Origin of the sequence: Halobacillus faecis, assembly GCF_007991335.1 — a bacterium.
Taxonomy (GTDB): domain Bacteria; phylum Bacillota; class Bacilli; order Bacillales; family Halobacillaceae; genus Halobacillus; species Halobacillus faecis.
In genome coordinates this window covers 1-42,779 of the sequence record NZ_BJYD01000037.1, presented here as the reverse complement: position 1 = coordinate 42,779, position 42,779 = coordinate 1, and the positions used below count along the sequence as shown (strand labels likewise).

The following is a 42,779-nucleotide window of genomic DNA, read 5'->3' as shown; positions in this document are numbered from 1 at the left end:
GAAAAGGGAGCAATAGTTGAAGAAGGGGTTATGAAAATGGGAATCTAAAAAACTTTTACGAAGAATGTGTTTATTGTGTTGACTTCTGCATATGATTTTGTATAATTATAAACAATTAATTATAAAAATACATTCGTGGACGAAGAGAGTACGTATGAAGATGGTCGACAGCGAGCCGGGGGCGGTGGAAGCCTGGTGACGGATTGATACGGAAACGCACTTCTGAGATGTTCGGTGAAACACGTAGCCAGAACCGGGAGCTCCCGTTATCAGCTTCGAGTTGGTCTGACATACAGACAATGAGAGTGGCACCGCGGATGATTCAAAATCCGTCTCTTACCCCAGGTAGGAGACGGATTTTTTTATGGACAATAATTGAGGAGGTTATTCATATGACAAAACCAAAAGTAGTATTAGCTTATTCCGGTGGGTTGGACACATCGGTTTCTATTAAGTGGATCCAAGAAAAGTATGGGTATGATGTCATCGCTTTAGGATTGGACGTCGGTGAAGGAAAAGACTTGGAAACCATTCGTAAAAAGGCATTGGATGTAGGAGCAATCAAAGCCATTATGGTAGATGCCAAAGAAATATTAGCTGAAGAATATTTGATGCCGGCTCTTAAAGCAAATGCTCTTTATGAAGGAAAGTACCCATTATCTTCTGCTCTTTCACGCCCGCTCATCTCTAAACTGCTCGTTGAAGTTGCAGAAAAGGAGGGAGCAGTTGCTGTCGCTCATGGCTGTACAGGAAAGGGGAACGACCAGGTTCGCTTTGAAGTTTCTATACAAGCCTTGAATCCTGACCTTGAAGTCATCGCTCCTGTTCGTGAATGGGGAATGACACGTGATGAACAAATCATTTATGCCGAAGAAAAAGGAATTCCGGTACCTGTCAACCTGGAGAACCCATTCTCTATTGATGCAAACATCTGGGGACGTGCTTGTGAAGCTGGTGTACTTGAGGATCCTTGGAAAGAAGCACCGGAAGCGGCGTATGCCTGGACCAATCCGATTGAAAAGACACCCGATCAACCGGAGACCATTGAAATTGATTTCATAGAAGGAAAGCCTGTCGCATTGAACGGAGAAAAAATGGAGCTTGTTCCTTTAATTGAATACTTGAACGAACTTGGAGGCAAGCACGGGGTTGGTAGAATTGATCATACAGAAAATCGCCTTGTAGGTATTAAATCGAGAGAAGTTTATGAAAACCCTGCAGCTATGATCTTGATCAATGCCCATAAAGAATTGGAATTTTTGACCCAAACAAGAGAAGTTTCTCAATATAAAGCCAATGTTGATCAGCAGCTTTCCAAAATTATATACGACGGTTTATGGTATTCACCATTACAACCGGCTTTATCCGCCTTCATTGATTCTACGCAGCAAGTGGTCACAGGAACCGTTAAAGTGAAGTTGTTCAAGGGACATCATACAGTGATTGGTAAGAAATCACCGGTCAGTCTATATAACGAAGAACTTTCCACTTATTCCAAAGAGGATGCATTTGATCACAATGCAGCTGTCGGATTTATTAAGTTGTGGGGATTGCCGACAAAAGTCCATGCGGACGTTCATAAAGGAGCGAAGTTACTGGACCAGGCGGTGGTGAGCCAGCATGACTAAATTGTGGGGCGGTCGTTTTACCAAACCTACAAATAAATTGGTGGAAGAGTACACCTCTTCCATCCATTTTGATCAAAAACTGGCACTACAAGATATCGAAGGTAGTATCGCTCATGTGGAAATGCTTGGTGCTTGTGACATTATCCAATCAAATGAAGTGATGGAGATCAAGGAAGGGCTTCTTACGATCAAAGAGAAAGTGAAGAAAGGAGACGTCACTTTTTCTGTGGAGCACGAAGATATTCACATGAATATAGAAAAACTGTTAATTGATGAGATCGGGCCGGTAGGAGGAAAGCTGCATACCGGGAGAAGCAGGAACGATCAAGTGGCCACCGATATGCATCTTTATTTACGTGAAAAAACGAAAGGATTGATGGAGTTAGTAGAAGCTGTTCAATCCTCCCTCGTGGAGCAGGCGGAACAGCATGTGGAAACCATTCTGCCAGGTTACACTCACTTGCAGCGTGCCCAGCCCGTCTCTTTTGGTCACCACTTAATGGCTTACTTTTGGATGTTTGAAAGGGATAAGGAACGTTTACAGGACAGCTTGAAGCGTATCAACTGGTCCCCGCTTGGGGCAGCGGCTCTTGCGGGGACGCCCTATCCGATTGACAGACAAATGACATCCGATGCTTTAGGGTTCGATCAACCTTATCCGAACTCACTGGATGCCGTTAGTGATCGCGATTTCATTCTTGAGTTTTTATCTATTTCTTCAATTATGATTACTCACATTTCACGTTTGTCTGAAGAGCTGATTTTGTGGGGAAGTCAGGAGTTCCAATTCGTTGAATTAGATGATGCCTTTTGCACAGGTTCGAGCATCATGCCTCAGAAGAAAAACCCTGATGTGCCTGAACTTCTTCGTGGAAAGACAGGAAGAATTTACGGTCATTTGATGGGATTGCTGACATTGCTGAAAGGACTGCCTCTCGCTTACAACAAAGATATGCAGGAAGACAAAGAGGGGATGTTCGATACGGTTGAGACGTTAGAAGGGGCATTGTCGTTGTTGGCACCTATGCTTGCATCGATGCAGGTGAAAGGAGATCAAATGAAGCATGCTGTAAATGAAGATTATTCGAATGCCACAGATATCGCGGATTATCTGGCTGTCAAAGGGATGCCTTTCCGAGAAGCCCATGAAGTGATTGGGAAAATTGTACTGTACTCTATTCAACAGAAAAAATACTTGTTGGATCTGACTTTGGAAGAATACCAGGACTTTTCTCCACTCTTTGAAGCGGATATATATGAAAAGTTGAACCCCAATCAAGTCGTAGCTGCACGGAACAGTGAGGGTGGTACAGGGTTCGATCAAGTGCACAAGCAAATACAACTGGCAAAAGAACATCTTTCATGATGAAGGATGTTCTTTTGAATATGTCCTCAAGAGGGTCATCTAAGGTTTGAAAAGGAGCAGGGAAGGATACTATATCCATACCACCTTTTATAGAGAGGGATGATCGTATGGCGAAAACAGTTCAAGCTTACTTTTCAACAGAGAATGATGCGGAAAGTGCAAAGGCATCGTTGCAATCTTTATCGGTCGACCAGGATACAGTAGAAGCGATCCCTGAGGATGTAGATATGACTCCTGTTGTCCCTGTAGCAGGATCAACAAATTCAGGGGGAGGGACCTTCAATTTCACAGAGGTCGTCTCGCCTAAACATGATCGGGACAGCGCACTATCTGACAAAAAACATTTAACTCACGTGCTCCATTTTTCGATTAAGGAAGAGGAGTACGATCGAGCGATCCAAGTGATTAAAGATCACAATGGTCATATGGACAAAAAAGACTTCTAAAAACAAGGAACCCCTGCGAAGATGTAAAAGGTCGCAGGGGTTTTTCAATGAATGCTCCATTACATATACAAGCTTGCCAAAAAGATTCCCATCGTTTCCTGATAGATTTCATCGAACTGTTCAAGGGGGAGAGGGTTTACCCCCAATCCTAATTCTACAGTGAATCCTGGTTGTCGAAACTCCTGGATAAACCAGTCCTTATAGCCTGAAAAACTATCTACATAACGGATGGGTTTGTAGCCGCTCACTCGTTCAAACTCATTGACGATCGTCATGGACCGAGGAGGTTCAAGCCCTTCGTATCCCCAATAGATCACTTCTCCCTGCGTGTGGAAAGCAAGCATTTTTTCAAAGTTACGCGCCCCCGCAAGCTCAGCCATCGCAACCGTCTCAGGCTCCGTTAGTGGTTGATAGCCTGGAAAATCCCTTGGAGCAGGAGATGTCGGCTTCCTTGCAGCATCCACTTCCCATTTGGCAGGGTATTGGTTGTTCAAATCTACTCCCCGGATATTGGCTTTCCACCCGGAGAAATCAGTATTACCATCATTGATACTTAATGCCATCTCCCCAAACTCCCCGTCAGGTGGTCCGTTCAAAACGAGATCAACACCGTCAGGATCGACCATGGGAACAATAGAGAGTGTCACTTCATTGTAAAAAGGATGGATTTCTAAGCCGCGGATGGTCTCTTTATTTGTTAGTGCCAGCAAGTAGTCATTTAAAAATTGCATGATCACTGCTGTCGTAATCCATTCATTCGCATGGAAGGAACCGTTCCAATGCACCACTTTTGGTCCGCGCCCGATTTGAAGTTCAACAAGCTCTTTTCCCATCACACTATTCCCGATCGTCTCTCTTCTGACAAAAGGATATAGTTCGTAAAGTTCATTCAAATCAGTAGTTAGTACGTTGAAGTCATAAGGGCGGTTTCCATCGACGACTCGATAGGTCACTTGGACGGGAAGGGATAAACCTTCCCCAATTTGAAGCATTCTAGGATTGATGGAAGGGTTTAATAATGCGATCGCATCCAGGGAGATTCGACGCTCGCTGGCGATTTTCCAAAAGGTGTCCCCGGATTGTACACGGTATTGGCTTGTTTCATAGCCCGGTATGCGAATCGTTTGTCCAATTTGAAGGGAAGATGGTCCCGCTTGTGGATTGGAATCTATGATTAAATCTAACGGTACATTGAAAAGGTTCGAGTAGTACCATAGCGTGTCACCACTCCTTACTTTAACGTCCATAAGAGGCCCCCTTTTTTACAGTCCTTTTTATAACTATATGGAAAATGATACGTTTGATGAACAATCATCTCTCGACCAATTTTCATGAATCCCAACATAGCCGCTTTTTTTCAGGTACAATAAAGGAATGGCCTTATTCAACTAACTAGCAGGTTTGTGGAAGACTCGGTTTCGAGCCTTTTGTTGAGTGAATGGGGGCTGCGGGAAATAGCTCGCTTTCCGCGGGAGCGCGGTGAGCCTCCTCGGAATGCGTCCTGTGGGGTCTCACCATGCACTTTTTTCCCGCAGGAGTCTCGCCATTCCCCTCCGCCCCTTTTCCATATCAGTGTCTCGAAACCACTCCCGAAAAATTAGCTATTTAGTTTGATGGGAGTATAAGGATAAAACTCCTATGCTCAGGTATTAGAATCATGAAAGCTTTATACAGAGCGTTTTATGCTTTTAACAATCGGGATAGCGGAAGACAACCCAACTTGGTAAAGGGGTTTGTTTCTCACATACATTGAATGGGGTTGTTGGGAAGCTCGGCGCTCCCCCACAGGAAAGCGAGTAGCTTCCCAGCCACCCCTAACTCCATTAAGGCAAACGAATCCCGAAAGCTTACCGAAACTGAGTCTTCCACAACCGGGAGCTTTTATGGAATAAATGACGGATTTAATTTTATAGAAAGTAGTGAAAAATATATGAAGACATTTGAGAAATTAGGAATATCAAGAGAGTTGACTGAAAAGCTGCAGCGGCAGGGGGTTACGTCACCGACACCTGTACAGGAACAGGCAATTCCACCTCTTATGGATGGAAAAGATATCATTGCCCAAGCTCAGACGGGAACTGGAAAAACGTTCGCCTTCGTTTTACCTATTTTAGAAAAAGTAGATCCATCCTTGGAGGCTGTTCAAGCAGTGATTGTCACCCCGACGAGGGAATTGGCTTTGCAGATTACTCATGAAGTGAACAAGCTAAAACATGAGGACACCCATGTTTTAGCTGTGTACGGTGGTCAGGACGTAGCTAAACAAGCGAACAAATTGAATGGAAAAGCCCATGTAGTTATTGCTACACCAGGACGTTTATTGGATCATTTAAGACGAGAAACTGTTGAATTGAACCACATTCATCAACTGGTCATTGATGAAGCCGATCAAATGTTGGAAGCGGGATTTCTGCCTGATGTACAGGATATAATTAGGCAGTGTGGGACAGAAAGGCAAACGATGTTGTTTTCAGCAACAATCACATCACAAGTCCATTCTTTAGCAAAAAAAATTACGGATAACCCAAAGCGGATTGAAGTAAAAGAGGAAAAAGTGACGGTCTCTAACATCAAACAACTGTTATACGAAACGACCGATCGAGCAAAACAAGACGCTCTTATTCAAATTATGAGTGAACACAGACCATTCCTTGCAGTCATTTTCTGTAGAACCAAGCGTCGTGCGAAAAAGCTGAATGATGCACTGATTGCCAAAGGATATGAATCCGATGAGCTGCATGGTGACCTATCTCAAGCCAAAAGAGAAAAGGTCATGCAACGTTTCCGTGATGCTAAAATTCAGTACCTTGTAGCTACAGACGTAGCTGCGAGAGGGCTAGATGTGGAAGGTATCACCCACGTGTTCAACTATGACATTCCACAAGACCCTGAAAGCTATATCCACCGAATCGGCAGAACAGGGAGAGCGGGAGGCAAGGGGTTGGCGATTACTTTTGCCGCACCTAAAGATAAGCCCGCTCTTAAACAAATTGAACAGCATATCAAACAAAAGTTAGAAAGACGATCTTTGGACAAGCTTTCTCCGGGAAAAAGAGAAAAAGAAGAAGAGAAACCATCCCGCTACAAAAAACGAAGAAGATAAGCCGAAAACCAGAGTCCCCTCTAGACTCTGGTTTTTTGTGGGTTTATTTAGAAAATTACTGCAAAAAAAAACAATAACATTGAGGAGAGTTTTGAAATATGATACATTATAAACATAATTCCGAGTTAACGCATTGGAATTATAAATAATGAGGAGAGATGAACTTTATGGGGATGGAATTCGTCGACCTATTCAACCAATGGGCGAGTTCATATGACGATACAGTAGCAGGTAAGGATCCGGAATATCGTGAAGTGTTTGAAGGGTACGATGAAATGTTGGGGCGTTTAGCCAAGCTTTCCGTTTCCCCGGTTATGGAATTCGGAGTAGGGACAGCGAATTTAACGAGAAAGGTCATCGACCAAAATAAGGTCGTTCTGGGCATTGAACCTTCCTCTGAAATGAGGAGAATTGCTAAAGTGAAATGTCCCGAAGCTGCTATTTATGATGGGAATTTTCTCGAGTACCCGAAACTTCTTACACCGATCCGATCCATCATCAGTTCGTTTGCTTTTCATCACCTGACGAGTAACGAGAAAGTTGAAGCTATCCAGAGCTTCCGAGATCGTCTCGAAGATGATGGGAAAGTAGTTTTTATAGACACGATCTTTAAAGACAAGGAACATAAGCAACAGTTGATCAAAAGCGCGGAGAGACAAGGATTTTTAAATTTAGCGCAGGATTTGCAGGAAGAATACTACCCATTTCTAGAAGAACTAAGAGAGATGTTTGTCCTTAACGGTTTCGAGGTAACTTTTGAACAGCTGAACAAATACGCCTGGCTCATTCAGGCAAAAAAAGGAGAATGATCACATGCCAAAAATGAACGTTGAAAGCTTTAACCTTGACCACACGAAAGTGAGCGCCCCGTACGTACGACTAGTAGGAGTAACTGAAGGAGAAAAGGGAGATAAAATCTACAAATACGACCTTCGTATCAAGCAGCCGAACCAGGAACATATGGAAATGCCAGCCCTTCATTCTCTGGAGCATTTGATGGCGGAAAACAGCCGGAATCACCATGACCGCATTGTCGACATTGGACCGATGGGCTGCCAGACAGGTTTCTATATTGCCATCCTCAATGACGACAGCTATGACAACGTGCTAAATGTGATCGAGAGGACTCTTCAAGATGTTTTGGAAGCAGACGAAGTTCCTGCATGCAACGAAGTTCAGTGCGGATTTGCTGCGAGCCACAGCTTGGAAGGAGCTCAGAAACTGGCAAAAGAATTACTTGAAAAACGTGACGAATGGACGGAAATTTTTCAATAAATAACGGGAGTTGAGAATGCGATGGGTTACGTGAAGAATATACAATCATTGATTGGTCATACACCGATGATCGAACTCACTCATTCCGAAATCCCGAATCAAGCTAGAATCTTCGCTAAGCTTGAATTCATGAACCCAGGCGGTAGCATCAAAGACCGTCTGGGTTTAAAACTGATTGAGGATGCGGTAGAACGTGGATTGTTAAAGCCGGGCGGAACTATTATTGAACCCACGGCGGGAAATACAGGCATTGGCCTCGCACTTGCTGCGATCGGAAAAGGAATCACCGTCATTTTTGTGACACCAGAGAAGTTCAGTCAGGAAAAACAAACCTTGATGAGAGCTTTAGGAGCTCAAGTCGTAAACACTCCTACTGAGAAAGGAATGAAGGGGGCCATAGAGAAAGCGAATTTATTGGCTAAGGAAATTCCCGGTTCCTTCAGTCCGCAGCAGTTTCATAATCAAGCGAATCCAGATGCTTATTATGAAACCCTTGGCCCGGAGATCTTTCACGATATGAATGGAGAAGTTGATATTTTCGTCGCTGGTGCAGGTACAGGTGGGACATTTATGGGAACTTCCCGTTATCTAAAAGAGCGAATGGAGAATGTCAAAACCGTGATTGTTGAACCGGAGGGCTCCATTTTAAACGGAGGAGACCCTGGCCCGCATCTTACAGAGGGAATAGGGATGGAGTTTCTCCCTTTTTACATGAATCCTGATTATTTTGATGCGATTCATACCATTTCAGATGAGATGGCTTTCCGCCGTGTAAAAGAACTGGCTTTAAATGAGGGATTGCTCGTAGCCAGTTCATCAGGAGCAGCCTTTGAAGCTGCGTGGAGAGAAGCTGAAAAAGCAAAGCCAGGGGCAAAAATCGTAACCATCTTTCCTGACAGTAGCGAGCGATATTTAAGTCAAGGCATATATGAGGAGTGATGACATGAGGAAAAAAACACAGCTGATCCACGGGGGGATCACGGGTGATGAAAAGACAGGAGCTGTCAGTGTACCCATTTATCAGGTGAGTACTTACAAACAAGATGGAGTCGGTCAGCACCGTGGGTATGAATACTCGCGTACCGGAAACCCCACACGTTTTGCAGTAGAAGAATTGATCAAGGACTTAGAAGGTGGCCATAGAGGTTTCGCTTTCGGATCAGGTATGGCAGCCATTACAGCTGTTCTTATGACTTTTAATCATGGAGATCATGTGATTTTCACCGATGATGTGTACGGGGGAACGTACCGTCTTGTATCTAAGATCATCAACCGGTTTGGACTAGAAGCAAGTTTTGTTGATACTAGTGACCTGGATAATATCCAGTCAGCGATTACAGATCGCACAAGAGCTATATACGTCGAAACCCCAACAAATCCATTGCTTAAAGTGACAGACTTAGAAAAGGTGTCTGCTTTGGCTAAGGAAAAAGACTTGAGGTTTATCGTTGATAATACCTTCAGCACGCCATATTGGCAGAATCCGATTGAACTTGGTGCTGATATCGTCCTGCATAGTGCAACCAAATATTTAGGAGGACATAGTGATGTCGTAGCTGGTCTCGTCGTTGTGAACAGTGAGCAGTTGGCTGAAGATGTCCACTTTGTGTTGAACTCTACGGGTGGTGTCTTAGGACCCCAGGATTCATGGCTTCTTATGAGAGGAATCAAGACACTCGGGATTCGCATGGAAGAAATTGAGGAGAACACACGACAATTCGTAGAGTTTCTCCAAGACCTCCCGGAAGTGACAGATATTTATTACCCCGGTCTCGACAATCATAGAGGAAGTGACGTGCATCAAAAACAAGCGCGTGGTAATGGAGGTATGATCAGCTTTGACGTCGGCAGTGGAGAGAAAGCGGATCAAGTTCTCCGCAACGTAAAATATTTCACTTTGGCAGAAAGCCTCGGAGCCGTCGAAAGCCTTATCTCAGTTCCTGCGATGATGACTCACGCTTCTATTCCAAAAACACGGCGTGCGGAACTCGGCATTACAGATGGACTTGTCCGCGTATCCATTGGACTTGAAGATATCGAAGATCTTAAAGAAGACTTCCTCCAGGCTTTAAGAAAATAATCCCCAGAAAGGAGCACTCCACCAGTGTTCCTTTTTTCTTCCACAAAATCTCCCAATTGTGGAAGACTCAGTTTCGAGGTGTTTTTCGGGGTTCATTACCTAGGTTGAGCGTTAGGGGTGCTGGGAAGCTACTCGGACAACTCCATCGCCCAAACACTCGCGTCATAAGCAGAAAAGCAAAGGAATGAAAGATCACATTCCGTTGCTTTTCTGCTTATGCCAGTCGTGTCTACCAGGGTGACTCCACATTTGAACACTTTCCTGTGGGAAAGCGCCGAGCTACCTCGGACTGCGTCCTGCGGGATCTCGCCTATCTCCTTCTCCCACGGGAGTCTGGCAGCTTCCCAACCACCCCATTCGATGTATGTTAGAAACGAACCCCTTAACCAAGCTGGATTTGCTTCCGCTATCCCGATTGTTAAAAGCATAAAACGCTCTGTATTAAGCTTTTAGAGTTCAAGTACCTAGGCATGGGAGTTTTAATCTTATACTCCAATCAAACGGAATAACTGTTTATTCTGGAAATGGTTTCGAGATACAGATATAGCAAAGGGGGGGAGGGGAATGGCGAGACTCCTGCGGGAAAAAGTGCAGGGTGAGACCCCACAGGACGCAGTCCGAGGAGACTCACCGCGCTCCCGCGGAAAGCGAGCTATTCCCCGTAGCCCCCATCCACTCAATAAAAGTATCGAAACTGAGTCTTCAAGAAACCTGCCATTTAGCTTAATATTTGTGCCTTTTGCATAGGTCATTCACGCCTGAGCCACACTAAAAAGGAAATTCAATCAGGAGTGGAAAAGAATATGGATTATACACATTATAAAAAACAACTGGAAGAGCGAAAAAGGGAGATCGAGCAGCGCTTAATGGACCATGACCATTTTGGGTTGGAACGTGGTTTTGCAAGTGATATGGCTTCAGGGGAATTGTCACAATATGACAACCATCCGGCGGATTCAGGCACCGAATTGTACGAAAGAGAAAAAGATATTGCTTTGCTTGGACATTTAAAAGAAGAATTGTCTGACATTCAATATTCTCTTATACAAATGGCCAAAGGAACATATGGGATTTGTGAGGAGACAGGGGAGCAGATTCCTAAAGAACGCTTGGAAGCTATTCCAACTGCACGAACGATTGCGTCGGCTTCCTCCAACCAAGATGTTTCTATGGATCGCCCTGTAGAAGAAGATGTCCTTTCAGAATTAGAAGCGAATTACGGACGGAACCATGATGATCCTGAATACAATGAACAAAATGCGTATGAACAGGTGGCCTCCTTCAATCAGAGTAGTATGACATATGATGATTCATCCTTGATGGACAATCAGGATGGCGTAGGCTATGTAGAGGAGTTCGAACCGTTTGTTTCTACAGATATGAATGGATATACAGGTCCTGATGGAGTCAGTTTTCAACGCAATGAACATTACGATAAATATATGGATAGTCAGGACGAGGCGGAAGATTCGTACTGATGTAAAAGACCTGAGAGTGAATGAAAACTCTCAGGTTTTTTTTATCAATATCCAACTTCAATAGCTGCGTTCACAATGTACATTAAATCATTCTTATCCTCTTTTTCTTCTAGGACAATACCGCTTGTTGTCAACATCCCGCCTTCGATCACTTCAATGTTCACCTCACCGTAGGGGATGGCTTTTTTCACTTCTTCATGATCGAGTTGGTCGAAGTCGCATGGAAGGGCAAGCTTGACATTAATCTTCATATTATCCAGTGATTGTTCTGGTAATACAGAGCGGATCCCTGGCATGGAGTTTGTATGGATGGCATTTTTGATTGCACGTACTGCCGCTTTTGTAACATTTTGACCGTGGACATCTGTCCCCATTCCGGTCTGAATAAACATTAGTTGATCCATGAATATCCCACCTTTCCTTTTCATCCTAACACACAGGACGGAGCGATTAGAAAAGATTCCTATTTAATCGTTGACACACAATTCCGAACATCTGTATAATCTTAAACATATAATTAAAGCATACTATTTCTATAGGAATTATAATCATAAGGGTGTGACGTATTGTTTTTATCCATAGATCAAGTGGGGAAGACCTTCAATGGTAAAGGGGGAGACGGTTTTGAAGTCTTCTCTGGAATCGATTTGAATATTGAAGAAAATCAATTTGTCTCACTCCTAGGGCCGTCCGGATGTGGGAAATCAACGCTCCTTTCCATGGTGGCAGGCCTGGAAGATGTCACATCCGGCGCAATCCGGTTGGAGGGAGAAGAAATCAAGAAAGCTGGACCCGACCGGGGGATGGTCTTTCAACAACCGTCGCTTTTTCCATGGCTGAATGTAAAGGAAAATGTTCTTTTTCCGTTAAAGGGGCACAGGTCAAAGAAAGAGGCGGAGGAGAGAGTGGATCGTTTCTTACAAATGGTTCACCTCAGCAGATTTAAAGAGAATTATACCCACGAGCTTTCTGGAGGCATGCAGCAGCGGGTAGCGATTGCAAGAGCGCTTGCCATGGATCCTAAAGTGTTACTTATGGATGAACCGTTTGGTGCTCTCGATGAACAGACGAGACATATTCTTCATGAAGAACTGATGAAGATTTGGCAGGAGACACAAAAGACGATTTTGTTTGTTACTCACAGCATTCAGGAAGCAATTAAATTATCTGATCGGGTCGTCGTTATGGGAACACGACCAGGGCGTATCATCGCTGACTTTGCCGTCGACCTTCCTCGGCCTAGGAAGAGGGACGATGAAAGGGTCATCGATCTTGAGCGGAAGGTCATGGATCTCTTGGAAGGTGAAATCAATAAAGTATTGAAGGAAGAACTTCATCATGAAGCTAGCTATTAAGAGGATTGGTTTTTTAGTTGTCGTTTTAGGTTTATGGCAATTGGTTTATTCCCTTGGTGTCTTTGAGGATATCGTGTTCCCATCACCAATCAAAGTGGGCGTCGCTTTGTATGAAGGGTTTGCTGATGGTGATTTCATTAAAGCATTGGGAGCGAGTTTTCGTCATTTATTTATGGGATTGTCCCTTGCCATATTGTTCGGGACCGTCATTGGGGTTCTGCTTGGGAAGTCGAAACAGGCAGATGAAACAGCAGGGATGTACCTGATTGCCTTACAGAGTATTCCGAGCATTGTGTGGGTGCCGCTTGCTATTATGCTTTTCGGTTTTTCTGAATTTGCTGTCGTATTTGTAGTGGTACTTGGAGGTACGTTCGTCATGGCTTTAAATGTACGGACAGCTATTTATAGTGTTCCACCACATTTGGTCCGTGCTGCGCGGACGATGGGGACCAATGGCATTCCTCTTTTTTTTAGAGTGGAAGTTCCATCGAGTATCCCGTATTTTATGACAGGTCTCAGGCTCGCCTGGGCTTTCAGCTGGAGAGCCCTTATGGCTGGGGAGTTGTTAAGCAATGGTCCTGGACTGGGTTACTCTTTAAGGTACGCTCAGGATTATGCACGTATGGATCAAGTAATTGCGATCATTATTATCATTGGTGTTATTGGTGCTGTAGTCGATCAAGTTGTCTTTTCTAAATTAGAAAGAAATGTAAGGAAACGCTGGGGATTATTGAAATCATAGATAGGAGATGAGGAGAATATGAAAAAGTGGTTAACCATTGTTGCTCTTACTGTTATGAGTTTGGTGCTCGCTGCTTGCGGTAGTGATGCAGGCGCGAACTCTGATGATAGTGGCAGTACAGAAGAAATTACCATTGGTTACTTTCCAAACATCAATCACGTAGCGGGTATGGTGGCAGAAACGAAAGATATGTATTCTGAAACATTGCCGGACGGAACAAAAGTGAACTACCAATACTTCCCGGATGGCTCTTCGTTTATGACAGCCATCGAGACAGGTGACATCCAAGGAGGACTTGTAGGACCCGGTCCAGCAATGAACCACTTTACAAGTGGAGCGGAAATTAATGTTGTTGCCGCAGGATCAACGGGTGGTACAGTCATCATGGCTAGAGAAGGAGCAGGTATTAACTCTCCAGAAGACCTGGCAGGAAAGACGTTTGTTTCTCCTAGGGTAGGGTGCACACACGATGTACAATTTGAAACGATGATGAAAGAGGAATTCGGTATAACGTCAGACCGTATTGATGGCGAAATGAAGCACGTCACAGGTAAACCGGCCACCTATGCAAGCTTGTTTGAAACAAAAAATGTGGACGTTGCGACAGTTCCTGAACCTTGGGCATCTTCTATAGAGGAACAAGGAAGCGGTAAAGTACTTGTCGACACTCCAGATGTTGCTTTTGGTGAGACCTTGCCGGCAGCCGTGTTCGTTACCTCTCAAAAACTTGTGGATGAAAATCCTGATATGGTGGAAAGCATTGTAGAAGCTCATAAGAAAGCGACAGACTTTATTAATGAAAACCCTGAGGAAGCAAAACAGATTGCTATTGATAAAATCAAAGACATCACGGATCAAGAACTTTCAAAGGAAGTCATCGACCGCGCTTGGGAACGGATCGATTTCACGTATGACGTAAATGAAGAAAACCTTCAGAAGTTCGCCGATTCTTCCTATGATCTTGAGTTTTTGAAAGAGAAGCCGGACTTGACTGGTTTGGTGGACACGAGCTTCCTTGATTAAATATTTGGAAAAGAGACGGGTATTTACACCCGTCTCTTTTTTTGTGGCTACATCTGATTTTCTTTAAACGCATCAGCATGTGGCAATCCCAATAATATTTAAAACTTCCCTTTAGTTTTTATGATTTAGGTCAAACTATAAGGTACAGGAGGGATGCTCTTTGAAGCGCATTTCAATCGTTCTTTTCATTATTGGAACACTTTTCATTGCAGGGCAGTCGGTTGCCGCTGAAAATGAATATAAAATCGTCCATAAGGATAAAGTGACGGAAGATTGGGAAGTCCATGTTGATTATCCAAAGTTTGAGCACTTGGAAAGTAAAGATCTTCAAGATACTGTAAATTTTCAAATCGTTCAGAAACTTGAAGATACACTAAGAGACGTAAAGAGAGGGGCCGGAGAAATGATGGGTGTCCCTTATCTTTATTACGAAGAAACATCGGTATTTAAAGAAAAGACCTTTTACTCTGTAGTGATGACCTCCCACATATCCCGGGGAAACCGCTACAATTCAACCGTCACCTCCATCAATTTTCAAGATGACCAAGGGGGATCAGTAAAGAAGTTGAAAGACCTCGTGTTTATTGATCGATTAAATAAAGAAGTGAAGAAAGCATTAGAGGCTGACCCGGAAATGTATTTGCAGGAGCCTTTTGCTGGTGTTAGAGATAATACCGCTTTTTACGTGAAGGATGAACGCCTTGTGCTCGTGTTCAATAAATTTGAAGTCGCTGCTGGCGTTCATGGAACTCCTGAGATTTCAGTCCCTCTAAAGGGGATCCTTAAGGAAGAATTGGAGAAAAAAGTGCCTCCTTTGCCTTCCTATACTTTATCCACATATTGAATGGTGTTCTGACGAGATCTTTAGGAGGTTATCCACTTAATTAACAATTGGTTGTGATAATTCCATCCACATAGAATTCAGTAAGAGCAAGACTTGTGTCAGTCATTCGAATCACTTATCCACACTGTGCACAACCCTGTGAATAATTAAATAACAGGCAAAAAAAAGAAGCATAAGTGCTGCTTATGCTTCCAACATTTCTTCTTCGTTTTGTTCTCCGTAGTAATGAAACAAATATTGATCTTTAGTAATGACATACAGGTCATAGACATCATCTGTGCGGTTAATCCAAGAATATACTTCTGGATAAGCGTCGTTGCCGATGGATACATAAGGAATTTTAAGAGCCGCTTTCATTGAACGGACGTTTGTACGTCGGATTTTCATAAAAATAGCTTCAATATTCAATTGGAAAAACAATTCCTCGAAAAACGCTTCTTTGGCCACCTGATTGTATCCTTTTCCGAAATAAGGCTGACCGATCCATGTAGCTAAAAAGCCTTTGTTTTCCTGTATGTCGAAAAGGTTGATGGTTCCGATGGGCTGCCCCCACTCATCAAGGATGGTACGTGAAACCAATTCCCCCCGATCTTCAGCTTCTATGGTTTGTTTGGTCAAAAAGTAAAACTCGTCACTGGAAGATGCTTTGTGACGGACATAAGGAAACACTTCAGGGTGGCTCATCAACTCAAATAAAACCGGGGCGTCATGTAAGTCACGCTTTTTTAGCATAAAAAATCCCTCCTTGAATGAGGAGGGTGGTCCAAACGCATAGGAAATAGGCGTTCACTGGCCAGTTCGGACCACCCTCGAATTTTTATCAATTGCTCACAAAAATTCGGGGTGGGAATCGAACCCACTAGAACCAGTGCTATGACTGGTGGCGCACCATTTGCCTTCCCTACACCAAAAGCTTATAAAATATCATCTAAACTTATAATAATCCACTCCGAAGAAAAAGTGAATAAAAACTTTGTAAAATGGACGTGGATTTTTTTACAATTTTTTATAGTTTTTGCCGATCCTTTAATACGGAAAATACAGCTAATCTCTCTGAATAAGTGGAGGCCTCTTTATCATACGCTCCAGTACAAGTGATGAGATTTAAATTGTGTGAATTTGTGGGACCGAAGATTTCCCTGATGGGGGCATCTTCGTAAGGGTAGGATTCCATTCTGATTATTTCAAATGTCAGCTTCATGTGATCACCATAAACATGAATTTCATCCCCCGGATTCAAATCTTTAAGGTCATAAAAAACAGCTGGCCTGCTATTGCCATCCACGTGTCCTGCAATGACCGCATTTCCTTGATTCCCAGGCATCGTTCCTGGTTCAAACCACCCGACATCGACTAAGGTTTTTGGAACGGCCATACCGCCCTCCGGTGTATAACCAAGAGCCTTAATTGAAGCATCCACATGAATGGAGGGAATTTGAATCCTGTCAGGTGTGATGCCAGACTGTTCGGAAGAAGCTTTAACAGCAGGCGCGTAATTTTGTTCAATTGGGGCTTTTTCTAATTGATCGCTGACTAAAGATTCCTTTTTAACTTCTACACCTTGGGTGCGGGTAGTTTCAGATGTAGAAAGAACCCTGGGTTCCTCTGCAGGTTCTTCATTCAGCATTTGGAAACTGATGAAAAATACGAGGAGACCCAGGGCTAAAGGGGAAATTTTCCTTACCATACTTACGCTTCTGAGCGTTTACGAGTTAGCATAAAGCCAGCACCCATGGCTAGTACACCTAGAAGAGCAGCATACATCCAAGCATTTGATGAAGAATCAGCTGTTCCACCAAAACCAGTGGCAGGCATCATTGTCGGCATAGCAGCAGAGTCTTGGAGAAGCAATACTTCTGGATTATCTGCTGTTCCAACAGCGAACGCACTGTAAACTTTTCCTGCTTCAAGGTTTGTACCTGAAAGATCAATCAATTGTGTACCATCTGTTGTACGTACTTCAAGGTCGTAGGAACCTGGGTCCACTTCCATATAATCGGTGACCATTGGGAATTCTGCACCTGAGAATAGAGCATCTCCACCAATTGGACCTACATCAACGGCTGGTGCACCAGGAATGAAGTGACCGACACGGACTTTAGCCTTACCTTCGGTTGCTTCCATAGAATCTTGGATGGCCTTCAATTGAATATTTTCTAAGTTATCAATCGCTGCAGCTGTATAAGCCATACCTGCTTCTACATTTACAGTGGTAGAAATGACAGGATCTTGTTCACCTTTTGTTCCAGCTGCGTAAATTTCTACTGTATGTTCACCGGCCGGCACTTCCAAGTAATCTGTAGCTGCTTTGAATTCTGCACCTTCAACAACAGCTTCATCATTCAAATAGACGTCAACGGCAGGGGCATCAGGTGATGCGTGTAGAACGCGGACCATAGCGTTCTGGTCATGGCTGTCAGCCAACACAGAAGGTGCGAAGATTCCCAAAATCAAAACAACAGCAGCTAATGAAGCAAATAATTTTTTCATGTTCCCACTCCTTAAATTTTTTATATCCATTGCCGGTTCATGGAACGGCAATTTCTACAATAGGGTACTTCGCAACGCGTTATGAAACTCTTGTACAAGTTTTGTATATTCATCATATACACCCTTTGTACAACTTTCAAACCTTTTGCTATGCTCAATATGTTTTTTGAGAACATAGAAAAACACCGGAAAATCCTTCCGGTGTTAGAGTGCTTCACTATTCTTGGAAATATACCATCTTTCCGTCAATCATCGTCCAAATAGGCTTAGAAAGATACTCGAATGGATGTCCACTCCATAATACAAGATCGGCGTCTTTCCCTTTCTCAATCGAGCCAACTCTGTGATCGACACCGAGGTTCTTAGCCGGGATGATCGTTATGCCTCGAAGAGCGTCCTCGACGTCTAGCCCTTCTCTAGCTGCGAGCGCTGCGCATATGTTCAAGTATTGTATAGGTGTGTAAGGGTGGTCTGTCGTAATGGAGACACGGATGCCGTGGTCATGCAGAATTTTATAGGTCTGCCACGTTTTATTTCTTAGTTCAATTTTAGACGCCCTTGTAAAAGTCGGCCCGACAGAGACTTGTAATTCTCTTCCTGCCAGTTGATCAGCAATCAAATGCCCTTCCGTACAATGCTCGATGCGCAAGTCAAGATCAAATTCGTCTGCAAAGCGTAAGGCTGTGATGATATCGTCTGCTCGATGGGCATGAATTCTTACAGGGATATCTTTGTTCAATGCCTGTAGAATCGGTTTGACACGAAGGCCAGGATCGGGATCTTTCATAGCAGCATAAAACGTTTCCCTTAAGGTTCCCATGATTCCCAGTCGGGTGATGGAAGCATTTTTAGACTGAGAGTGTATTCGTTTCGGGTTTTCTCCTAAAGCGAGTTTTAGGCCTGCGGTTTGTCTGAGGATCATATGGTTGATCGTATGTCCTACAGTTTTAATAACAGAGGTCGTTCCGCCAATCATATTCGCACTCCCAGGCATGATATGAGCCGTGGTCACTCCAGCTTTCCTCGCGTTAAAAAAGGCCGGATCAAGAGGGTGGGCCCCGTCGATTGCTCTCAAGTGTGGGGTCACGGCCTCAATGGTTTCGTTTGCATCACTCCCAGCCCAGCCCGTTCCTTCATCATAAAGGCCGAGGTGGGTGTGGACATCAACGAATCCTGGGTATAAATCCAACCCTTTGCCATCGATAAATTCAGCTTGCTCCGGTAACTCGATCGTCTCCCCGTAATCGTGTATTTTTCCGTCGATTACATAGACATATCCATTTTTTATAGAAGGAGATGTGATGGGATGGATTTTGACATTTTTTATAACAGTGTTCATAGACATACAGCCTTTCCCTTCAATATACAATTATTATACTTTAAAAAAGCCTTTTGGATAACATAAATGAGCAAAGCTTAGCTTTGCTCATTGCACGTTTATTTATTTAGAATGGAGGAGAGGGCCGGTTGTAATTCTGGATAATGAAAGGTGTATCCAGAGGCCATCGCTTTTTTAGGGATGACACATTGTCCATCCAGAAGAAGTGTACTCATGTCTCCTAGGGCAGCTTTCAGGGCAAAGGAGGGAGCAGGAATCCAATGGGGTCGATTCAATACTTCCCCTAGAGTATGGCCGAAATCTTTGTTTCTTTTCGGATTGGGGGCTGTTCCATTTAAGGGGCCGTGGATCTCTTGGTTTTCAATTGCGAAATGAACCAGCCCGACGACATCATCGATATGGACCCAGGACATCCATTGCTCTCCTGACCCTAGGTTCCCGCCGATCATCATCTTGTAGGGAAGGGTCATTTTAGGAAGCGCTCCTTCTTCTCCTAAAATAATGCCGAAGCGGACATAGACTGTGCGGATTCCTTTTTCAGCTGCCTGAGAAGCGCGTGCTTCCCATTCCTCTACGACATTTGCTAGAAAATCATTTCCGGGTTCGGTCGTTTCTTCAGTAAATGTTTTGGTTTTTGATTGTCCGTAAAATCCTACCGCAGACGCGTTGACGAGCACATTCGGTTTTTCCGGAAGTGCATCGATCAAGTCCAATACGCCTTCGGTCGATTTGATTCGACTTTCTAAAATTGACTGTTTTCTTTCCTCTGTCCACCGTCCACTGTTCAATGATTCTCCTGCTAAATTTACAATGGCATCAAGAACAGGGAGTTCATTTTCCGGATGGAATTCCTCTTTCAACCAACCGACATAAGTCACCTGCTCCGTGTCTTTGTATTTTTTCGGACTTCGTGTCAATATGTACACGTCATGTCCTTCTTGTACGAGCTTCTCTTTCAATTGGGTACCAACAAATCCAGTACCTCCTGTGATTGCGATTTTCATGTTCATTCCTCCTGTCCGTGTGAGGTTGTCAATAGTTTACTCCATTTGGCTTCGTTTGACGATACGCAAGTCGAATCTCATGATAAAATATGGTCAAAGAGGTGACGCGGATGGCAAAACTTACAAAAATTACGACGCAGAAAAAACATAAGAGCCGTTACAATATCTTTCTGGATAAAGGGAATGGGGAAGAATATGGGTTCAGTGTCGATGAAGATGTTCTTGTGAAGTATCGTCTCCAGAAAAACATGGAACTTGATGATGCCCTGATCAATGCGCTGATTCAGACTGATACGCTTCATAAATCCTATACCCTTGCGATCAATTATTTAAGCTATCGCATGCGTTCTGAAAAAGAGATCCGGGATTATTTAAAAGACAAAGAGACGGATCCTGAGCATATTGAAGAAATCATTTCACGGTTGAACAAGGAACGATTATTGGATGATCAGGAGTTCGCAAATTCCCTTGTGAGAACAAGAATCATGACTTCAAGTAAGGGGCCGCTCCTACTGAAAAAAGAATTATTGGATAAAGGGGTGTCCGCAGTTAAAGCGGATGAAGCTATCACTCATTATTCTTTTGATAAGCAATTTGAAAAAGCGATGAAATTTGCTGAAAAGAAACTGAGGAACGATGGTCGGAAATCTTACCGTCAGCAAGTTCAAAACGTACAGCAGACACTGATGCAAAAAGGATTTCAGGGAGACGTGGTTCAGGAAGTGCTTGCGAATTTGCCTGAAGATGAGGATGAAGATTCAGAATGGGAAGCGGTCGTTTATCAAGGGGAAAAGCTGCTTCGTAAATTTCAGTCCAAATCTGAAGGTTATGAGTTGAAGCAGAAAATCAAATCCGGGTTATACCGAAAAGGTTTCTCATTCGATCTTATTGACCGTTTCATTGATGAGTATGTAGTGGGATAAAAAAGAACAAGCTGTCTGACTTAAACGTCAGCCGCTTGTTCTTTTTTACTTAACAGTCCTTTTTTATCCAAGTCTTCTACCGCTTCATGTACATGATCCACGACCGTATTTGCCTTTTTCTTCACCTCATCATGGGCTGTGGCCATGGCGTAGCTGTGAGGGGTCATTTCAAACATGCTCAAATCATTGAAAGAGTCTCCAACACAAGCGATTTCTTCGGGATGAATGCCAAGTCCATCTATGAGTTGACGAAGCCCGCTTTGTTTATTAATTGATTTCGGCATCATATCGACACAGGTCTCATGCGAGATGAAGCTGTCGATTTCCTCTCCAAAAGCATCCTTGATTCTTTGGTCAGCTTTCATCACATCTTCTTCTTTACCGTGTAGCGTAATTTTTGAAGGAATGATTGTTTTTCCGACTTGGTCATTCAATTCAGGATTTACAATGATCTCATGGAACATCTGTTCTGAAATCATATCAATGAACGCGTTCGATTCGTTAGTAAACGTTTCATCTGCTGTGGAAACGGTTTTGATCATCGGTTCTTGATCAATGGTCTGAATGATTCGCTGGGCCAGTTCTTTATCAAATGTTGTGGCATGGATTTGTGTATCTTCAACGTTAAATACGAAAGCACCATTTTGACTCACACGGTGACCGTTCACACCTACTCGTTTAAGAACCTCGATAATTTCATGATCCATACGGCCGGATGCTACGGCTAGAGGGGTCCCATCTTCAATCATTCGATTTAATGCATCAATATCTTCGTTTTTAATATAATGATCGACACCTAGAAGTGTTCCATCAAGGTCTGTGACAAATAGTTTGATCACTGTTTCATCTCCTTCCATGTGGGGATGTCCCCAGCACCTAAATGATTGTACACGACGTAATCGCTTTCACACAAAGGAGAAAGTTTATTCCTTAGTATCCCACTTGTAAAAAAAACAAATCAAATATAGGATAGAAGTAATGAGAAGACTGAAAACGCTTTTAGTGTTATATAAGTGGGGGACCATTATGGAACAACAGATAATGATAAAAAAAGTGCTAAACAATAATGTGGTCATTGCTTCCCATCCAACTTATGAAGAAGTGGTGTTGATTGGGAAGGGGATCGGTTTCAACCGGAAGAAGGGAGACGAAATTTCTTCCGAAAAAGCCGACAAGACATTTTTGCTGAGTAATGAACAGGAAAAAGAACAATACATGAGTTTGTTGCCATACATCGACGAGACATTAATTGACTTCATGAGTGATATCCTCTTTCATATTGAATCCCGCATGGGACAGGAACTCAATCAGCATATCCACGTAGCACTCACGGATCACCTTGCATTCGCAATCAATCGAGCCAAAAAGGACCTTCAGTTCTCCAATCCGTTCTTACTTGAAATTGAATCCCTTTATCCGAAAGAATATCAAATTGCGATGGAAGTCGTGACAATGATCTATGATAAAATGGGCATCCAGTTTCCTGAGGGAGAGGTAGGGTTCATCGCTCTTCATATTCATAGTGCGGTCACGGATAAGACGTTAAGAGAACTCAATCGTCATAACCAGCTCATCACGCATCTCGTTCAACTTGTTGAAAATACGATGGACGTAACCATTGACAAAAATAGTGTCGATTATCACAGACTTGTCCAGCACCTCCACAGGGCCATCGATCGTGTGTATCAAGATGAACATGTAGGGGATGAAATTCGTTTAGCAAACATGTTGAAAGAAGAATATCCTGTGTGCTATAATTTAGCTTGGAAATTGATAAAAGTGATGCAAAAGCAACTGAATAAACCTGTCGATGAGTCTGAAGCCATCTATCTGACGATCCATCTTCAGCGTTTAACCCATAAAACCTAAAACGTACGTGTTACTGACACGATCAGGCATGAGTACATGAAGGTGAAGTGGTTATCATAGGGATAGGACTATCCTTATGGAACCCATTCACCTCTTGTGCTCATGCTTTTTTATTGTCCTGTTGTTGAATAGCAGGATGAGCTATCATCCATAATCGGCGTCCTCAATGGACGCTTATCGTTCCTTTTTTGTTGAAAACGTTTTATTTTTCTGACAAATGGATTTTATGGGGCCAGAGGCTTGCTTCACAAAATAAAAAGGAGGAAAACATAATGTTCAAGAATGCTTTCGGCACACTGCAAAAAGTCGGTAAAGCCTTGATGACTCCTGTCGCACTTTTGCCTGCGGCTGGTATTCTTCTAGCTTTTGGTACAAGCTTTGCTCAAGACAACTTTGTTGATAAAGTGCCATTCTTCGGAACACCTTGGGTTCAAACATTGCTTCAAGTAATGGCTGAAGCCGGGGGAATTGTCTTTGCGAATTTACCGTTGCTCTTCGCTGTCGGTGTTGCCATCGGATTAGCGAAAGGAGACGGGGTAGCAGGTCTTGCTGCCATCATTGGTTATTTGATTATGAACGTGGTTATGGGGGTACTTGGAAATGTTGACGCAGACATGACCTCAGATCCTGCCTATGCCGAAGTACTCGGTATACCGACGCTTCAAACAGGGGTGTTTGGTGGTATTATTGTCGGTATTTTGGCCGCTTCTCTCTATAACCGGTTCTTTAATATCGAATTGCCGCAATTTCTCGGGTTCTTTGCCGGGAAGCGTTTCGTGCCAATCATCACTGCTTTTACATCCCTTTTCTTAGGGATCATCATGCTATGGGTTTGGCCATTTGCTCAAACAGGATTGAATGCTCTTTCTCACTTGATGTTGGAAGGGAATCAAACCATTTCCGCTTTCTTCTTCGGTTTGATTGAGCGTTCCTTGATTCCGTTTGGCCTGCACCACATTTTCTATTCACCATTCTGGTTTGAATTTGGTTCTTACACCAATGCTGCTGGTGAGGTAATCCGTGGTGATCAGACGATCTTCTTCGAACAGTTGAGAGATGGTGTTGAATTCACTGCCGGAACATTTATGGTTGGTAAATTCCCATTCATGATGTTCGGTCTTCCAGCTGCTGCACTTGCGATTTATCACACAGCAAAACCTGAACGTAAAAAAGTGGTCGGAGGAATTATGGCTTCTGCAGCCTTGACTTCTTTCTTGACAGGTATTACAGAACCAATCGAATTCTCATTCCTATTCGTGGCACCACTATTGTTCGCGATTCATGCGGTATTTGCTGGTTTCTCCTTCATGATTATGGAGATCCTTGGAGTTAAAATCGGACAGACATTCTCTGGTGGTCTAATTGACTTCATCCTGTTCGGTGTTCTTCCAAACCGTACCGACTGGTGGTGGGTCATCATCGTTGGTCTTGTATTCTCTGTGGTTTACTACTTTGGGTTCCGCTGGGCGATCCTCAAGTTCAACTTGGCGACACCTGGACGTGAAGATGAAGCTGAAGATGCAGAGGAAGACGGCGAAGTCGGCGATCTGCCATTTGAAATTCTTGAAGCGATGGGTGGACAAAAGAACATCGACCACCTGGACGCATGTATCACACGACTACGTGTTTCCGTTAACGATAAAAACGATGTGAACAAAAATCGACTGAAAAAACTTGGCGCTTCCGGAGTAATGGAAGTCGGGAACAACATCCAGGCCATCTTCGGACCTGTCTCTGATACCTTGCGCGGCCAGATGCAAGACATCATAGATGGTAAAACACCAAGGTCAAGAGAAGATGCTTCTGAAATGAAGAACGCTGAAAAAGCTGCAGAAGCACCCGTCACTGAAGGTGAACTGGAATTTGTAAGTCCAATCAAAGGAAAGATCATGCCAATCACAGAAGTGCCGGATCAAGTATTCTCTGGTAAGATGATGGGCGATGGCTTTGCAATTGAACCGGAAGATGGTAATATTGTTTCACCGATTAATGGTAAAGTCTTAAATGTATTCCCTACAAAACATGCCATTGGCCTTGAAGCTGAGAACGGCATGGAAATCCTGGTCCACATCGGAATTGATACGGTCGGATTGAAAGGGGAAGGATTTACAGCGAAGATCTCTGAAGGAGACGAAGTGAAGCAAGGTCAGGCATTGATGGAAGTGGATCTGGATTATGTGAAAGAAAATGCTCCATCCATCGTAACGCCAATTGTCTTTACGAACCTTCAAGAAGGTCAGTCTGTAAGAATTAAGGCATCAGGTCAAGTCAATCACAATGATCCAGACATCATTGAAATTACTGAATAAAGAGGAGAGTTAAACATGGCAGAACAAACAATGAAAATTACAGCAGCTGACGGTGTACACGCACGTCCAGCGACAGCACTTGTACAAGTAGCAGGAAAATACCAATCCGATGTAAACATCGAGTACAAAGGTAAATCTGTTAACATGAAGTCCATCATGGGTGTAATGTCCCTTGGAATTCCAAACGGAGCAGAAGTTACTTTCAAAGCGGAAGGTTCTGACGAAGCGGAAGCTGTAGAAGCTGTAGTAGCTAAAGCAAAAGAAGAAGGTCTTGGAGAGTAATCTCTTCAAGCATTAAAAAAGGGCTTGCCGTAATGGCAAGCCTTTTTTATTTACGTATTGAGATCGCGCCAAAGAGAGGGTTAAACGCGCGAAAGGAGAGCGAGTCGCGCTAAATAGCATACGAACCTGCACCAATAAAAAGAGTACCGTACGCGAAACAGTCGCACGATACTCAATTGAATTAACGATCAATGAAGATCTCGCTTCTACCGTCATCCTCTGCAAAGATTTGCTTAGCTACACCTTCTGGGCCTTTTAGTCTTTCTGGATTTCCCACATGGTCCGTTTCCCTCCAGAATGGGGTGTTCATCCCACCCATATACACGGCGGTCGCGGTCAATGAGGAGTCCTCCCATTCTTTGTACAGGCTCTCGGTAAATCCGCGTACAGCAAACTTACTTGCACAGTATATGCTTTCGTTCTTCTTCCCGCGTAAACCAGCGGTTGAGATGATGTTCAAAACACGTCCTTCGGTTGTTTCTAACATCGGAACGGCAAGCTGAGTAGTCAGAATCGTCCCTTTGACGTTTGTGTTGAGAAGTTGGTCTATATTTTCTTCGGTATAGGAGGAAAGTTCTCCGAAATGCCCAAGCCCAGCGTTGTTGATCAACACATGTAAGGAATCGATCTGTTTAACCGCTTCGCTGATCGATGATGGCTCCGTCACATCACAAATGAGAACCTTTGCTTCGCCGCCTTCTTTGATAATGTCGTTTTGAGTGATCTGGAGGTGCTCCGCCGTTCTTCCTGAGAGAAATACCTTATAATTGTTTTTTGCGTAAGTTAGGGCAAGAGCACGTCCCAAACCTGTTCCGGCTCCAGTAATCCAAACATTCTTCATCCTCATCTCTCCTTATCTGTGTTGCTTTATATTCATTGTGAACAAACCCTGCTAGAATGTAAAGAGAGCTTGAATAGAGGAGGTTACAATATGGAAAAAAGATATAGTGAATACACACAGGAAGAGTTGCGTTCTGAGATTGCCGAGTTGACGGAAAAAGCTCAAAAGGCGGAACAATTAGGAATGGTAAACGAATTTGCTGTTCACGAACGGAAAATCATTATGGCTAAATCATATATGATGAACCCGGATGATTTTAAAGCTGGGGAAACATTTGAAATTGATGGGGATCCGGAACATACGTTTTTTATTGAATATATGAATGGCGTGTTCGCTTGGGGTTCCAGGAAAACGATACAAGGTGAGAAGGCAAGCGTTGAGGAAGAAGCTTTGCCGATTTCTATGTTAGGAAACAAAGTGGATGAAAAATAAAGAAGCCGGGCACTTTTACGTGCCCGGTTAAGATTAGTTGCGTTTGCGCATTTGGATTTCTGTGATTTGGTCTGCTTGCGTTTGTTCTGTTTCCCCATTCACACGGCTGCTCAAATGTTTGATGCTGCGGTGTGAATAGTTAGCAGTGGCCTTTGATTTGAAATTACGTTTACCCATGGTAATTCCTCCCTACGTCGTTGACATCACGGTGTCTCGATCTAGCCGCTCTTTCCTGAGGTTTGCTATTGATCGTGCCGTCTGGACGCTTCGCGAGATATTCGCTTTGGTCATCCGGTGCGTGCGTCATTTTTACATTAGGGAAATTCTTTGCCTTATTACGCATCAGTAACCCTCCTCATAAGTCTCATGGAAGAGACAATATTAGTATGTACCTTCTTAGAGCCTGTATGTGTTACAATGGCACTGTAAACATTGCCAAATATGGAGTGGTCACATGAATGAAATTTACCAGCGTTTAGCTGAAAAATTATATGAGAAGAATCCGGAGCTAACGATAGGCGAAGCAAGGACATGGGTGGAACTTTTATGGGAAGATTTTGAATCCACACGAGCAAAGGCTGGTCATGATTACCAGGGGAAACAGGTGACTGAACAGATTGTTGTGCAGTGGATCCATCACTATGGGCCGAAACTTCATGAATTTGTTGCTACAAATCCAAAATACAAAAAGATGCTTGAGAAAAAAGGGTATCTTCATTAAAAAGGGCAGGATTTGAAAAGGAGCCTCTCATCATGAGAGACTCCTTCTTTATGTTTTCGTTGTGCCTATGATTCCTTCACATCGGACTTACTTTATTCTGAAGTTTTTCTTCTGTAAATACCCATCCCGTATAGGAGTTGAGGATTTTTAGTTTGTCTCCATGCTCATCATCTATTTGAGCTAATGCAACAAACGGGTAACGTCCCCGTGAGCGGTATCGAAGGTCAATGAACCTGACTTCTGTATATTCATCATAGTAGCTCATCTCATACCTGTAGACGGGAGAGAATGATAAAAACGCTTTGATGTTATGATCAGTCAATGCTTTTTGAACGACCGGATCATCATAATCAATCGGTTTATTGGTGAACGTATCAAGGATGGTTAAATGTCCGTTTTCAGCCCTTCCCACGTAATAATGAGTTGGCGTAGTAATGGCAATCCTCCATACGTTTTGTTTCATTGTGGGGGAAGTCGCTATTTGTTTGACATCCTTGATGTTTTCATGAATGAGACGAACAAGTTCTCTTTTGTCAAAGTACCTTTTCAAGTAATAGAGGGCGATAACAAAGTATAGGATCAGCCATAAAATTCCGGGTTCCGCGCCTAAATTCCATGCGACAATGCCCGCAATGTGCAAGGTGAAAATATAGGGATCGAAGGTATTGATGAACCCATAAGCGACCCATCTTTTTGTAATAGGACGATACGCTTGAGTCCCATAAGCATTAAATACATCTACGAATACATGCAGGATGACAGCAAGAAAAGTCCAAAGCCAAAGGTGTAAAAAGTTCACCTCAGGGGTGAATAAATAAATGATGCTGGGAATGCTGATCCCCCAGAGAATCACAGCAGGAATGGAATGTGTGATGCCGCGGTGGTGTCTGATGTAGACCGCATTGTTCCGTAATTTTAGTACCGTGTCTGAATCTGGCGCCTGGGATCCGATCATTGTTCCGATGAGAACTGCATTGAAAAGGTCAGGGTTTGCATTAACAACTGGATCAAGTGTAGCGAGTCCTCCTAATGCAACACCCATGACGACATGTGTGCCTGTATCCAAGTTCCATACCTCCTTTGGCAGGTCGGACGTTCCAACAGTAGTTTATCACGAAGGGTGAAGAACGATGAAAAGAACTGAAAGAGTAAATAATATTTTAAAAAACTTCGACAAGAAATCCTATAGGAAGGATTTAATTCATTGGTTTAAAGAAGAGCAGCGGATTCTCCCATGGCGGGAAAATCAAGATCCTTACCGTGTCTGGGTATCAGAAATTATGCTCCAACAAACACGTGTTGATACGGTCATTCCCTATTTTAATCATTTTATGGATAAATTTCCTACACCTGATGCTTTAGCTCAGGCAGATGAACAGGAAGTCTTGAAAGCGTGGGAGGGCTTAGGTTACTATTCCCGTGCGCGAAATTTGCAAAACGCTGTGAGAGAGGTTGTATCGGAATACGATGGAGTCGTTCCTGCTGATCCTGAAGAATTAGGCAGCCTCAAAGGCGTTGGCCCCTATACACGAGGGGCTATCTTAAGTATAGCCTATGATATACCTGACCCAGCGGTTGATGGGAATGTGATGAGGGTCTTATCAAGAATTCTTCGTGTTGAGGATGACATTAGCAAACAAAGTGCGAGGAAGCTTTTTGAAGAGCTTGTAAAAGAATTGATATCTGAAGAGGACCCTTCTTCTTTTAATCAGGGATTGATGGAACTCGGTGCCCTGGTTTGTACACCAAAAACTCCTTCCTGTATGCTGTGCCCTGTTCAAGAGCACTGTCGAGCTTTCGATGAAGGAGTGGAAACAGAGCTCCCAGTGAAAGCTTCTAAAAAGAAACAGAAGAAATCGCCATATTTGCTACTTCTCGTTCAAAATGAAAAGGGAGAGGTCCTGATCGAGCAAAGACCAGACACAGGTCTGCTCGCTTCCTTGTGGCAGTATCCGATGGTCCCTCTGGAAGACGTAGGTCAGGAAGCGGTCGAGAATTGGTTTTATGGTGAATATGGTTTGAAGGTTAAAGTAGGGGAATCTGTAAAACGCATCAAGCATGTATTTTCCCATCTGATATGGGAAATGGAAGTCATCAAGGTTACTGTGAAAGAAGGAACACTTGACCATGAACGTGCAACATTCATTGCACCTGAAAACATGGAAGACTTTCCATTTCCAGTGTCCCACCAGAAAGCCCACCCTTATATTAATCGATAACAGGATGAGTGCCGCTGGTCCAAGTAGCTTCTTGCTGCTCCAAACCCCCGCGGCGCTTAATTTCTTCATTAATTTCACGCAAAAGGGTAATTCCTTCTGAGTTCAAATACGGAGAAGATTGGGAAAGAGCATAATGAAAGTAACCAAGCTCTTTTTCCTGCCACTTTTGTTTCGGCTCCATAGATAAAGCAGATAAATCCCGTCCTACATACATAGACAGACCCTCCTTCGATCTTAATTTATGTCAAAAAATTGAGGTCATACATGATAAAAGTCCCCAATCTACTATGTAACAAACCTGTAAAGTAATTGTAACGAAAGGGGTTCCAGCCCTATATGACAATGTTCTTGGTCAAATGTAGGTATTTGTAGAAGTTTTGGAGTATTTACAAATTGTTGGCATTTGTGAATAATAGGACATAGGTTATTTGACCAAACAATTTAAACAATTATTACATAGGGGAGAGTAAGAATATAATGAATAAAAAGAAATTGGTAACGGCTGTCAGTGGAGCTTTGATTGGGGCATCTTTGTGGGGAACTTCTGTTTTTGCTGATGAATTGCATAAAGTGAAATCTGGGGATTCACTTTGGAAATTGAGTTATCAATATGACGGGTCTATTTCAGAAATCAAATCTTGGAATAATCTTAGTTCAAACACGATCTACGTCGGTCAATCTTTGATTGTTGAAAAAGATTCATCAGCTTCATCTCAATCCAATTCATCGTCTTCTTCAAGCTCTAACAGTACATATACTGTAAAGTCTGGAGATTCCTTATGGCTAATCGCTAATCGTCACGATATGTCTGTTTCAAAACTGAAGAGTCTTAACAATTTGTCTAGTAACGTTATTCATCCTGGTCAAGAGCTTTCGGTTTCAGGGAGTGCGTCAAGCTCCAGCAGTAACACAAGTACTTCAAGTGACAGTTCCAGTTCTTCACAATCCACAAGTACTTACACGGTCCAAAGTGGGGATTCCTTGTGGTTGATTGCGAACAATCATGGAACTTCTGTTTCAAATTTGAAGAGTCTTAATGGCCTTTCTGGAAATGTCATCTATGTAGGTCAAAAGTTGAAAGTAAGTGGAGAACCTACATCTTCTGGGTCTTCTTCCGATTCATCGGGCTCTAGTCATACTTCTACCACGGATTCATCTTCTTCAAACTCAGGATTTGTAGATGGATTAATCCAAGAAGCTAAAAAGCACATTGGTACTCCGTATCAGTGGGCGGGTACTTCTCCTGCAGGATTTGATTGCAGTGGTTTCCTTCAATACGTATTTGCTCAGGAAGGTGTAAGTATCCCACGTACGGTTGCATCGATCTATGCAGATAGCAGAATGGATTCCGTAAGTGGCTCAAATCGTCAGGTTGGAGATCTTGTGTTTTTCGAAACTTATAAGCCAGGTGCATCCCATGCCGGGATTTATGTAGGGAATAACAGCTTCATCCACACTGGATCTACAAATGGTGTTGAAATTAGTTCATTGTCCAGTAACTACTGGAGTCAACGCTATATCGGTACGAAAAGATTATCTCATTAATATTTTAAGCCGCTCCGATTGGGGCGGTTTTTTTTCTATAAAAATTTTTTATTTTTTGGAATGAAACAACCACCTCCTGTACACAATAATTTTTGCGGAGGTGATAAACATGGCTAAGCAACCGAAACAAAACAAAACAGCAGCTGGTACAGACGTTAACCACGTGAAACAACAAAACCAACAAGCTGCACAAGGGAAATCCCAATACGGCGCTGAATTCGCTCAACAAACTGATCCTCAGCACGTACAGCAGCAGAACCAAAAATCTCAGGCTAAGAAAAAATAACCTGAGTGGTTGGTAGGTTGGCCAGGCTGCCTTTTAGCCTGTATCAATCCCCCGATTGAAGAAGTCGCCCCTTTTGTGGGCGGCTTCTTTTATTTACATACCTTTATCATGTTATTCAACCATTCGGCAGGATTGGCTCGATTTCGAGGTGTTTGTGTGGATTTAGGGGCTCCGGGAAAAGGTTCGCTTTCCGTGGGCGAGTGATGAGCCTCCTCGAGCTAACGCTCTTCGGGGTCTCATCTACCACGCACTTCCCACAGGAGTCTCACCGTTTCCCTCCGCCCCTTTGCCATATGAGGTTCTCGAAATCACTCTTATAGTACCTTGCCTAAAACTGTTTTAAGTCCTGCTTAGACCGCGTTGATATAGGACTCTCAATCATAAAACTCCTATTGCTGGAAGGTAGTTTCGAGAGTTGCTTCCGACCCCTTCCACTCAACCAAAATCTCGAAACTGAGTATTCCACAATTGGAAGGTATTCTGGAATAGAGCGGGGGAGGGTTGATTGAATACTCCTGTCTCTGGTCCAATTGTTTTCAATCCACTTCATTTGTCGTTATAATAGGTAGAAGGTGAAATGGAATAGAAAGGGAAGGGGGGATTGTATGCCCGGCCCAGAAGCAGGTAAACGGATCGAAATCCAGAGCTATAAGCACAATGGGCAGTTACACCGAGTTTGGGATAGTACCACGATATTGAAAGGGACAAGACATGTGATCATCGGAGCCAATGACCGTACGGAAGTAACAGAAAGTGATGGCAGAAGATGGATCACCAGAGAACCGGCCATCTGTTATTTCCACTCTAAATATTGGTTCAACATTATCGGTATGTTAAGGAATGATGGAGTCTATTATTACTGCAATATTAGTTCTCCCTTCGTTTACGAAGATGAGACCATCAAATATATTGATTATGACCTGGATGTGAAAATTTTCCCTGATATGACCTATAAAATACTCGATGAAGACGAATATGAAATTCATAAAAAACGGATGAACTATCCACATGTGCTGGATCGCATCCTTTATAACAACATCGATATTTTAATCAGGTGGATTCGTCAGCGGAAAGGACCGTTTTCTCCGGAATTCATCGATCAGTGGTATGAAAGGTATTTAACGTATAGATAATGACTGATTGCGCACTTATAAAAAGTGCGCTTCGTTGTTGTTTGAAAGGTTTAGAAAGAAGGTGTTGGTTTGGACAGTATAAAAAGGTATTTACGATTTGTGCAGCCTTACAAAGGGAAAATTATCCTCACTGTACTTATAGGAATCGTTAAATTTTCTATCCCTTTGTTAATGCCGCTAATTATTAAGTATGTCATTGATCATATTATCAACGCTGAAGATATGACGCAGGCCGAACGATTGGATCAGTTGTTCCTCATTTTAGGTGGAGCGTTTCTCATCTTCCTCATCTTGCGCCCGCCTATCGAATACATCAGGCAATACTTGGCGCAATGGATTGGGAGTCATATCTTATATGATATTAGGGAAAAGCTTTTCGATCATATCCAACGTTTGAGTTTACGCTTTTATTCTAGAACGAAAACAGGGGAAATTATCTCCCGAGTTATTCATGATGTGGAGCAGACGAAAACGTTTGTCATTACAGGTCTCATGAACATATGGCTGGATATGATTACGATTGTGATTGCGATCATTATCATGTTAACGATGGATCCATGGCTGACACTGGTATCCATTGCGTTGTTCCCTTTCTATGGATTTGCAGTCAAGTATTTTTATGCGCGATTACGGAAGCTTACCCGTGATCGTTCACAGGCTCTCGCAGAAGTACAGGGGCATTTGCACGAACGGGTTCAAGGGGTTCCTGTAACGAGAAGTTTTGCTCTTGAGGATCATGAACAGGAACAGTTTGGTGCGAAAAATAAGAACTTCCTGGATAAAGCGATCACTCATACAAATTGGAACGCCTACACCTATTCAGTGACCAATACGATTACAGATCTAGCTCCTTTATTAGTTATTGCTTTTGCAGGGTATCAAGTGATCACAGGTTCCCTGACTATCGGTACAATGGTTGCTTTTGTCGGCTATATGGATCGGGTGTATAATCCACTTCGGCGTCTCGTCAATTCAGCGACCGTGCTTACTCAATCCATCGCTTCTATGGATCGTGTTTTTGAATTCGTGGATGAAAAATACGATATTGTGGATAAACCGGGGGCAAAGAAAATGGAACATGTGAGAGGGGATGTCAAAATAGAAGGTGTCTCCTTTAAATATGATGAAGAAGATCCGCTTGTCCTTAAAAACGTAGATTTGGATATTAAGCAGGGAGAGACCATCGCATTTGTCGGCATGAGTGGGGGCGGAAAGTCGACGCTGATTAGCTTGATCCCTCGATTCTACGATGTCACTGCAGGTCGAATCTCTATTGATGGTACAGATATTAGAGACTTCGAGGCCAGATCTCTCAGGGATAACATCGGGATGGTGCTTCAGGATAATATTCTCTTTAGTGAATCCATTGCCATGAATATAAGAATGGGAAACCCGGATGCTACCGATGAACAGATGATCGAGGCTGCTAAAGCCGCTAATGCCCACGAATTCATTATGGAGCTTCCGAATGGTTATGACACATTAGTCGGTGAAAGAGGAGTGAAATTATCTGGGGGTCAAAAGCAAAGAGTCGCAATAGCTCGGGTATTCTTGAAAAACCCTCCACTTCTCGTTTTAGATGAAGCGACTTCTGCGCTGGACTTGGAAAGTGAGCACCTTATTCAAAATGCTCTTGAACGCTTAGCTTCTGAACGGACCACATTTATCGTAGCCCATAGACTTTCTACGATCACTCATGCGGATCGGATTGTTCACATCGAGAATGGTGAAATTGTAGAGGTCGGCTCTCATCAGGAGTTAATGAAGAAGAAGGGGCATTATTATGACCTGTACCAAGTGCAGGAACTGGATGACCATAAACAAGAATATATGGGGACGTAACCTATAGCTCAAGGTTTTATACCTTGAGCTATTTTTTTTGCAGGAGATATAAGAAGCCGAGTATGTTTGACATACTCGGCTTTGGTTTTATTTTTCTGAGGTTTGGATAAAATCATCCTGATGATGTGCCTGGTAACTTTTGAGTAACTTCTTGAGTCGCTCCAACTGATAATGATACTCCATCAGTTGCGAGGCAAGGGGAAGGAAGACCAGTTTATCAGGATTGTTGCTTTCTTGGTAAACGCTCATCAGTCGTTCAACGAGCAAAGGGATGTCAGGTTCTTCTATCCGTCTTAACGATTGTTTATGCGTGTTCTTAATACGGCCTTTAAGACTCAGGATTAATTTCTCATGCGCGTTGATCAGTTTATCAAGTTCTTGGACCACAGCATCTTGAAATTGTTCTGGAATTTGTTCAATTTTATGTTCTAATCTGTAAAAAGCTTTCAGCACATCGAAAGACTTTTTAGTTGTTGTTATCAACTGGCGGAAAAGGACCATTTTTCTTCCTTTAGAAAAGTGGCTCCCTTTAAAGTACGTTCTTTCTTCTGAATAGAGAAGATAGGTATGGTCAACCCAACGCATATCATCCTGTATTCTTGTAATTTCATATTTTAGAGCTGGTTCATCGGATAAATTTCTTGTTGTCACTCTCAGCCATTGCAATATATCATTGGTCGCACGGTCAATTTTCGTGAATAGCCTTGTTTCATAACGTGGTGGAAGAAAAACAAGATTGACGATAAATGCCGCGAGAATTCCGAGCAGCATGGAAGTGAACCTGGAACCTGCGAAATATAAAAACGTTTGATCCGTCGAGTCCATCAGGGCAATGACAGCAACAACCGCTAGAGCAATCGTGTTTTCGTTCATTTTTAATGTCGTTGTCAATCCAATGACAAGAATGATTGCAAACCCTACGATGAACGGGTCGTTGCCGAGAGTGAAGACGGCAACGATGGCAATCAACGCACCGATTGTATTGCCTTGTACTTGCTCGATGATGGATTGATAAGATCGATAAATGGAAGGTTGAATGGAAAAGACGACAGCGATCGCAGCGAGTAGGGGAGAGATGAAACCGATCAAATGACCGATATAAAGGGCAATCCCTACAGCTAATCCTGTCTTCATCATACGTGCGCCTAATTTCATGGAAGACATCATCCTTTAACCGTAAAAATATCTTATGAACGAAAAACTGTTCACAAGAGACTTTCATAATGAAAAGCCGGATGCTCCCATTATACATTATTTCATATGAAGGAGAACAAAAGAAAAAGCTTATGCGTCATCCGCATAAGCCAAAGGGGAACCAGCCAAAGCTGGAACCTATGAAAAGGGAAAGAAATGAAACAAAGATCATAATTCGTGGGAATATTCAGAATTATGTATATATAATAGCATGAACATTTTATATAATCAACTAAATATTCAGAAAAAAGAAGTAAAAAAATCTCCCCTGGGATCCAGGGGAGATGGGGATTTAATCATTGGCCATGGTCCGGAACGTTTTCTCGACGGCTGTTAATGTTTGATCGATATCTTCGTCCGTATGAGCCGTGGTCAGGAACCAAGCTTCATATTTTGATGGGGCGAGATTAATCCCTTCAGCAAGCATCAGCTTGAAGAAGCGAGCAAATTGTTCCCCATCCGTATTTTCTGCCTGTTCATAGTTTTCGACTTTTTCATCTGTGAAATATACGGTCAGTGCGCCTTTCAAGCGGTTGATTTGAATTTGGATTCCGTGTTCTTCGGCACGTTCCAAAATGCCTTTTTCCAAACGGCTTCCGAGCCGGTCCATTTCTTCATACACTCCTTGTTCTTGAAGCACTTCAAGACATGCGATGCCTGCAGACATGGAAGCGGGATTTCCTGCCATCGTCCCTGCCTGGTAAGCAGGCCCTAATGGAGCGACTTGTTCCATAATGTCTGCGCGTCCGCCGTAAGCGCCAATTGGAAGGCCGCCTCCGATGATTTTACCCATAGCTGTCATATCCGGCTCTATATCCAAGAGCTGCTGAGCGCTTCCGTATGTAAAACGAAAAGCAGTAATGACTTCATCATAAATGACTAAAGCTCCGGCATCGTGAGTCAGTTTATTCACTTCTTGGAGGAAACCTGGTTTAGGTTCAACGATTCCGAAGTTCCCTACAATTGGTTCAACAAGCACACCCGCAATTTCGTCCCCGAATTTCTCAATCGCTTGTTTAAACGGCTCGATATCATTAAAAGGTACGGTGATGACATCCTGTGCAATTGATGCAGGTACACCTGCAGAATCTGGTGTCCCTAGGGTCGCTGGACCAGAGCCCGCAGCAACGAGGACCAAATCAGAATGGCCGTGATAACACCCGGCGAATTTAATGATTTTGTTTCTGCCGGTATAAGCACGGGCAACTCGAATGGTCGTCATGACTGCTTCTGTGCCTGAATTGACGAACCTTACTTTATCCAACGAAGGTATGGCTTCTTTCAGCATTTTCGCAAAGCGGTTTTCGAGGACGGTCGGTGTTCCGTAAAGCACACCGTTCTGCGCAGCTTTGGTTATGGCTTCTGTGATATGCGGGTGAGCATGTCCTGTGATAATCGGGCCATAGGCTCCTAAGTAATCGATATACTCATTTCCGTCGACATCATAGAAACGGGATCCTTCTGCCCGGTCCATATAAACAGGAGTTCCACCGCCTACGCCTTTATACGCGCGGGATGGAGAGTTGACGCCTCCGACGATATGTTCTTTTGCTTCTTTATATAAGTGTTCCGATTGATTGAAATGCATTATTTACCTCCTAAACAATCCTTATCACAGTTTATTGTAGCATGCTTGTCCATCCTGAATCACAAAGGGGCTTCCCGGATCATGGACCCGGAAAGCACCCTTTGAAAGGTTCCTTCACTCTAGAGCGTTGAAACAGTAGTCCGATCGATTACGAGGAAAGTTACACTGAGCGCACATAGGGCTCAGTGCGAGCTGTTCTTAGTATAGGAATGCTGCACCAACGATGATTAGAAGGATGAAAAGAACAACGATTAGCGCAAAGCCTCCGCCATATCCGTAACCCATTCACAATTCCCCCTTTCCATTGTTTACTGTATCTTATGCAGACTTCAATTCGCGGGCTGTGCGTTCGCCCGGTTTTGTCTGAAAAATGGACCTTCAACCAATTCAAGCGGTAATGGCAGGGTATAAAAGCACGCTGGCATTCATATGAACAAGTAGGGCTTGTTTACTCGTTTAAAAAGGGGCTTACCTATGATTACAATCATTATTTCTACACTTTCCCTAGCACTGATTGGAGTGAGTCTCCGACAGATTTTTCACTCTCTTGAATTTGAACACAAAATATTTTCTGTTCAACTCTTTGTATCCGTCATGTTGTTATATACGATTGTAATGGTTGGATTTGGAATTATCTATGCTGCCCTGATCCTCCAAGGAATAGAAGTTTACAAGGCAGACGTACCGTTTATCGATGATAATTGGACACACGATATGATAAGAAGTGTGTACTTCAGTGGTGTGACCTTATTTACTGTCGGATATGGAGATTTAACCCCTGTGGGAATTGGAAAATGGATTGCGATCATCGAGGCGATGGTGGGGTACACGTTACCGGCTGCCCTTGTTGCAAAAGTATGGTTAAAGCATAAAGAAGGAAGCTGAAGTTGGAAGTTTGTCTATTTTTAAGGTAACCTAAGTGGTAGAAACCATTTAGGAGGGTCTTACCATGACAGTTGAAAAAGGAAAACAAGTACAAGATTTCACATTACCTGCAAACAGCGGCGAATCCGTATCCCTTTCTGATTATAAGGGGAAGAACGTAGTCCTTTATTTTTACCCTAAAGACATGACTCCTGGTTGCACGACAGAGGCTTGTGATTTCCGTGATCACCATGAAAGCTTCGAAGATCTGGATGCCGTCATCTTAGGTGTTAGTCCTGATCCAGTCGAATCTCATGAAAAATTCATCAACAAGCATGATCTTCCATTCCTTCTGCTTGCAGATGAAGATCATCAAGTGGCTGAACAGTTTGGTGTTTGGAAACTGAAGAAGAACTTTGGTAAAGAATATTATGGCATTGAACGTTCCACCTTTATCATTGATAAAGAAGGGAACCTTGCTGAAGAGTACCGGAAAGTTAAAGTTCAAGGACACGTCGAGTCAGCTCTAGAGTATATCAGAGAAAACTTATCGTAAAATCAACCGAACCATAGTCTACAAGTGACTATGGTTTCTTTATCGTCTAATATAGAAGAAAAGGTAAGGAGTTGATTTTATGAAGATTGTTTCTGCCATAAAAAGAGTCCCTGATGAAATCCAACTGAGGCTTCAAACACGTTTTCCTGAGGCAGTCTTTATTTTCTGCTATGGGATGGGGGAAGCTAAATATTACCTTGAGGAAGCGGATGTCTTCATTACATACGGAGAGGACTTGGATAGAGAAAAGATTCAATCAGCCAAGAAGCTGAAATGGATCATGGTCTTATCTGCAGGAATGGATAAAATGCCCTTTGATGAAATTGCTAAGAGGGATATCCTTGTGACGAATGTAAGGGGCATTCATGCACAACCTATGGCAGAGTATGCGATTTCCATGTTGCTGCAAGTTTCTCGTAAAGCGAAGACTCTCATCCAACAAGAAGAGAAAGCAGAATGGAGCCGCCGTCCCGTCATGAATGAAATAAGCGGACGTACAATGGTTCTCCTTGGAACAGGAGCTATTCAGCAAGAAGTTGCTCGTTTAGCAAAAGCCTTTCAAATGAAAACGATTGGTGTATCGAAGTCAGGGAAAAAGAAGCCGCATTTCGACCAGACTTTCCCGGTGCAACAATTGGACCTTGTCCTTCCTCTTGCTGATTTCGTTGTGGCTGCGCTTCCGAGTACTCCGGGCACTAGATATTTACTTGAGGAGAAACACTTTAAAGAAATGCCTAAGCGCTCTATCTTTCTAAATATGGGAAGAGGGGACTTAGTTTCAACGGAAGTGATTCTAAATGCGGTGCGTCAAAAAGAAATTTCACACGCTGTGCTTGATGTCTTTGAGGAGGAACCCTTACCTGAAGACCACCCGCTGTGGCGGGAAGAAAATGTAACGGTAACACCTCACTTATCAGGAATCTCCCCTCAGTATGTTCCAAGAGGGTTTGATCTCTTTGAAAAGAATCTGTCTGTTTTCATAAGTGGAGAAGGAGAACTAAGAAATATTATTGATCCAAAACGGGGGTATTAAGGATGAGGATTTATACACGTTCAGGGGATAAAGGAAAAACTTCTTTAATATATGGTCAACGAGTAGCTAAAAATGATATCCGGGTAGAGGCTTATGGTACATGTGATGAAGCGAACTCAATGATTGGTCTTGCTCTCAGCCACTTGAATCATGAAGATTGGACGGATAAGGAAGCTTTTTTACAAACCTTCCAGAAAATCCAGACGGTCTTGTTCCATGTAGGGGCGGAACTTGCTACACCTAAAGGGAAAGATGTCATGTGGAAACTGAAAAAGGAGCATATTGATGAGTTGGAAAAACAAATTGATGAATGGGATCAGTCCCTTGATCCTCTGAAGAATTTCATTTTACCTTCCGGTCATCAGGCATCTGCTGCTCTTCACCTTGCACGTACGGTGGTTCGCAGGGCAGAAAGGATAACAGTGGCTTTAGAAGACGAATTGGATAACCAGTTAGTCGTGTCCTATTTGAATCGACTGTCAGATTTTCTCTTCGTAGCGGCTCGTTTTGTGAATCATCAACTTGGAGGAACAGAAACACCTCTAGATCCGGATGTATGAGAGACCAACTTTTTGAGTAGTGCTTTATATTGACAATTCCTTAATGGAAAGGTTACACTAATTGTAAGGATTCTAATTTAATAATATTATAAATCAAGAATCAGTTTATGAAAGCGAGGTGCATGACCGTGTCAGACCATCGACTCCAGGATGCCATTGATACACTGAAAGGCTCTGGTGTACGAATTACTCCACAGCGTCATGCGGTGCTTGAATACCTGCTGAATTCTATGACTCACCCAACAGCTGATGAAATTTATAAAGCTTTAGAAAGTAAATTTCCGAATATGAGTGTAGCCACCGTTTATAACAATCTCCGTGTGTTCAGAGAAATTGGACTCGTACGGGAGCTTACTTACGGTGATTCTTCAAGCCGCTTTGATTGTAATACAAGCGATCACTATCACGCGATTTGCGAATCATGCGGTAAAATCGTTGACTTCCACTATCCAAGTTTGAACGAAGTGGAATCATTAGCTGAACAGGTGACTGGATTTAATGTAAGTCATCATCGCATGGAAGTTTATGGAACGTGCACAGAATGCCAATCGAATAACGCTCACTAAAACTGGAAGCGCTAGGCTTTCAGTTTTTTATTGTTGAACAATAAAAGAAAAGCTCCACTGCATTTGCAGTGGAGCTTTTTGATTGAAGTCGCTTAGCCGTTCATTATTGCTGGCCTTGCGTTTCCTTCTGATACCGTTTTTTATTGTATTTCTCATCAAAATCTTTTCCTTCTAAAGACTTGTCCATCGTCAGAGGCTGATCGCAATGCATGCAAGCATCCACGCGTCCTAACATCTTGGTCGGTTTTTCACAGGATGGACAAACGATCTGTATGGTTTTCGTTGAAAGCATTCCGATCCAGAAGTAAACGACTGTACTGAGACCGACGAAACCCACGCCCAATATCATGAATGTAGCCATTGCCCACATCGTATCTTTGAATAACAACCCGATGTACATTACGCCTATGCCAAGGAAAATTAGCCAGAAAGCAAAGGAACGAATCTTGTTGATTTTGCTACTGTATTTTAACGCCACTCAGGGTCCCTCCTTACTATCTACCACGTAGTATAGCATATTTTCTTTAGGCAAATATAATAGGAAAAAAGGATTTTGCCTAAACATAGCGAATAAACACAAAGAAAGGGAAATTGAATGTGGGGGAAAGAATATGGAAGATCTATTACGCCCGATTTACCAAGAAAAAGCCAGTCAAAGTAACACGCTGGGCATTCTTATATTAGAAAAGAAGAAACCGATTAGTCCTGTAACAGATAATTTTGATGTCATTCTATTCATTATTGTCCGGGACGCGGAAGAATTATGGTATGTAAAACATTATGAATTTGAAAATAAATCAGCAGCGATGCACATCGTGGATGAAAAGCTTCTTCAGCACTGGATCGATACAAGTTCATATCGTCGAGCCGTGGAATGGGTCATTAACGGAAACATCATTTTTGAGAGAAATGAGTATCTAACGACTCTGAAGGAACATTTGCGGGAATTCCCTCAACAAACCCGCAACTTAAAGAAAGCGATTGAGTTTGCGAAGTTGATTCGTAGTTACAGCGAATCCAAGGACTTGTATGATTCCGAGCAGTACTTGGATTCTTACAGTCGGATGGTCAACTCTCTTCATTATCTAGCGAGGCTATCCATTATTGAAAAAGGGTTCCACCCAGAAGTGACGGTCTGGAACCAAGTGAAGCGAATTGAACCAGAAATCTATAAACTTTACCAGGAACTCATTGAAAGTGGTGAACCTACAGATAAAAGAATACAATTAATGATCTTAGCTGTTGAGCACTCGATTAGTAAGAGATCAAGGGCGAGTGCTCAGCATTTGCTGCAACTCATGAGTGAAAGAGAGGAGCCGTGGTCTTTTGGAGAACTAAAAGTGCATCCTGAAATTCAAGAATACATTTTGGACTTATCCTCGATGATTGAATATCTTGTAGATCATGATGTCATTGAAGTTGTACCTCAAGATACAAAAGGACCACAAATATTCCATAGACGATATAAGCCTGTCGACAAATTTGTAGATCAGTGAGTAAGGCCCTTCTTCTGAGATTGAAACAGGAGAGGGGATTTTTTTATAAAAAGTTATTGACGGGATAATTCACACCGTGCTATATTAATAAGCGTCGCATTAAGAGAGCGGCAACGAGCTAAATAAAATCATGAAAAAAGTTGTTGACACTAAACGACAGACATGATAAATTATTACTTGTCGCATTAAGAGAGCGGCAAGCCGCGAAGGGCTCACAAAAAATAAATCACAAAAAGTTGTTGACACAAACGACTGTACATGATATATTAGTTGAGTCGCTGTTTTGAAGCGGCAAACAAAACATTGATCTTTGAAAACTGAACGAACCAACCAGTACGTCAAAAAAA

The 42,779-nt window shown here is 42.9% G+C and carries 47 protein-coding genes and 1 other annotated feature; of the genes, 30 read left to right on the top strand and 17 right to left on the bottom strand.

Annotated elements, in window-relative coordinates; translation table 11 throughout:
- Positions 1-127: 127 nt before the first annotated feature.
- Positions 128-340, top strand: a binding site (T-box leader).
- Positions 341-392: 52 nt separating this feature from the next.
- The 3 genes from HFA01_RS18185 to HFA01_RS18175 all read left to right on the top strand — a co-directional run bounded on the left by HFA01_RS18185 (position 393) and on the right by HFA01_RS18175 (position 3,440).
- Positions 393-1,628 carry an argininosuccinate synthase gene (locus tag HFA01_RS18185; protein WP_146818790.1) on the top strand — a complete coding sequence of 412 codons (1,236 nt, stop codon included), beginning with the start codon at positions 393-395 and terminating at the stop codon, positions 1,626-1,628.
- Positions 1,621-2,994, top strand: a complete 1,374-nt coding sequence (gene argH, locus HFA01_RS18180) for an argininosuccinate lyase (RefSeq protein ID WP_146818789.1) — start codon at positions 1,621-1,623, stop codon at positions 2,992-2,994. The genes HFA01_RS18185 and argH overlap by 8 nt, the downstream gene beginning before the upstream one ends.
- Before the next feature lie 107 nt (positions 2,995-3,101).
- A complete protein-coding gene (locus HFA01_RS18175) occupies positions 3,102-3,440 on the top strand; it encodes a hypothetical protein (protein ID WP_146818788.1) in 339 nt (112 codons plus the stop codon).
- A gap of 59 nt (positions 3,441-3,499) precedes the next feature.
- Here the strand turns inward: HFA01_RS18175 and HFA01_RS18170 are convergent, their stop codons facing one another.
- Positions 3,500-4,687 carry a M14 family metallopeptidase gene (locus HFA01_RS18170; RefSeq protein ID WP_146818787.1) on the bottom strand — a complete coding sequence of 396 codons (1,188 nt, stop codon included), beginning with the start codon at positions 4,685-4,687 and terminating at the stop codon, positions 3,500-3,502.
- A 683-nt stretch (positions 4,688-5,370) separates the two neighbouring features.
- Between HFA01_RS18170 and HFA01_RS18160 the strand changes: the two genes are divergently transcribed.
- The 6 genes from HFA01_RS18160 (at position 5,371) to HFA01_RS18135 (ending at position 11,376) form a co-directional block, all read left to right on the top strand.
- Positions 5,371-6,543: a DEAD/DEAH box helicase gene (locus HFA01_RS18160; RefSeq protein ID WP_174787841.1), complete on the top strand. Its 1,173-nt coding sequence runs from the start codon at positions 5,371-5,373 to the stop codon at positions 6,541-6,543.
- 167 nt (positions 6,544-6,710) lie between these two features.
- Positions 6,711-7,352, top strand: coding sequence for a class I SAM-dependent DNA methyltransferase (locus tag HFA01_RS18155; RefSeq protein WP_146818786.1), 642 nt, complete (start codon positions 6,711-6,713; stop codon positions 7,350-7,352).
- Positions 7,353-7,356: 4 nt separating this feature from the next.
- Positions 7,357-7,818 (top strand): S-ribosylhomocysteine lyase, encoded by a 462-nt coding sequence (locus HFA01_RS18150; protein WP_146818785.1) that lies wholly within the window; start codon positions 7,357-7,359, stop codon positions 7,816-7,818.
- Positions 7,819-7,839: 21 nt separating this feature from the next.
- On the top strand, positions 7,840-8,757 hold the full coding sequence (locus tag HFA01_RS18145; protein ID WP_146818784.1) for a PLP-dependent cysteine synthase family protein: 918 nt from the start codon (positions 7,840-7,842) through the stop codon (positions 8,755-8,757).
- A 4-nt stretch (positions 8,758-8,761) separates the two neighbouring features.
- Positions 8,762-9,898, top strand: coding sequence for a bifunctional cystathionine gamma-lyase/homocysteine desulfhydrase (locus tag HFA01_RS18140; protein ID WP_146818783.1), 1,137 nt, complete (start codon positions 8,762-8,764; stop codon positions 9,896-9,898).
- An 803-nt stretch (positions 9,899-10,701) separates the two neighbouring features.
- Positions 10,702-11,376 (top strand): TraR/DksA C4-type zinc finger protein, encoded by a 675-nt coding sequence (locus HFA01_RS18135; RefSeq protein WP_146818782.1) that lies wholly within the window; start codon positions 10,702-10,704, stop codon positions 11,374-11,376.
- 44 nt (positions 11,377-11,420) lie between these two features.
- Here the strand turns inward: HFA01_RS18135 and HFA01_RS18130 are convergent, their stop codons facing one another.
- The gene (locus tag HFA01_RS18130; RefSeq protein ID WP_146818781.1) at positions 11,421-11,780 is read right to left on the bottom strand and encodes a Lin0512 family protein; all 360 of its coding nucleotides are present in this window, start codon (positions 11,778-11,780) and stop codon (positions 11,421-11,423) included.
- A gap of 162 nt (positions 11,781-11,942) precedes the next feature.
- On the opposite strand from HFA01_RS18130, the gene HFA01_RS18125 reads away from it, so the two are divergent.
- The 4 genes from HFA01_RS18125 (at position 11,943) to HFA01_RS18110 (ending at position 15,340) form a co-directional block, all read left to right on the top strand.
- Complete coding sequence (locus HFA01_RS18125) at positions 11,943-12,731, top strand: ABC transporter ATP-binding protein (RefSeq protein ID WP_146818780.1); 789 nt, start codon at positions 11,943-11,945, stop codon at positions 12,729-12,731.
- Positions 12,715-13,473: an ABC transporter permease gene (locus HFA01_RS18120; RefSeq protein ID WP_146818779.1), complete on the top strand. Its 759-nt coding sequence runs from the start codon at positions 12,715-12,717 to the stop codon at positions 13,471-13,473. The genes HFA01_RS18125 and HFA01_RS18120 overlap by 17 nt, the downstream gene beginning before the upstream one ends.
- Before the next feature lie 18 nt (positions 13,474-13,491).
- Positions 13,492-14,496 (top strand): aliphatic sulfonate ABC transporter substrate-binding protein, encoded by a 1,005-nt coding sequence (locus HFA01_RS18115; protein WP_146818778.1) that lies wholly within the window; start codon positions 13,492-13,494, stop codon positions 14,494-14,496.
- Positions 14,497-14,656: 160 nt separating this feature from the next.
- Positions 14,657-15,340 carry an RsiV family protein gene (locus HFA01_RS18110; RefSeq protein ID WP_146818777.1) on the top strand — a complete coding sequence of 228 codons (684 nt, stop codon included), beginning with the start codon at positions 14,657-14,659 and terminating at the stop codon, positions 15,338-15,340.
- A gap of 183 nt (positions 15,341-15,523) precedes the next feature.
- On the opposite strand, the gene HFA01_RS18105 is transcribed toward HFA01_RS18110, so the two are convergent.
- The 5 genes from HFA01_RS18105 to HFA01_RS18085 all read right to left on the bottom strand — a co-directional run bounded on the left by HFA01_RS18105 (position 15,524) and on the right by HFA01_RS18085 (position 20,173).
- Positions 15,524-16,072, bottom strand: a complete 549-nt coding sequence (locus tag HFA01_RS18105; RefSeq protein WP_146818776.1) for a GNAT family N-acetyltransferase — start codon at positions 16,070-16,072, stop codon at positions 15,524-15,526.
- Positions 16,073-16,346: 274 nt separating this feature from the next.
- Complete coding sequence (locus tag HFA01_RS18100) at positions 16,347-17,027, bottom strand: class F sortase (RefSeq protein WP_146818775.1); 681 nt, start codon at positions 17,025-17,027, stop codon at positions 16,347-16,349.
- Positions 17,028-17,029: 2 nt separating this feature from the next.
- Positions 17,030-17,830 (bottom strand): DUF4397 domain-containing protein, encoded by an 801-nt coding sequence (locus HFA01_RS18095; protein WP_146818774.1) that lies wholly within the window; start codon positions 17,828-17,830, stop codon positions 17,030-17,032.
- 217 nt (positions 17,831-18,047) lie between these two features.
- Positions 18,048-19,169, bottom strand: a complete 1,122-nt coding sequence (locus tag HFA01_RS18090) for an amidohydrolase (protein WP_146818791.1) — start codon at positions 19,167-19,169, stop codon at positions 18,048-18,050.
- Between the two features lie 98 nt (positions 19,170-19,267).
- Positions 19,268-20,173, bottom strand: coding sequence for a TIGR01777 family oxidoreductase (locus HFA01_RS18085; RefSeq protein ID WP_146818773.1), 906 nt, complete (start codon positions 20,171-20,173; stop codon positions 19,268-19,270).
- A 110-nt stretch (positions 20,174-20,283) separates the two neighbouring features.
- Here HFA01_RS18085 and recX point away from each other — a divergent pair, with 110 nt between their 5' ends.
- The gene (gene recX / locus HFA01_RS18080) at positions 20,284-21,096 is read left to right on the top strand and encodes a recombination regulator RecX (RefSeq protein ID WP_146818772.1); all 813 of its coding nucleotides are present in this window, start codon (positions 20,284-20,286) and stop codon (positions 21,094-21,096) included.
- Between the two features lie 20 nt (positions 21,097-21,116).
- Here recX and HFA01_RS18075 read toward each other — a convergent pair whose 3' ends face one another.
- Positions 21,117-21,935 (bottom strand): HAD family hydrolase, encoded by an 819-nt coding sequence (locus tag HFA01_RS18075; protein WP_146818771.1) that lies wholly within the window; start codon positions 21,933-21,935, stop codon positions 21,117-21,119.
- A gap of 187 nt (positions 21,936-22,122) precedes the next feature.
- Here HFA01_RS18075 and glcT point away from each other — a divergent pair, with 187 nt between their 5' ends.
- The 3 genes from glcT to HFA01_RS18060 all read left to right on the top strand — a co-directional run bounded on the left by glcT (position 22,123) and on the right by HFA01_RS18060 (position 25,556).
- Entirely contained in the window at positions 22,123-22,965 is an 843-nt protein-coding gene (gene glcT, locus HFA01_RS18070; protein WP_146818770.1) for a glucose PTS transporter transcription antiterminator GlcT, read from the top strand.
- 272 nt (positions 22,966-23,237) lie between these two features.
- Positions 23,238-25,274: a glucose-specific PTS transporter subunit IIBC gene (gene ptsG, locus HFA01_RS18065; protein ID WP_146818769.1), complete on the top strand. Its 2,037-nt coding sequence runs from the start codon at positions 23,238-23,240 to the stop codon at positions 25,272-25,274.
- Positions 25,275-25,289: 15 nt separating this feature from the next.
- Positions 25,290-25,556, top strand: coding sequence for a phosphocarrier protein HPr (locus tag HFA01_RS18060; protein ID WP_089653809.1), 267 nt, complete (start codon positions 25,290-25,292; stop codon positions 25,554-25,556).
- Between the two features lie 181 nt (positions 25,557-25,737).
- On the opposite strand, the gene HFA01_RS18055 is transcribed toward HFA01_RS18060, so the two are convergent.
- Positions 25,738-26,397: an SDR family NAD(P)-dependent oxidoreductase gene (locus HFA01_RS18055; RefSeq protein ID WP_146818768.1), complete on the bottom strand. Its 660-nt coding sequence runs from the start codon at positions 26,395-26,397 to the stop codon at positions 25,738-25,740.
- A 90-nt stretch (positions 26,398-26,487) separates the two neighbouring features.
- On the opposite strand from HFA01_RS18055, the gene HFA01_RS18050 reads away from it, so the two are divergent.
- Positions 26,488-26,829 carry a YfhH family protein gene (locus HFA01_RS18050; RefSeq protein WP_146818767.1) on the top strand — a complete coding sequence of 114 codons (342 nt, stop codon included), beginning with the start codon at positions 26,488-26,490 and terminating at the stop codon, positions 26,827-26,829.
- A 33-nt stretch (positions 26,830-26,862) separates the two neighbouring features.
- Here HFA01_RS18050 and HFA01_RS18045 read toward each other — a convergent pair whose 3' ends face one another.
- Together HFA01_RS18045 and sspK are read right to left on the bottom strand one after the other, a co-directional pair.
- Positions 26,863-27,006 (bottom strand): YpzG family protein, encoded by a 144-nt coding sequence (locus tag HFA01_RS18045; RefSeq protein WP_146818766.1) that lies wholly within the window; start codon positions 27,004-27,006, stop codon positions 26,863-26,865.
- Positions 26,999-27,175: a small acid-soluble spore protein K gene (sspK, locus tag HFA01_RS18040; RefSeq protein ID WP_370632777.1), complete on the bottom strand. Its 177-nt coding sequence runs from the start codon at positions 27,173-27,175 to the stop codon at positions 26,999-27,001. Before sspK ends, HFA01_RS18045 begins: the two co-directional genes overlap by 8 nt.
- Positions 27,176-27,283: 108 nt before the next feature.
- Between sspK and HFA01_RS18035 the strand changes: the two genes are divergently transcribed.
- The gene (locus tag HFA01_RS18035; protein WP_146818765.1) at positions 27,284-27,550 is read left to right on the top strand and encodes a YfhJ family protein; all 267 of its coding nucleotides are present in this window, start codon (positions 27,284-27,286) and stop codon (positions 27,548-27,550) included.
- Between the two features lie 76 nt (positions 27,551-27,626).
- On the opposite strand, the gene HFA01_RS18030 is transcribed toward HFA01_RS18035, so the two are convergent.
- On the bottom strand, positions 27,627-28,616 hold the full coding sequence (locus HFA01_RS18030; protein ID WP_146818764.1) for a metal-dependent hydrolase: 990 nt from the start codon (positions 28,614-28,616) through the stop codon (positions 27,627-27,629).
- 64 nt (positions 28,617-28,680) lie between these two features.
- Here HFA01_RS18030 and mutY point away from each other — a divergent pair, with 64 nt between their 5' ends.
- A complete protein-coding gene (mutY, locus tag HFA01_RS18025; RefSeq protein WP_146818763.1) occupies positions 28,681-29,769 on the top strand; it encodes an A/G-specific adenine glycosylase in 1,089 nt (362 codons plus the stop codon).
- On the opposite strand, the gene yfhS is transcribed toward mutY, so the two are convergent.
- On the bottom strand, positions 29,759-29,983 hold the full coding sequence (yfhS, locus tag HFA01_RS18020; protein ID WP_089653794.1) for a mother cell protein YfhS: 225 nt from the start codon (positions 29,981-29,983) through the stop codon (positions 29,759-29,761). The two genes, mutY and yfhS, sit on opposite strands and share 11 nt — an antisense overlap.
- A 263-nt stretch (positions 29,984-30,246) precedes the next feature.
- Here yfhS and HFA01_RS18015 point away from each other — a divergent pair, with 263 nt between their 5' ends.
- From HFA01_RS18015 to HFA01_RS18000, 4 genes are all read left to right on the top strand, one after another.
- Positions 30,247-31,314, top strand: a complete 1,068-nt coding sequence (locus HFA01_RS18015; protein WP_146818762.1) for a C40 family peptidase — start codon at positions 30,247-30,249, stop codon at positions 31,312-31,314.
- Between the two features lie 109 nt (positions 31,315-31,423).
- Positions 31,424-31,600 (top strand): gamma-type small acid-soluble spore protein, encoded by a 177-nt coding sequence (locus HFA01_RS18010; protein ID WP_146818761.1) that lies wholly within the window; start codon positions 31,424-31,426, stop codon positions 31,598-31,600.
- Positions 31,601-32,205: 605 nt separating this feature from the next.
- A complete protein-coding gene (gene ntdP, locus HFA01_RS18005) occupies positions 32,206-32,733 on the top strand; it encodes a nucleoside tri-diphosphate phosphatase (protein WP_089653788.1) in 528 nt (175 codons plus the stop codon).
- A gap of 69 nt (positions 32,734-32,802) precedes the next feature.
- Complete coding sequence (locus tag HFA01_RS18000) at positions 32,803-34,575, top strand: ABC transporter ATP-binding protein (RefSeq protein ID WP_146818760.1); 1,773 nt, start codon at positions 32,803-32,805, stop codon at positions 34,573-34,575.
- Positions 34,576-34,662: 87 nt separating this feature from the next.
- Here HFA01_RS18000 and HFA01_RS17995 read toward each other — a convergent pair whose 3' ends face one another.
- The 3 genes from HFA01_RS17995 to HFA01_RS17985 form a co-directional block, all read right to left on the bottom strand.
- The gene (locus HFA01_RS17995) at positions 34,663-35,730 is read right to left on the bottom strand and encodes an FUSC family protein (RefSeq protein ID WP_146818759.1); all 1,068 of its coding nucleotides are present in this window, start codon (positions 35,728-35,730) and stop codon (positions 34,663-34,665) included.
- A gap of 331 nt (positions 35,731-36,061) precedes the next feature.
- Positions 36,062-37,357, bottom strand: coding sequence for a glutamate-1-semialdehyde 2,1-aminomutase (locus HFA01_RS17990; RefSeq protein ID WP_146818758.1), 1,296 nt, complete (start codon positions 37,355-37,357; stop codon positions 36,062-36,064).
- A gap of 198 nt (positions 37,358-37,555) precedes the next feature.
- A complete protein-coding gene (locus tag HFA01_RS17985; RefSeq protein WP_085030712.1) occupies positions 37,556-37,642 on the bottom strand; it encodes a YjcZ family sporulation protein in 87 nt (28 codons plus the stop codon).
- A gap of 189 nt (positions 37,643-37,831) precedes the next feature.
- On the opposite strand from HFA01_RS17985, the gene HFA01_RS17980 reads away from it, so the two are divergent.
- The 5 genes from HFA01_RS17980 (at position 37,832) to perR (ending at position 40,936) form a co-directional block, all read left to right on the top strand.
- Positions 37,832-38,242 (top strand): potassium channel family protein, encoded by a 411-nt coding sequence (locus tag HFA01_RS17980; protein WP_146818757.1) that lies wholly within the window; start codon positions 37,832-37,834, stop codon positions 38,240-38,242.
- A 64-nt stretch (positions 38,243-38,306) separates the two neighbouring features.
- Positions 38,307-38,777, top strand: a complete 471-nt coding sequence (gene bcp, locus HFA01_RS17975; protein WP_115823997.1) for a thioredoxin-dependent thiol peroxidase — start codon at positions 38,307-38,309, stop codon at positions 38,775-38,777.
- Between the two features lie 79 nt (positions 38,778-38,856).
- Positions 38,857-39,810: a D-2-hydroxyacid dehydrogenase gene (locus HFA01_RS17970; RefSeq protein ID WP_146818756.1), complete on the top strand. Its 954-nt coding sequence runs from the start codon at positions 38,857-38,859 to the stop codon at positions 39,808-39,810.
- Positions 39,811-39,812: 2 nt separating this feature from the next.
- On the top strand, positions 39,813-40,370 hold the full coding sequence (locus HFA01_RS17965) for a cob(I)yrinic acid a,c-diamide adenosyltransferase (protein WP_146818755.1): 558 nt from the start codon (positions 39,813-39,815) through the stop codon (positions 40,368-40,370).
- Between the two features lie 122 nt (positions 40,371-40,492).
- Positions 40,493-40,936, top strand: a complete 444-nt coding sequence (perR, locus tag HFA01_RS17960; RefSeq protein WP_089653921.1) for a peroxide-responsive transcriptional repressor PerR — start codon at positions 40,493-40,495, stop codon at positions 40,934-40,936.
- 103 nt (positions 40,937-41,039) lie between these two features.
- On the opposite strand, the gene HFA01_RS17955 is transcribed toward perR, so the two are convergent.
- Positions 41,040-41,414, bottom strand: a complete 375-nt coding sequence (locus HFA01_RS17955) for a YgzB family protein (protein WP_146818754.1) — start codon at positions 41,412-41,414, stop codon at positions 41,040-41,042.
- 133 nt (positions 41,415-41,547) lie between these two features.
- On the opposite strand from HFA01_RS17955, the gene HFA01_RS17950 reads away from it, so the two are divergent.
- Positions 41,548-42,432, top strand: coding sequence for a nucleotidyltransferase-like protein (locus HFA01_RS17950; RefSeq protein ID WP_146818753.1), 885 nt, complete (start codon positions 41,548-41,550; stop codon positions 42,430-42,432).
- The last annotated feature ends 347 nt before the right edge of the window (positions 42,433-42,779 follow it).

Bases quoted from the DNA above. Each gene is read 5' to 3' on its own strand.
- HFA01_RS18090 (WP_146818791.1), bottom strand. From the start codon at position 19,169: ATGAACACTGTTATAAAAAATGTCAAAATCCATCCCATCACATCTCCT.
- HFA01_RS18010 (WP_146818761.1), top strand. From the start codon at position 31,424: ATGGCTAAGCAACCGAAACAAAACAAAACAGCAGCTGGTACAGACGTT.
- HFA01_RS18175 (WP_146818788.1), top strand. From the start codon at position 3,102: ATGGCGAAAACAGTTCAAGCTTACTTTTCAACAGAGAATGATGCGGAA.
- HFA01_RS17985 (WP_085030712.1), bottom strand. From the start codon at position 37,642: ATGGGTTACGGATATGGCGGAGGCTTTGCGCTAATCGTTGTTCTTTTC.
- HFA01_RS18170 (WP_146818787.1), bottom strand. From the start codon at position 4,687: ATGGACGTTAAAGTAAGGAGTGGTGACACGCTATGGTACTACTCGAAC.
- yfhS (WP_089653794.1), bottom strand. From the start codon at position 29,983: ATGTATGTAGGACGGGATTTATCTGCTTTATCTATGGAGCCGAAACAA.
- HFA01_RS18130 (WP_146818781.1), bottom strand. From the start codon at position 11,780: ATGGATCAACTAATGTTTATTCAGACCGGAATGGGGACAGATGTCCAC.
- HFA01_RS18095 (WP_146818774.1), bottom strand. From the start codon at position 17,830: ATGAAAAAATTATTTGCTTCATTAGCTGCTGTTGTTTTGATTTTGGGA.
- perR (WP_089653921.1), top strand. From the start codon at position 40,493: ATGACCGTGTCAGACCATCGACTCCAGGATGCCATTGATACACTGAAA.
- HFA01_RS18085 (WP_146818773.1), bottom strand. From the start codon at position 20,173: ATGAAAATCGCAATCACAGGAGGTACTGGATTTGTTGGTACCCAATTG.
- HFA01_RS18150 (WP_146818785.1), top strand. From the start codon at position 7,357: ATGCCAAAAATGAACGTTGAAAGCTTTAACCTTGACCACACGAAAGTG.
- HFA01_RS17995 (WP_146818759.1), bottom strand. From the start codon at position 35,730: ATGAAATTAGGCGCACGTATGATGAAGACAGGATTAGCTGTAGGGATT.
- HFA01_RS17990 (WP_146818758.1), bottom strand. From the start codon at position 37,357: ATGCATTTCAATCAATCGGAACACTTATATAAAGAAGCAAAAGAACAT.
- HFA01_RS18160 (WP_174787841.1), top strand. From the start codon at position 5,371: ATGAAGACATTTGAGAAATTAGGAATATCAAGAGAGTTGACTGAAAAG.
- HFA01_RS17965 (WP_146818755.1), top strand. From the start codon at position 39,813: ATGAGGATTTATACACGTTCAGGGGATAAAGGAAAAACTTCTTTAATA.
- HFA01_RS18145 (WP_146818784.1), top strand. From the start codon at position 7,840: ATGGGTTACGTGAAGAATATACAATCATTGATTGGTCATACACCGATG.
- mutY (WP_146818763.1), top strand. From the start codon at position 28,681: ATGAAAAGAACTGAAAGAGTAAATAATATTTTAAAAAACTTCGACAAG.
- HFA01_RS18050 (WP_146818767.1), top strand. From the start codon at position 26,488: ATGGAAAAAAGATATAGTGAATACACACAGGAAGAGTTGCGTTCTGAG.
- HFA01_RS18185 (WP_146818790.1), top strand. From the start codon at position 393: ATGACAAAACCAAAAGTAGTATTAGCTTATTCCGGTGGGTTGGACACA.
- HFA01_RS18035 (WP_146818765.1), top strand. From the start codon at position 27,284: ATGAATGAAATTTACCAGCGTTTAGCTGAAAAATTATATGAGAAGAAT.
- HFA01_RS18135 (WP_146818782.1), top strand. From the start codon at position 10,702: ATGGATTATACACATTATAAAAAACAACTGGAAGAGCGAAAAAGGGAG.
- glcT (WP_146818770.1), top strand. From the start codon at position 22,123: ATGGAACAACAGATAATGATAAAAAAAGTGCTAAACAATAATGTGGTC.
- HFA01_RS18105 (WP_146818776.1), bottom strand. From the start codon at position 16,072: ATGCTAAAAAAGCGTGACTTACATGACGCCCCGGTTTTATTTGAGTTG.
- HFA01_RS17970 (WP_146818756.1), top strand. From the start codon at position 38,857: ATGAAGATTGTTTCTGCCATAAAAAGAGTCCCTGATGAAATCCAACTG.
- HFA01_RS18015 (WP_146818762.1), top strand. From the start codon at position 30,247: ATGAATAAAAAGAAATTGGTAACGGCTGTCAGTGGAGCTTTGATTGGG.
- HFA01_RS18055 (WP_146818768.1), bottom strand. From the start codon at position 26,397: ATGAAGAATGTTTGGATTACTGGAGCCGGAACAGGTTTGGGACGTGCT.
- argH (WP_146818789.1), top strand. From the start codon at position 1,621: ATGACTAAATTGTGGGGCGGTCGTTTTACCAAACCTACAAATAAATTG.
- HFA01_RS17950 (WP_146818753.1), top strand. From the start codon at position 41,548: ATGGAAGATCTATTACGCCCGATTTACCAAGAAAAAGCCAGTCAAAGT.
- HFA01_RS18100 (WP_146818775.1), bottom strand. From the start codon at position 17,027: ATGGTAAGGAAAATTTCCCCTTTAGCCCTGGGTCTCCTCGTATTTTTC.
- HFA01_RS18115 (WP_146818778.1), top strand. From the start codon at position 13,492: ATGAAAAAGTGGTTAACCATTGTTGCTCTTACTGTTATGAGTTTGGTG.
- HFA01_RS18155 (WP_146818786.1), top strand. From the start codon at position 6,711: ATGGGGATGGAATTCGTCGACCTATTCAACCAATGGGCGAGTTCATAT.
- HFA01_RS18045 (WP_146818766.1), bottom strand. From the start codon at position 27,006: ATGGGTAAACGTAATTTCAAATCAAAGGCCACTGCTAACTATTCACAC.
- recX (WP_146818772.1), top strand. From the start codon at position 20,284: ATGGCAAAACTTACAAAAATTACGACGCAGAAAAAACATAAGAGCCGT.
- ntdP (WP_089653788.1), top strand. From the start codon at position 32,206: ATGCCCGGCCCAGAAGCAGGTAAACGGATCGAAATCCAGAGCTATAAG.
- ptsG (WP_146818769.1), top strand. From the start codon at position 23,238: ATGTTCAAGAATGCTTTCGGCACACTGCAAAAAGTCGGTAAAGCCTTG.
- HFA01_RS18140 (WP_146818783.1), top strand. From the start codon at position 8,762: ATGAGGAAAAAAACACAGCTGATCCACGGGGGGATCACGGGTGATGAA.
- HFA01_RS18120 (WP_146818779.1), top strand. From the start codon at position 12,715: ATGAAGCTAGCTATTAAGAGGATTGGTTTTTTAGTTGTCGTTTTAGGT.
- bcp (WP_115823997.1), top strand. From the start codon at position 38,307: ATGACAGTTGAAAAAGGAAAACAAGTACAAGATTTCACATTACCTGCA.
- HFA01_RS18060 (WP_089653809.1), top strand. From the start codon at position 25,290: ATGGCAGAACAAACAATGAAAATTACAGCAGCTGACGGTGTACACGCA.
- HFA01_RS17980 (WP_146818757.1), top strand. From the start codon at position 37,832: ATGATTACAATCATTATTTCTACACTTTCCCTAGCACTGATTGGAGTG.